We start from the raw sequence: 56,307 nt of genomic DNA, 5'->3' as shown, positions 1-56,307 counted from the left end.
GGACTCCCACAGGCTGGGGCGGTCGCGCTGGAAGAACTGCTTGGTGGCCAGGTTCAGCAGCGCAGAACCGGCGAACGACACCCCTGCGAAGGTGGCCTCGCGCCAGCGCCGCAGCACCAGCAACACCGACGTCAGCAGGATGTCCGCCGGCACCACGCCCCACTGGTAGCCGATCGCCGACATGAAGACGAAGAAGCGGTCCAGCGCGGGGCCGTTCAGCGCGTGCGCGCGCCACAGCAACGGATCATCGAAGTAGAAGGCTTCCAGTTCGTGGACTTCATCCGCCAGCTCGACGAACAGCCACAACGGCGCCAGCAGGCAGAAGAACAGCAGGACCAGGCGCCCGCCGTGTTCACGGAACAGGCCGGCGATGAAGCGCCGGCCGTTCGCCAGTGTGTCAGCCGGCAGCACGCGCGTACTTGGCCTCGACGTAGTCGTCGATCAGCGCAACGAACTCGTGCGCGATGTTCTCGCCACGCAAGGTGATCTTCTTCTCGCCATCGACGAACACCGGCGCCGCAGGTGCTTCGCCCGTGCCCGGCAGCGAGATGCCGATATTGGCGTGGCGCGATTCGCCCGGCCCGTTCACCACGCAGCCCATCACCGCCAGCGTCATGTTCTCGGCGCCAGGATGGGTGACCTTCCACTCCGGCATCTTGCCGCGCACGTGCTCCTGCACGACCTTGGCCAGTTCCTGGAAGAATTCGGAGGTGGTGCGCCCGCAGCCGGGGCACGCGGTGACCATTGGTGTGAACGCACGCAGGCCGGTGGTCTGCAGCAGTTCCTGCGCGACGATGACTTCCTGCGTGCGCGACTGGCCGGGTTCCGGCGTCAGCGAGATGCGGATGGTGTCGCCGATGCCTTCCTGCAGCAGCACCGCCAGCGCGGCGCTCGAGGCGACGATGCCCTTGCTGCCGATGCCGGCCTCGGTCAGGCCCAGGTGCAGGGCGAAGTCGGTGCGGCTGGCCATGTCGCGGTAGACGGCGATCAGTTCCTGCACGCCGCTGACCTTGGCCGACAGCACGATGCGGTCGCGCGGCAGGCCGATCTCGACAGCGCGCTCGGCCGAATCCACCGCGGAGCGGATCAGCGCCTCGCGCAGCACGCGGCCGGCGTCCCATGGGATTTCGCGCGTATGGTTTTCGTCCATCAGCTGCGCCGCCAGCGCCTGGTCCAGCGAACCCCAGTTGGCACCGATGCGCACCGGCTTGCCGTAGCGGATGGCGAATTCGATCAGCTGCGCGAACTGCGTGTCGCGCTTCTTGCCGAACCCGACATTGCCCGGGTTGATGCGGTACTTGGCCAGCGCCTCGGCACAGGCCGGTTCGCCCGCCAGCAACTGGTGGCCGTTGTAGTGGAAGTCGCCGATCAGCGGCACCGACACGCCCATCATCTCCAGCTTCTCGCGGATGCGCGGAATGGCGGCGGCGGATTCGGGGTTGTTGACGGTCAGGCGGACCATTTCCGAGCCGGCGCGCCAGAGTTCCGCCACCTGCTTCACGCTGCCGGCGATGTCGGCGGTGTCGGTATTGGTCATCGACTGCACCACCACCGGACGGCCGCCGCCGACGGTGGCGTTGCCGATCTGGACGGCCTGGGTGATGCGGCGCGGCCAGGGCGCGGCGTCGGTGGGGGGCGTGGGGCGGGTGACGGCGTCGTGCATGCCGGCATTGTAGCGTGGCCGCCCGTCCGGGCCGGCAGCCGCCGCCCTGCGACGCCATGCCGCAGGCCCCGTCCGCGCGCTTGCTCTAGCATGTAGCGATGCCGAATACCGTCTTCACGCTGACGCCGTCGTTCCTGCGCACCCTGTGCAACCTGCGCTGGGTGGCCATCGTGGGCCAGGCGGTGACGGTGCTGGTGGCGCTGGGCCTGCTGGACATCGACCTGCCGCGCTGGCCCCTGTGGGCCGGCATCGGGGCGCTGGCGCTGTTCAACGTCTACGCCACCTGGCGCAGCCGCCGTCCAGGCGAAGAGACGCCGGCCGAGGCCTTCGCGCACATGCTGGTGGACGTGGCCGTGCTGTCCTGGCTCGTCGCCTGGAGCGGCGGCATCGGCAATCCCTTCAGTTCGATGTTCCTGCTGCTGATCGCGGTGTCTGCACTGGCGCTGCCATTGCGCTGGGTGCTGGCGACCGGCGTGGCCTGCCTGCTGGGCTACATCCTGACCGCCGTGTTCGGCCGGCCGCTGCCGCACCTGCATGGCGACAACTTCAACGTGCACCTGTGGGGCATGGCGGTGAACTTCGTGTTGTCTGCCGGCGTGGTGCTGTATTTCTCCACCCGGCTGGTCGCCGTGCTGCGCCTGCGCGAGCAGGAACTGGCCCGCCTGCGCGAACGCTTCGCGCGCAACGAAGGCATCGTCGCCCTTGCCACGCACGCCGCTGCCGTGGCGCATGAACTCAACACCCCGCTGGCGACGATGACGCTGCTGACCGAGGACATCCGAGAGCACGCGAGCGAACCCGACATCCGCGAGGACGCTGGCACCATGCGCCAGCTGATCGACCTGTGCCGCGACCGCGTGCGCGCGCTCGCCGCCTCGGCCGACATGGGCGTGCGCCAGCGCGTCGACCTGGACGAGGTGGTGCAGCGCTGGCAACTAGTCCGACCGACGGTCGAACTGCAGCGAACCGGCGCACTGCCGCCGTGGCTGGCGACCGACACGTCCACCGGTCACCTGCTGCAGGCACTGCTCAACAATGCGGCGGACGCCAGCCGCCAGGCCGGGTCGCAACGCGTGGACCTGGACCTGCGCTGCGAAGGCGATGAACTGGTAGGCACCGTGCGCGATTACGGCAACGGTTTCCACGAAGCGCTGCCGTTCCAGTCCGAGCAACTCTTCCGCACCAGCAAGCCCGAAGGCATGGGCGTGGGCCTGGCCCTGTCGCATGCCACCATCGAGCGGCTCGGCGGGCGGATGACCATGCGCGCCGTGCCGCCCAAGGGCGTGCAGGTGCAGTTCCGCCTGCCCGTGGCGGGCAATGACGAGACATCCTCATGAGACACATCCGATGAAAGGCCTTCTGGTCGACGACGACGAACTCTACGCGCGCACCCTGCAGCGCAGCCTGGCGCGCAAGGGCATCGAGACCGAGATCGCACTGGACGCCGCCAGTGCGCTGGCGCGGGCGCGCGAGTGCCTGCCCGATTTCGCCCTGGTCGACCTGAAACTGGGTGTCGATTCCGGCCTGGCGCTGATCGAACCCTTGCGCGGCATCCGCGCCGACATGCAGATCCTGCTGGTCACTGGCTACGCGAGCGTCGCCACCGCGGTGGAATCCATCAAGCGTGGCGCCGACGACTACCTGCCCAAGCCTGCCACTGTGCCGACGATCCTGCGTGCGCTGGGACTGGAGACACCCGCCACACCGCTGGACGATGCCGATGCGGCCGAAGACACCATGACGCCGCTCAGTAGGCTGGAATGGGAACACATCCAGCAGGCGCTGGCCGAAACCGAAGGCAACATCTCCGCCGCTGCACGCTTGCTTGGCATGCACCGGCGCTCGCTGCAGCGCAAGCTGGCCAAGCGACCCGGGCCGGAGCGGCGCTGGATCGACGAGTAAGCGTCAGCGCGCGGGGTCGCGGTCCGGATCGACCGCCGCGCCGATCCCCATGCCCGCGCCGGCACCGATGCCGGCCGCGCCCATCCCTGCACCCCCGTCTCCGCCGCTCTGGCGTCCCTCGCCTTTCCCGCCCTCGCCCTTGCCTTTGGAGGCCACCGGCCGCGCCGGCCCCTGGCGCGGGATCGACACCGCAGACGGGATGGGCTGCAGATCGAGCACGCTGCGGATGAAATCGCGCAGCGACACCACTAGCGCAGCAGTATGGATGGGACGCCCCGCCGCGAGGTCGGTGGCCGCCTGCGCCGCCAGTCGCACCTGCTCGTCCGTGCCCAGCAGGATGATGTCCGAGAGCGCAGCCTCGACCGCATCGCGGATGCGGCGAGCGCGGTCGCTGCCTTCATCGGCGGCGTCCAGACCCTCTTCCCGCGCACGCTGGCGCAGTTCGCGCAGGTGGGTGGGATCGACGTCGAGATCGCCGGTAAACGAGCCGCCCAGCACCTTGTAGGCCGCGATCAGCGTGCGCAGGCGCTCGTTGATCTGGCGGTTCTCGCGCGCCCGCCGCTCCTGCACCGTCTGCATCACCAGCAGGCGGATGCCGACGCCGATCACGGTGATCAGCGCCAGCCCTGCCAGCGTGGTCAACAGGCCCTGCCATGAACTGAAATCGAGACCGCGCATGGCAGGCTTCCTCCGGGTGTCCGGCCACTACCTTACCGAAACACGCCTTGCCACCGCGCGCGGGTCCCCATCAGAACGTCTTGCGCAGCACCACCTCCCAGCTGCGTGGATCGCCGAGATAGGCCATCGTGCTGCCCAGCGTGTACACGACATGGGTGCGGTCGCTGAGGTTGCGGCCGCGCAGGGTGAGCTCCGTGCTCACGTTCCACTTGAAATCCACGTGCGCGCCCCAGGTGGCATAACCCGCCGTCGACAGCGTGTTGGCGGCGTTGGCGTAGCGCGAGGACACGCCGCGCAGGTCCACGCCGGCTGACCAGCGCGGGCCGAAGGCGTAGTCCACCCACAGGTTGCCCACGCGCGAAGGCGTGTTGGTGGGCCGGCGTCCCGCGCGCGACACGGACACGCCGCCGACGTTCTCGTAGAAGTCGTCCAGCGTGGCATCCACCCAGGCCAGGTTGCCTTCGATGTTCAGCGATGCCTGCGGACGCCAGCCGAAACTTGCCTCGATGCCGCGCGCCGACTGCTGGCCCACCGGCACCGTCTGGCCCGGATTGGCGGGATCGGTGATCGCGAGATTGCGGCGCACGATGCGATACGCGGCCAGCGTGGCGAAACTGCGTCCGTCCTGCGTCTGCAGTTTCGTTCCGATTTCGACCTGCCTTCCCGTGGTCAGGTCGAAGTCCCGCAGGGTGGCGAAATTGGCGGTGCTGAGGATGCCGGCCGGCGGATCGGCCGCCGTGCTGTACTGCGCGTAGATGCTCGCCTGCAGGGTGATGGCCCAGTTGAGCGCGGCGCGGCCCGTGGTGGGGGTGTACTTGCGCTCGAAACGCGCCGGATTGGTCGCCGACACGGCGCGATGATTGACCACGTCCAGCACGATGCGGTCATGGCGCAGCCCGGTCAGCAACGACAGCGACGGGGCCAGCTCGGTCATGTTTTCCACGTACACCGCCTGCGTGCGCAGCCGGTTGGTGCGGTCGGGCGTGTAGACGATCGCCGTGCCGGGCACGTCGAGGAAGCGGCCCGGCGTCACCGCGTCGAGCGGCACCGTGTCCACCGTGGCCGACAGCGACAGGGGAAAGCGTGTCTGGCGGTTGTAGCTGACGTCGAGGCCGGTCGCCCATTGCGTCGGCAGGTCGAACAGAACGCCCTCGTGAGTCCACTCCAGCCGGTTGCCGTAGACCTGCTGGTCATGGCGCTGCAGCAGCGTACCTGAGCGGACCACGCCGTCGTTGCCGGCGGCCAGGCGGTAGCTTTCGACGTTGCGGTAATCGCGCAGCGCGTCGTAGTGGTAGATGGTGTTGCGCACGGTGTCGCGCTCACCCGGTGTCCATTCCAGCAGCGAGCGCGCCCACAGCACCTCCTGTCCGTAGTAGCCGTCGGCGACGTTGTAGTTGCGCCCGACCGTTTCCGGCAGCACCGACAACCGGCCGGTCGCTGGCGGGCGCACGGGCGTACCCCAGTAGGGACGATGGCTGTCTTCCTGCTGGTACTCGACGGCCAGCGTGTGGCGAACCGTGGACGCCAATTGCACCAGCCACGATGCGGCCAGCGTCGACGCCTCGCGCTCCTGACCATCGATCCAGCTCTCGGCATCGCGCGTACTGGCGTCCATCCGGATCGCCTGGCGCGCATCCTCGCCGCCGATGCGCAGATTGGCGCCCATGGCCAGCGTGCCGTCGCGGAATGAGCCCCACGACGCCTGCACCGCGGCTTCGTCGCGATCCAGCCGCGCCAGCCGGGTGACGTAGTTGATCGTGCCGCCGACGGCGCCGGCACCGTACAGGAAGCTCGACGGACCGCCGATGGCCTCCACCCGTTCGTACTGCCACGCGTCCACCGGACGCGCGGCGATGCTGGCGTACTGCACATCGATGCCGTTGAACAGTTGGGTGATCTGGCTGCCGGAGAAGCCGCGATACGTCACCGCATTGCCGTTGCCCGGCGGCGAGGCGACCGTCAGTCCGGGGATGCCCGACAGCGCTTCCTGGGTAGTACGCACGCCGCGTGCGTCAAGTGTTTCGCGGTCGATCACCGTGATCGACGCCGGTGTCTGCATGACGCTCAACGCCAGGCGCGTGCCGGTGCCGGCGGCCTTGTCGAGTTGCGCCGCATGGCCCTTGACCTCGACGGCATCGAGCTGGGTGGCACGGGAACCATCGGGCAACGTGATGCGCTCGGCGGCATGTACAACGATCGGAAACGACAGGGCCACCAGGACGGCCACGGACAGGCGCGACGCACGCAGCGCCGCGCAGGAAGACAGGGACATGGAAACTCCAAAGCACAAGGACGCAGCGCACGGGCCGCACGATCAACGGGAGGTCTTGTGGTTCAGAGCAGGACGGGCGGCCCTTGTCCGCCCAGGCCGCGCAGGCGCAGGCGTCTCGTGCGAGGAAGCGTCACGACGCTTGCGATGACGTCTCCGGAGAGACGCGGGAAAAGCAATGCGATGCAGAGCAGCAACAGCGGCAATGCAGCGGCCAGCATGCAGTACGCGCAATCGGCGCCCATCGGCATGCCGGCCGGTGCGGGCGATTCCTCCATCGGTGATCCGGCGCGGGTGTCGACCCATTTGATGCCACCGGTGGTGCACAGTTCGGTCCACCCGGCCAACACCTGCGAGCCCGTGTCGCTCACCCATCGCGTGACGGACGGCGCGAACGCCATCAGCAGCGCGGCCAGCAGGGCCAGCTGCAGCATCGGTCGGAGCAAGGCGTGCGATCGGATCACGGGCGGCATTCTAGACGCAGCGACACGGAGGGGTCAGGTGCGACGGAATGCCGCACCCCGGGTCAACGCGTGAACGTCACGCGCGCGCCTTTCATTCGCGGCGCGTCGCCATCGACGTCGGTCCATGCCAGCCATGCCGCACCGGCATGCCACTGCACGCGTGGGATACCACTTGCGCGGCCGCGCGCGGACAGCCTGGCGACCTCGGTACGCTGCGCCTGGCCCCAACGCTCGTCATGCCGTGCAAGCACCAGCACCTGCTGCTCGTCCGGTGACTGTTCAAGCCAGGCCACCACCAGATGGCCGTCGCCGCGCGCGAGCCCCAACCGCCCGAGCACCTGCGTGCCCTTCGCCAGCGTCACGGGCGCATCGAAGCTGTCGCCGGCATCCTGCGAACGCGCCGCGCGCAACTCGGGCATGCCGTCCGCCTCCGTGTACCAGGCCACCCAGACCGTGCCACCCTCGGCGACGACCACCGGGCCATTCACCGGGCACCCGGCGATCTGCCAGCCATCCTCATGCACGTCGCGTGGCGTGGTCCAGCGCTCGCCATCGAAACGGACGATGCGCGTATCGCGGATCTCGCCCTCGCCCCGTCCGCGGTAGACGACCACGGCGCCGCGATCGGTCATGGCGGAAGACGTGGTGCAGCAATCACAGGTCGACGTATCCAGCGGCCACTCGGCCCCCTGCTTCGCCTCCGCATCGTAGAGCGCGGCGCGCAGCATCATCGGGGCGCCGGCACCATGGTGGCCGTCATCGTGATGCGCGTGCGCGCCGTCGGCGGCCTTCTGCCGACTGTCCAGCCAGGCGATGCCCAGCCGGTCGCGCGCCTGCGGCCAGAACGTCACGAAGCCATGGTCACCCGGCGTGCCGGACGGATGCACCAGTTGCGGCGCGCTCCACGTCGCGCCGCCGTCGCCGGAGCGCACCAGGTCGATGCCGTAGTCCATGCGCGCCGGCCCGGTGCTTCTCAACCAATGCGCCCACAGCGAGCCATCCGGCATGGCGTAGATGTGCGGCGTGTCCGCCCAGTTGACGAACCAGCCGGTCCCTTCCGCGATCGTGCGCGGCGCATCCCATCCCTGCGCGCCCGCAGCCAGGCGGCTGAAGCGCAGGCGGTGACCCGCCTCGCCCATCGGTTCCACCCAGCTCAGCAGCAGCGCACCGTCGGGCGTCGCCATCAGGTCGGGCTGCGCGGCGACGGACGGCGCCGGCATATCCACCGTCTTCACCACGGAGACAGGCCCGGTGCGCGCCGCGGACGGCATCTCGTCAGCGGGAGCGCACGCCGCCAGCATCGTCAGCATCGTCAGCATGATCGGCACGGAGGCGCGGGGCCAGGGGAAACGGCGCATGCGGAAGACTCCAGGGCGGTGGGACGCGGTCATTCCATCATGGAACCCGCCCCTGCGGCTGCGACCCCCTGTCGCACCTCTTCGCGGCGATGAGACCGCCACCGTTTATCCTTCCCGCATGACCGACACCGCCCGCGACATCCTTACGCCCACCCAATTGAACACCCTGGCCCGCGACCTGCTGGAAGGCGCGTTTCCGCTGGTATGGGTGGAAGGCGAACTGGGCAACGTCACCCGTCCGGCCTCGGGCCATCTGTACTTCACCCTGAAGGACGCGCGCGCGCAGGTGCGCTGCGCCATGTTCAAGCCCAAGAGCCAATGGCTGAAGTTCGCCCCGCGCGAGGGTCTGCGCGTGCTGGCGCGGGGCCGGCTGACCCTGTACGAAGCGCGCGGCGACTACCAGCTGGTGATCGACAGCCTGGAGGAAGCCGGCGAAGGCGCGTTGCGGCGCGCGTTCGATGAACTGAAGGCCAGGCTCGCGGCGGAAGGCCTGTTCGACGACGCCCGCAAACGTCCCCTGCCCGAGCACGTTCGGCGGCTGGGCATACTGACCTCGCCGACCGGCGCCGCGGTGCGCGATGTACTGAGCGTGTTGCAGCGCCGCTTCCCGCTGCTGGAAGTCGACGTGCTGCCCGTGCAGGTGCAGGGCGAAACCGCGGCCGCACAGATCGTCGACATGCTGCAGCGCGCGGCGCGGGGTGGTCGTTATGACGCGCTGCTGGTCACCCGCGGCGGTGGCTCGCTCGAAGACCTGTGGGCCTTCAATGACGAGCGCCTGGCCCGCGCCATCGCTGCCTCGCCCGTCCCCGTCGTGTCCGCCGTCGGCCACGAGACCGACTTCACCCTCGCCGATTTCGCCGCTGATCTGCGCGCGCCAACGCCCTCGGTCGCAGCGGAGCTGCTGGTGCCGGACCGGCGCGATCTGCTGACGCGCGTACACGCGCTGCAGCGCCGGCTCGCCACCACCCAGACGCACAGGCTGCGCAACGCCATGCAGCGCGCCGACCGCGCCGCGCTGCGTCTCAATGCACTGCGTCCGCAGGCGCGGTTGGACATGCTCCGACGCCGGCAGGAAGACGCCGCCCGCCGCCTGCATGCCCTGTGGCGAGACCAGCAGGCGCGTCGCGCTGCTGCGGTTCGTCACGCGGCCGCGGTCCTGCGAGCCCATGCACCGCAGCGCCGACTGGAACAGGTGCGCGCGCGCCTGCTCGCCCTCGCCCCGCGCCCCCAGGCGGCTGTCGCGCGCACGCTGCAACGCGAGGCGCTGCGCCTGCGTGGCCTGGCCCGTTCACTGGAGGCCATCAGCCCGCTCGCGACCGTCGCCCGTGGTTATGCGCTGGTGACGAAGGAAGACGGCACGCTGGTGCGTTCGGTGACGCAGGTGCAGCCCGGCGACAGGGTCGATGCACGACTGGGCGATGGAACACTGAAACTCAGGGCGGAATGAGCGCGCCACCGCATGCATCGCGCTGTGCGCCTTCGCCGACGTCCATGACACAACCTCCGGATACGGGGGTAGCAAGACCGGCACAACGGCGCTCGCCCTTCCGCTGTCCCCCGTACGTACCCATCACCAGGAGCAATAGATGATCACCCGCGAACAACTTGTCGAAATGTTCGACAACATGGCCAGGGAAACGCCATGGGATCTCAGCAAGCCGATGGTATGGGGCTACTTCTTCACCCACGGCACGCGGCCGGCGCTGGAAGCCGTGGTCCCGTTACTGCAGGAACAGGGGTACCGCGTGATCGCGCTGTACCTGGAAGACAAGGACAATCGCAAGGATCCCGACCTCTGGTGGCTGCACGTCGAGAAGACCGAGATCCACACACCCGACAGCCTGGACCAGCGCAACCAGGCGCTTTACCGCTTCGCCGACGAGCACGGCCTGGATGCCTATGACGGCATGGATGTGGGCGTGATCGAGTAGCCGCACCGGCCGGCGACCCGCCGGGTGGCAATGCGATCAACCCCACTCGCACGCCCCGTGCGTTCGACTCCCTGTCCCACACACGGAGTCACGCCATGTCGCACCGTCTGACCGTCACCCTGCTGGCCGTCGCTGTCCTGGCCGCCTGCCAATCCAGTCCTCCTGCACACCCCGCGTCCGACGCGGAAGCCGCTCCCTCCGACGCCTACGCGGCTGCGGAGGCTGCCGCTGATGCCGCCAGTACCGAGGCCCTGCGGCGCGAGCGGTCCACGCTGGACAGCATCGTTGTCACGGGCCAACGCATGGAAGCCCGGCAAGCGAAAGCAGCAGCTCCGATCCATGCCCATGCACCGCCACCACCGCCACCCGCTCCGGCGACGGTCGCGTATCGCAGTGCAAACCTGGTGGGCGGCATGGCCCCGCCGCCGCAGGCGCAACCTGCCAACACCGAGAAGTATGCCGAGCGCGACGACAACCCTGTACGCCGGACGCTGGATGAACCTGTCTCCACCTTCTCCGTGGATGTGGACACCGGCAGCTACAGCAACGTGCGCCGCATGCTGCGCGAAGGCCAGCGGCCGCCTGCCGACGCCGTGCGTGCGGAGGAATTCATCAACTATTTCCGCTACGGTCATGCCGCACCCAGCGACCGCAGCCGTCCCTTCAACGTGACCACCGAACTCGCCCCAGCGCCCTGGAACGCGAAGCGCCAGGTGCTGATGGTGGGCATCAAGGGCTACGACGTGCCGAAGGCCACGTTGCCGCCGGCCAATCTGGTGTTCCTGCTCGACACCTCCGGCTCGATGGAGTCGCCGGACAAACTGCCGCTGCTGAAGCAGTCCTTCGCCCAGCTGGTCCCGCAGTTGCGCAGGCAGGACCGCGTCAGCATCGTGGTGTACGCCGGATCGGCCGGCCTGGTGCTGCCGCCCACGCCGGGCGACCGGCACGACGAGATCCTTGCCTCGCTGGACCGCCTGCAGGCCGGCGGCAGCACCAACGGCGGCGACGGCATCCGGCTGGCGTATGCGATGGCGAAACAGGCCTACATCAAGGACGGCGTGAACCGCGTCATCCTGGCGACCGATGGCGACTTCAACGTGGGCACGGTCAGCCAGGATGCCCTGGAGACCATGGTCGCCGACCAGCGCAAGTCGGGCATCGCGCTGACCACCCTTGGCTTCGGCACCGGCAACTACAACGATGCGATGGCCGAACGCCTGGCCGATGTCGGCGACGGCAACCATGCCTACATCGACACGCTGCAGGAAGGACGCAAGGTACTGGTGGATGAAATGCAGTCCACCCTGCTGACCATCGCCCGCGACGTGAAGATCCAGGTGGAATTCAACCCCGCCGTCGTCTCGGAATATCGTCTGATCGGCTACGAGAACCGCGTGCTCGCCAACGAGGACTTCGCCAACGACAAGGTGGATGCCGGCGACATCGGCGCGGGCCACGAAGTCACGGCGCTGTACGAGATCACGCCGGTCGACAGCAGTGCCGAGCGCCTGCCCGCGCTGCGTTACGGTGGCAAGCAGGTCGCCGCCGGTGCCTCCACCAATGAGGTCGCGCATGTGCGCCTGCGGTACAAGCTGCCGGGCCAGGACAGCAGCCGCCTGATCGAGACGCCGATCGCAAGCACGTCGCTGACCACCCAGCCCAGCAATGCCTTCCGCTTCGCCAGCGCGGTAGCGGCCTATGCCGATCTGCTGCGTGGCGGACAGCGTATCGATGGCTGGAGCTGGAACGACGTGGCGCGCACCGCGCGCGGCGCGACGGGCCGTGACCCGCATGGCCTGAAGGCAGAGTTCGTCGGCATGGTCGACCAGGCGCATCGGCTGGTGGCCGTGCAGGACGACGCACCCGCCATTGCGGGCGACTGAATGCATGAAACCGGGGCCGAAGGATCGGCCCCGGCCCCTATCCTTGCTCACGAAGCGAGCCTCGCCATGAAGCGCCTCACTCTGTTGCTGTCGTGCCTGCTGCTGACTCCCCTCCCTGCATTCGCTGACAGCTGCGGCATCCGCATCGTCGTGGTGAACCACCGTGCCAGCGCGGTCGCAGTGTCGCTGAAGAGCTTCTATGCGGACCACGCGCTGGCCGCTCCGTCGCCCCGGGACTTCGACGCTCCCCTCTACGGCACCACCGTCCCTCCCTACCTCTCATCGCTGCAGCAGATCGAGGTGCCGGCGCATGGCGCCGACAGCGTGGCCTTCAGGCGACTCTGTGTCGGTGACTTCTGGGTGAACTGGCGGGAGGTATCCGCCGACAGGAAAGTCCATGCGTCGGGCCAGATGCAGCCGAGAGACAACGAACCCATCCACATCCGCTAGCGTGGCGTGTGCAGCAAACCTCAGAACTCAGGTGACGTCGGCCGCCACCGCCTCCATCTGCGCTGCCGGCCGTCCCAGCAGGTAGCCCTGGCCGAGCAGGCAGCCCAGTTCGATCAACGACTGGCGCTGCTCTTCGGTTTCAACGCCCTCGGCGATGGTCTCGATGCCCAGCGTACCTGCCAGCGCCAGGATCGCGCGCACCAGCGCCAGGCTTTCCGGCCGGGCTTCGCTGCCCAGCCCGGAGACGAAACTGCGATCGATCTTCAGCACCGAGATCGGGAAGCGGTGCAGGTACGACAACGCGGAGAAGCCGGTGCCGAAGTCATCGAGTTGCGCCAGGATGCCGTGTTGCCGCAGCGTGCGCAGGATGCGCAACGTGCGTGGCGCATCATCCAGCAGCGCCACCTCGGTGATCTCCAGCCGCAACCGCGCGGGATCCGCGCCGTGCGCCTCGAACATCGCCAGCAGCCGGTCGCCGAAATCGGGCGAACGGAAATGCCGCGGCGACACGTTGACCGAAATGTAACCCTCCACACCACGCGCGATCTGGCGCACCACCTGCTCGTACAGCAGCCAGTCGACCTGTTCGATCAGCCCGCTGTCCTCGCCCAGCCCGATGAACTCCGCCGGCAGCAGCAGCCCGCGCCGTTCGTGCTGCCAGCGCAGCAGCGCCTCATGCCCGATCACGCGCCCGTCGTCCATGCGACGGATGGGCTGGTAGAACGGCAGGAAGTCGCGATGATTGATCGCGCGGCGCAGGTCGGCCTCCAGGTCCAGGCTCTGCATCGCCGCCTCGCGCATGGCCTCGTCGAACATGGCGCAACGGTCGCGCCCCTGTTCCTTGGCGCGGTACATCGCAGCGTCGGCATCGCGCAGCAATTCCTCGCCGTTCCGGTAACGCGGGTGCCAGATGGCGATGCCCAGGCTGGCGGAGGGAAACAGCTCGCGCCCCGCCACCCACATCGGCCGCCCCAGCAACGCCAACAGGCGCTGGGCAAAGTCGCGCACGTTCTCGACGCCGTCCGCGTACTCGACCAGCAGCGCGAATTCGTCGCCCCCCAGGCGCGAGACCACGTCGTCGTCGCGCACGCTCATGATGATGCGGCGCGCGACTTCCACCAGCAGTTCATCGCCGGCCGCGTGCCCCATGCTGTCGTTGACCAGCTTGAACCGGTCCAGGTCGAGGAACAGCACCGCGAAGGCCTGGCCATCGCCATGGCGCGCGCGTTCGATGGCGGCCGACAGCCTGTCCAGCAAATGTGGGCGGTTGGGCAGTCCGGTGAGGGCGTCGTGCGTCGCCTGGTACGTCAGCTGCTGTTCGGCGCGCAGGCGCTCGCCGATCTGCGCACGCAACTGGTGGTTCGCTTCGGCAAGCTCGCGAGTGCGCTCGTCGACCCTGCGCTCCAGTTCCGCGTGCGCGCTGCGCAGGCGCTCCTGCGCGCGCTGCCTGTCCAGGCCGTTGCCGATGTGGTGTGCGACGAAGGTCAACAGGTTCTGGTCGTGCGACGTGAACTTCACTTCTTCGGTGTAGCTCTGCACCACCACCGTGCCGACCACGTCTTCGCCGCGGAACAGCGGCACGCCGAGCCAGCTGTAGGCGGGTGGTCCGTGCTGCAGGAGCTTGCCCTGCTCCGCCAGTTGGCCGATCACCTCGCGGTCGGCCAGCAGCGGCCGCCCGGTGGCGATGACGTACTCGGTCAACCCGTTGGTCAGGCGCCGCGACTGGCGCATCGGGTCGCGCTCGTCGATCGAATACGGGAAGCCCAGTTGCTCGCCATCGTCCGAAATGAGCGCGATGTAGAAATTGCGCGCGTTGATCAGCTCATCCACCACCACGTGCACATCGGCGTAGAAACGCTCCAGGCTTTCCGAGGTGATGGCCAGGTCGGTGATGCGGAACAATGCGCGCTGCAGTTTCTCCGCGCGCTTGCGCTCCATGATCTCGGCCTGCAGCTCGCGGTTGGCGCGCTGCAGTTCGTGCGTACGCACCGCCACGCGGTGTTCCAGTTCCACGTGCGCGTGCTTGCGGTCCAGCGCGGTCAGGATGTGCTGCGCCACATAGCCCAGCAGCGCGCGGTCCTCGTCGGCATAACTCGCCGGCGCGTCGTAGCTCTGCACGACGATGGCGCCGCAGACCCGGTCGTCCCGGCGCATCGGCACACCCAGCCAGTCCAGGCTGTCTGGGCCATGCGAGGGATCGCGCATCACGCCCAGCTTCTGCCGGATGACGGCCGACGGTCCGCGCAGCGGCTGGCCGTGGCGCAGCAGCGCGAAGGTCATGCTGTTTGCCATCTCCTCCTCGCCGAATTCGCGCTCGGGTTCGGCGACATAGGGATCGCGCTGGTCGGCGAAGTAAAGGAAGCGGACCGAGCGGCGCTGGTCGTCGTACAGCACGATGTAGCAGTTCTCGGCATACATCAGCGAGTTCACCACCGCGTGGATGCGGCGGAGCATCTCCGGCATCTCGAGGTCGGCACCGGCCAGGTCGGCGATCTCGTAGAGCGCCTGCTGCAGTCGCTTGGATTTTTCCAGCGAAACGATGCGCGCCTGCGCGCGCGCGGCATCCAGCGATGTCACCAGCAGCGTGCGGGCCAGCGACAGCCAGGCCTCCTCCTCGGGCGGGGCCAGCGGGTGCGGCAATGCCAGTGCCAGCGCAACGCGCGCAGTGCCATCGGCGTTGTCCCACGCGTATGTGCGCTGCGCGGGGCCATCGTGCTCCACCTGCGCTTCGGCCAGCGCATGCTCGGCGCGGCGCTTCAGCGCACCGGATGCCGCCGGCGTGGCACCGCTGTCGTTGCCCAGCGCCCAGTCGCGCCAGCTGATCGCCAGTTCAGCACCGGCCGGCAGCAGCCCACGCAGGATCGACGCAATCCGATCCGCCGGCGAGGCGTCTGCGCTGGCCGGGTTGTCGGCGCTGATCGATGGCGTAGGCATGCCCTTGTCCCGAACGAGTCGGTGCGTGGTGTCTGGAGGTCCCCCGCCGCGAGCATACCGCCTGAGGCCCCCTGAACGGAAACGGCCAAGGCAACCCCTTCAAGGGCCGTCGCGCGTTTGAAAACGTGTGCCCCGTCCCGCTCCCCCTGTCGCCTTGACCCACCCGACCACGATCCCCGACGGGCGTCGATCACTGAACGTGTCGGCGCCGCGACCACGCCCCGACTTCACGGGCGTGCGTGGACGGCTTACGCTGGTGTCGGTGAACGACCTCGCAGAACCCGCCGACGAGACCCTGATGCTGGCCTACGCCGCCGGCGACGCGTCGGCCTTCGAACAGCTCTACGCGCGCCACCGCGGCCCGTTGTACCGGTTCCTGTTGCGCCACCTGCGCGAGCCGGCGCTGGCCGACGAATTCTTCCAGGACACCTGGCAGCGCGTGATCAGCGCGCGCGAGGGCTGGAAGCCGGAGGCGGCATTCGGGACGTGGCTGTACCGGATCGCGCACAATCGGTTGAACGACCATTGGCGCGCATCGAAGCACCGACCCGCCGCGCCCGTGGACGCGGACGAGCGGACCGCACGCGTTCCCGACCATGACACGCCGGAGCGCCAGCTCTCCGAGTTCGAGCAGCGACGGCAGCTGCAACTGGCCATGGACGAATTGCCGCCGGAACAGCGCGAAGTCGTGCTGCTCCGGCTGGAGCAGGAACTGACCCTGGAGGAGATCGGCGAGATCACCGGCGTGGGCCGGGAAACCGTGAAATCGCGCCTGCGCTATGCGATGGACCGGTTGCGGACGAGATTGAACCCATGAAGATGCCCCACGAGCCCCTGACGCCTGAAGAACGCGCGCTGGCGCAGTCGCTGTCCCGCTTGGGACCGCACGGTGCGCCGTCGCCGGAGCTGGATGCGCGCATCCTGGGCGCCGCGCGGGCGGCCGTGCAGGACACGCCGTCCCGGGGCGGCGCGGTGCCGCCAACCCGCCGACGCTGGCCACTCGGCATGGGGGTGGCAGCATCGGTACTGCTGGCCGCCGGCATTGCCTGGCAGCTTCGCCCCAGCCACGACGTCCCGGTGGCCAGCGAAGCCCCGGCACAGACACAGCGCTCGGCCCAGCTGATCGGCGAGGACGCTGATGTCGCCGCCGCGGATGCCGCCGCGCCCGCCGTCGAATCGCTCGCTCCTCCGCCCGTGATCGTGGCGACGGAACCTGCCGCCCCGGCAAAGGCCATGCGGCCTCCTCCGCCATCCGCTGTCATCGAGCACGACGTCGCGCCGTCCGGGCCCGCGCGCAAGAATGCGGAAGCCGCCGCGCGACAGGAGGCCGCGCCGAAGCGCAGCCCCCTTGCACTGATTCCCGCCGTTCCCGGCCTGCCTTCAGCCGAGGAGGCATCGTCGCGCGAACAACCGGTGGCACCCCAGGCCTTCCCGGCTGAAACGGATGCGTATGCACCACCGGCCGCGATGGCGGCCGACGTACCGGAAGCCATCGCGCGTGCGCAGACACAACAGCGTTCCGCCGCCCAGCTCTCACAGGAACAGCGCGCCCGTTACGAGGAAGGGCGCAAGCAGGCCGCCGCCAATGAAGGGCGCACCCTCGACACGATCGCCGTCACCGGCAGCCGCATAAGCACGCGGGAACGCCAGGGACGTACGCAGGAGGCAGCGCCCGCACCGGCAGCGCCACCACCGCCCCCGCCCGCTCCGGCCGCCAGTGCCGGCAGCGTCCAGCCCAGTGCCGCACGCACCGCCCTTCGGCGGACAGACCTGCAGGTCCCGGTCGACGCTGACACACGGCTGCCCCCGGACGAATGGCTTGACCGCATCCGACTGCGCCGTGACCTGGGCGACAACGCCAACGCGCTGCGCAGCCTGCAGCTGTTCGTGCAGGAGCACCCGTTCCAGCGCGTCCCGGACGACTTGCGCCCGCTCCTCAGCACACCGTGAGCGACACCCTCGCCGCGCGCGCCTCGCAGTTGCTGGAGGTGAAGCACAGCCGTTTCCTCGCACAGGCCACCTCCGTCGCCGATGCCGACGGGGCGCTCGCCTTCCTGCGCGAAGTCGGCGATCCCGCCGCGACACACAACTGCTGGGCCTACCGGATCGGCGGCGAATATCGCTCCAGCGATGACGGTGAGCCTGCGGGCACAGCGGGCCGACCGATCCTGGCCGCCATCGATGGCCAGGGTTTCGACCGCGTAATGGTGGTGGTGACCCGCTGGTACGGCGGCATCAAGCTGGGCGCGGGCGGGCTGGTGCGGGCCTACGGCGGTGCGGCGGCGGAATGTCTGCGCACCGCCCCGCGGCAGCCGCTGGTGGCCACCACGCACTTGCTGCTGGCCTGCCTGTTCGACGACTTGGGTGCGGTGCATGCCGCGCTTGCACCGCATCTGGCGACCAAACTGCAGGAATCGTTCGATGAAAACGGCGCGCTGCTGACGCTGGAACTCCCGGTGGATCGCGCGGAAGCCTTGAAAAACCATCTGCGCGACGCCACCCGTAACCGGGTGCGCGTGGTATCCACGGCAGCGTGAATCCGGCGGCAGGTGCCTGCGGGAGGGGCTTCAGCCGCGACCCGGGACGACACATTCCGGTCGCGGCTGAAGCCCCTCCCACAACCACTTCGATTCCGGATGCCGATGAACGACAACGCCACCACCGCGGACAGCGCTGCGGCCCCCAAGCCCAAGGCCAAGCTCGGCACCCTGCGCGCCCTGTGGCCCTTCGTGCGCCAGCACGGCGGACTGTTCACCGCGTGGCTGCTGGCGCTGGCGCTGGCGTCCGCGGCGACGCTGAGCCTGCCGGTCGCGTTCCGGCAGATGATCGACAACGGCTTCACCGACGGCGCGAACATCAACCGTGCGTTCCTGTTCCTGTTCGTGGTGGCGGTCGTGCTGGCGCTGGCCAGCGCGGCGCGCTTCTACTTCGTGTCCCTGCTGGGCGAAAAGGTCGTCGCGGACCTGCGCGGCCAGCTGTACGGACACCTGATCGGACTGGATGCCGAATTCCATGACCGCAGCCGTAGCGGCGAGCTCGTATCGCGACTGTCCGCCGACAGCGAACTTCTGCGCACGGTAGTGGCCACCAGCATGTCGGTGGCGCTGCGCAGCAGCGTCACCGTGATCGGCAGCCTGGCGATGCTGTTCGTCACCAGCCCCCGACTGGCGGCCTTCGCGCTGATCGGCATCCCCCTGGCGGTGCTGCCCATCGTGCTGGGTGCCCGCCGACTGGAGAAAGCGTCGCGCGCCAGCCAGGACCGCGTGGCCGATGCCAACACGCTGGCCAGCGAAACCCTGGGTGCCGTCCGCACCGTGCAGGCGCACGCACGCGAACCCTACGAACGTGGCCGCTTCGGTGCCGCCATCGCGACCGCCGTGGAAACCGCCCGCAAGCGCATCCGCGCGCAGGCATGGGTGACAGCAGCGGCCATCACCCTGATCTTCGGCGCGATCACGCTGGTGCTCTGGTCGGGCGCGCATGACGTGATCGACGGCACGATGAGCGCGGGCACGCTGGGCCAGTTCGTGCTGTATGCGCTGATCGGCGGCGGATCGGTCGGTGCACTGGCCGAGGTATGGAACGAACTGCAACGCGCGGCCGGTGGCATGGGCCGCATCGCGGAGTTGCTGGGCGAAACACCTGTCATCCAGGCGCCGACACAACCCTGCACGTTGCCGCAGCCGGTCAAAGGCGAGATCCGCTTCGACAACGTCTCGTTCCACTACCCGTCGCGCCCCGACCTGCCCGCGCTGGACGGCTTCGACCTCACCGTCGAGCCCGGCGAAACCGTCGCCCTGGTCGGACCGTCCGGCGCAGGCAAGAGCACCGTGTTCTCGATGTTGCTGCGCTTCCACGATGCGCAGACCGGCAGCGTGCGTGTCGATGGCGTGGACCTGCGAGAGCTGGATCCTTCCGCCCTGCGAGAACACATCGCGCTGGTGCCACAGCAGCCCACCATCTTCGCAGCCAGTGCTGCGGAGAACATTCGCTACGGCAAGCTGGATGCCACCGATGCCGAGCTGCAGGCGGCGGCCGAGGCGGCGGAGGCGGACGACTTCCTGCGCGAGTTGCCGGAAGGCTTCGACAGCCAGCTCGGCGAACGTGGCGCGCGCCTGTCGGGCGGCCAGCAGCAGCGCATCGCCATCGCCCGGGCGCTACTGAAGGATGCGCCCATCCTGCTGCTGGACGAAGCCACCAGCGCGCTCGACGCACAGAGCGAGCGCGCGGTGCAGCAGGCACTGGAAAGGCTGATGGAGGGCCGCACCACCCTGGTCATCGCGCATCGGCTGGCCACCGTGTTGAAGGCCGACCGCATCGTGGTGATGGACCGTGGCCGCATCGTCGCGCAGGGCACGCATACGGAACTGCTGGCGCAGGACGGCCTGTACGCCGAGCTTGCGCGACTGCAGTTTCTGGACTGACCCTGCCGGGAGGCCATCCGAGGGCGGCTTGCACTGCGATGCGGCAGGCCAGGACCGGAGCCCGCGCATGATCCAGGAATCACTTGCGCCTTTGCTGCGTTGGCCTGGGCACCACGCTGATCCTGCTGACCAGCGCACGGGTCGTCACGGCGGAACGCCGCGAAGGCGCTGATGCCACGGGAAGCCGGGCGATGTCGCGCCTGGCGCTGCAGGCGGAGGAGGCCGCTCATCGTGGCGACTCCGGTACGGATGCGTTGGCTGACGAAGTACGCCTGCTGCGCCTCCCGTTGCAGGACAACGACCTGGCCGACGAGGTCTTCGAGAACCCCTGGTTCCAGTGGTTCGGCCTGCTGGGTACGGGCCTGATCGCCGCTTCATTCTTTGCCGAATGGCGACTCAGGCGCGACATCGCGCTTGCGGCGCGCGCTGCGGCACCGCCGGATGGCGGCGCCTGGCCCTTACGCGGCGGCTTCCGCCTGGACCAGCGCCATCGCGCGTCGCGGGCGGCTGGGGAAGGCATGGCGCACGATGCGCCAGCAGACCTGCCCGAACTGGGTGAGCAGCGTGCCCGTGTTGTAGTGCTGGCCGTAGCGGGCACAGATCGCGCGCACCTCGCGTGCCATCTCGGCGTAACGGTTGGCCGGGATATCGGGGAAGAAGTGGTGCTCGATCTGGTGGCTCAGGTTGCCCGACAGCACGTTGATCAGGAATCCGCCGCGCAGGTTGGACGAACCACGCAACTGGCGCAGGTACCAGTGGCCACGTGACTCGTTCTTGATGCATTCCTTGGGGAACGTCTCCGCATTGGCGGTGAAATGCCCGCAGAAGATGATCACGTAGGTCCACACGTTGCGCAGGCCGTTGGCGACCAGGTTGCCCAGCAGTACCGGCAGGAAGAAAGGCCCAGCCAGCGCCGGATAGATCACGTAGTCCTTGGCCAGCTGGCGCCCCATCTTGCGCACCACCGGGGCGGACTTGCGACGCAGCTGCTGGGTGGTCATCTTGCCGTGCCACCAGCGGCCCAGCTTGAGGTCCTGGATGGCGATGCCCCACTGGAACAGCAGCGCGAACACCACCGCGACCACCGGCTGCGCCAGGTAGAAAGGCTTCCACTTCTGCTCCGGGAAGATGCGCAGCAGGCCATAGCCGATGTCGTCGTCCATGCCACGCACGTTGGTGTACGTGTGGTGGCGGAAATTGTGCGTGTGCCGCCAGTTCTCGCTGGTGGCGACAATGTCCCAGTCGTAGGTCTTGCCGTTGAGCTGCGGGTCGCCCAGCCAGTCGTACTGGCCATGGATCACGTTATGGCCCAGCTCCATGTTGTCGAGGATCTTGCCCAGGCCCAGCGACAGTGCGCCCAGCGCCCACAGCACCCAGAACAGCCAGCCCACCGCGCTGTCGGCCAGCCACAGGCCACCGGCGATCGCGGCGGCGAGCAACAGCACGCGGCCGGCCAGGTTGGTGTAACGCACCGCTTTGACCACGTTGCGGATATAGCGCGCATCGCGCTGGCCCAGCGTCGCCACGGTACGCGCACGCAGGGCGTCCAGCTCCTCGCCGAAGCGATCCAGTTCGTCGGTGGTGAGACTGCGGTTGGGGGGGGAGGAAAGGGTCGCCATTACAGATCCAGCTCGATGTCGGTGGCGGCGCTGTGGATGCACAGCTTCAACGCCTGGGTGGGTTCATGCATCAGCGCGCCACTGGGCAGGTGGCGCGTGCTGCCGGCGGACTTGCCGCAGGCGCAGGTATTGCAGATGCCCATGCGGCAGCCGGACGGCGGATTGAGGCCGTGCTGCTCCAGGGCCACCAGCAGGGATTCGCCACGCGGCACGCGCAGCGTGCGCCCGCTGCGTTGCAGGCGGATGTCGACCTCGCCCTCGTCCACCACCAGTACCGGCGGGGCGGTGAACGCTTCGGCCTGGAACGAGGCCACGCGCGAGGCCAGCAGGCCACGCGCGGTTTCGACGAACCCGCCCGGCCCGCAGGCGATCACCTGTTGCATGGCGGGATCGCCCGTCTGCGCGGAGAGCACCGTGTCATCGATCCGGCCTTCGGCTTCGTCGCCGGCCGACGCGGCTTCGCGCGTGAGCAGCAACCGGAAGTGGAAACCCGGATGGGCGGCGGTGAGCGTCCGCAGTTCGTCGAGGAAGCAGGCCTCCTCGCGCCGGCGCACCCAGTAAAGCAGCGTCAGCCCGACCGGCATGCCCTGCCCGGCCAGTTCACGCACCAGCGCCATGAGCGGAGTGATGCCGCTGCCCGCGGCGAGCAGCAGATAGGCGCCTGTCGGCGCTGCCGGCAGCGTCATGTCGCCGAACGCCTGCCCCAGCTCGACGATCTCGCCCATGCGGGCCGTCGAGTGCAGGTAACGGCTGACCTTGCCGCCCTCGATCGCCTTCACCGTCACCGGCAGCAACCCGTCCGCCCGCGGGGGCGACGTCAGGCTGTAGCTGCGGGTAACCCGCACCCCATCGATCTCGATGCCCAGGTTCACATGCTGGCCAGCGCGATGGCCAGCCCAGTGGCGGTTCGGCTTGAACAGCAGGGTGACCGCGTCCGCGGAGGCGGATTCGCGGGCGACAAGCCGGGCCAGCGGGCGCTCCCAGGTCCAGGTGCGATGCAAGCGGGTGGCCCAGAAATCGAACACATCCGGCTTGACGAGCGGCCGGATCAGCCGTTTCAGGGGACCGGGCCGGCGGGGGGACGGACGGATCTGGGCATTCATGGCCAGCACTATACCCCTGCAAGGACGGATGTGTATACAGTTGTATATTAATTTACGAGGCTATGATGCCCCCATCACTCCGCACGTCCGGCCTTCCCGCGTGACTTCATACCCGCAACCGCTGCCCCACGACGACAACGGCCCCGGCCGCAAGGCGTCGATCTCGCGCGAAGACCTGATGGCGGCCGCGCTGAAACTGGTGGGCCCGCATCGCAGCGTGTCCACGCTGAGCCTGCGCGAAGTGGCCCGCGAGGCCGGCATCGCCCCCAACAGCTTCTATCGCCAGTTCCGCGACATGGACGAGCTGGCCGTCGCGTTGATCGATCTGGCCGGCCGCTCGCTGCGCAAGATCATCGGCGAGGCGCGCCACCGCGCCTACAGCAGCGACCGCAGCGTGGTGCGCGGCTCGGTGGAGGCGTTCATCGAACAGCTGCGCGCCGACGACAAGCTGCTGCACGTGCTTTTGCGCGAAGGCAATGTGGGTTCGGATGCGTTCAAGCACGCGGTGGAGCTCGAGCTGCAGTTCTTCGAAGAAGAGCTGTGCATGGACCTGGTGCGGCTGGCCACGCGCGACAACGCCCCGCTGTACGAACCGGCGCTGGTATCCAAGGCCATCACCCGGCTGGTGTTCGCGATGGGCGCCACGGCGATGGATCTGCCGCCGGAGAAGGATCAGGAACTGATCGAGCAACTGTCCGAGATGGTCCGCATGATCATCACCGGCTCGCGCGCGCTGGCCTCCCGCGGGGGCGGCCAACGCTGACGGACCGGCAACGCGCCCATCAGGGTTCGATGCTGATCGGCGTACCCACCGGCACGCGTTGCCAGATCGCTTCCATTTCCGCGTTGGTCACGGCAATGCAGCCCTCCGTCCAGTCAGCGCGTGAACCCGGCGGGGTGGCGCCATGGATCATGATGTCGCCGCCCGGATCGACGCCACGCGCAAGCGCCTGTCGACGGTCGGCCGCATCCGGATAGGAAATGCGCAACGACAGATGGAAGCGGCTGCGTCCGTTGCGGTAGGTGATGCGGTAATCGCCTTCCGGCGTGCGCTGGTCGCCCTGCTCGCGCTTGTGCCCCACCGGTGCGCCCCCCAGGACGATGCGATACGTGGCGAGGGTGCGCCCACCGCGCAACAGCGCCATGCGGCGCTGCGCCTTTTGGACACGGATCGCGTCGGCTTGCTGCGCAGCGGGCAGCAAGGGCGGCGGCCAATCCCCGTGTTCGCGCGCCTGCGACGACGGCCCCAACACAGCCAGCAACGCGAACATCCAGCGCCAGGCGCTCATGCCGGTAACGCCCGCGCCAGCAGGGGCGCTGCGTCCACCTCCGCCGGAAGCGTGCCGAACGCCAGGCCATGCTCCCCGCCCAACCGGCTGCGGATGAACAAGGTCGCGGCCGGACTGCCCGCGCGCAGCAGCACCGACGCCTGCAACGCAAGCGCCAGACGCTCCACCAGCAGGCGCGCACCGGCTTCGCGGGCGGCGGCGAGGTCGACACGCAGGCGATCGACGAACGCATCGAACGTCGCATCGTGCCCGGAAGCGGCGGCCAGTTCGTCGCCTACCGCCTGCACGGTCTCGGGTTCGCGCGCGAGGGCGCGCAGTACGTCGAGGCACTGGATGTTGCCACTGCCTTCCCAGATCGAGTTCAACGGCGCCTGCCGGTACAGCCGCGGCAGGATCGATTCTTCCACGTAGCCGGCACCGCCCAGGCATTCCTGCGCCTCGTTGACAAACGCGGGCGCGCGCTTGCAGAGCCAGTATTTTCCGGCGGCCGTGGCAATGCGCGCGAAGGCGGCCTCGCGTGGATCGCGCGGCGCCGTATCCACCGCGCGTGCCACGCGCAGCGCGAAGGTGGTCGCCGCCTCGGACTCCAGCGCCAGATCGGCCAGCACGTTGCGCATCAGGGCGTGTTCCACAAGCGCCTTGCCGAACGTGCGGCGATGGCGCGCATGATGCATTGCCTGCGCCAGCGCCATCCGCATCTCGGCGGATGACCCCAGCATGCAGTCGAGTCGGGTCAGCATCACCATCTCGATGATGGTGGCCACACCGCGTCCTTCGTCGCCGACACGCCATGCCTGCGCGCCAGTGAATTCCACTTCGCTCGACGCATTCGCCCAGTCGCCCAGCTTGTCCTTCAGCCGCACCAGCCGGAATGCATTCTTCGCACCGCCTTCCCGCCGGCGCGGCATCAGGAAGCACGTCAGCCCGCCCGGCGCCTGTGCCAGCACCAGGAAGCCATCGCACATCGGCGCGGAGAAGAACCACTTGTGCCCGACCAGCGTGTAGGTGCCGTCGGCGTCCGGCGTGGCGGTGGTGGCGTTCGCCCGCACGTCGGAACCGCCCTGCTTTTCGGTCATGCCCATGCCCAGCGTGATGCCGGTCTTGCCGCCAATAGGCACGTCGCGCGGATCGTAGTGCGGCGCGGCCGCCTTCGTCGCCCATTCGCGCAGCGCAGGCTCGCGCTGCAGGACGGGGACGGCCGCATGCGTCATCGTCAGGGGACAACTGGTGCCCGCTTCCGCCTGGTGATGCAGATAACTCAACGCAGCGCGCGCGACGTGTGCGCCGGGCAACGGCTCGTGCCACGACAGGCCGGCGACACCATGCGTCTTCGCCGCCTCCATCAGCTGGTGATAGGCGGGATGGAATTCCACCAGGTCGATGCGATGGCCGTGCTGGTCATGGGTGCGCAGGCGCGGCCGGTCCCGATTCGCATCGAAGCCAAGACGGTAGAGCGCGTCGCCCGCCAGCGCGCCATAGGTCGCCAGCCGGGGGGCGAACGCGCCTGCGCCATCACGCATCACGCACTCGCGCAACACGATGTCGTCCGCCCACAGGTCGCGAGGCGCGAAAAGAGGTGGCTGGTTCTCCACGGAATGCGTTTGGAACGGAGGAAGTTCGCTCATCGTCAGTTCCCGTTGCACGCCCGGATTCTCGCGCAATTCAGCGCGGCGCGTGGATGCGCTGCGGGCCCTGCCACTGATTGCAATGCCCCTACACTGAGGGGGAGAGGTCGCGAAGCGTCCCGAGGAACGCCTGCTTCAGCTGCAGCTTGCGGAAGAAGCCGTGCTGCGTGCCGCTCAGCACCCGCAGCATGTGGCCGCGCCCACCCGGCAGCCGGCCCATCGGGAGGAACGCCAGATCGCGGGCATGCGCGATGAGGTCCCGGTCGGACTGGAAGATCGGGGTCAGCCAGCGGCTCCAGAACTGGTAGACGCCGACATGCGCCCGGCGTCCGCGCTGATACGCCTCCAGCGCCGCCAGGACATCGCCCTGCACGCGCAGCGCGTCGCGCAGGGCCATCGCGTCCATCAGCGCCATGTTGACGCCCTGGCCCAACTGCGGACTCATGCCATGCGCGGCGTCCCCGATCACGACGAGACGGTCCCTGTACCACTGCCGCAGGGTCACGTCGCGATAGCTGGCGCGCGCGAGTTGGTCGGCGTCCACGGTGTCGGCCAGGCAGGCGTCGGCCTCGGGCCACAGGCCTGCCACTTCCTCGCGCCATGCCGGCAGACCGCGCGCGCGCCAGGCATCGAAGTCGCTGACGGGCAGACTCCAGAAGAAGCTCAACCGCGGTATTCCATCACCGGGCCGGGTGCCCACCGGCAGCAACCCGATCATCTTGCGCGCGGCCACGTAACGCTGGCGCAGCTCATCATTCCAGCGCCAATCGCCCTGTGGCACCAGTCGCCACAACGCACCCCACGGATAGACGGCCTCGCGCTTCACGGCTCGGGTGGCCACGCGCAGTCGTGAAGCCGAACCGTCAGCGCTCACCACCAGGTCGAACGGACCATGCCAGCGGCCATGCTGGTCGCGTACGCGACGCGTATCGTCACTGACGGCCTCGATGGCGTGACCACGATGGATCTCGCCCTGCCCCGCCCATGCCTCCGCCAGCAGCGTGAACAACGCTCCGCGCTGCATGCCCAGCCCGAACAAGTGCGCGTCCAGTCCGGCGTAGCGCATGTCCATCACCGCACGACCGCAGGGCGTTTCGCCATACAGGCGATTGACCCGCCGGCCATGCGCCAGCACATCGGGCAGCAGGCCCAGTTCCCACAGCACCTGCAGTCCGGTCGGTTGCAGCAGGAAGCCCGCGCCGACCGGCCCGGGTTGTTCCGCACGTTCGAAGACCTCCACCCGGTGGCCGTCGCGCGCCAGCAGCAGCGCCGCAGCCTGGCCAGCGGTGCCATAACCGACGATGGCGATGTGCAGGGAGTCCATCGGGTACCGCGTTCCTTTCCTGCCGGACGTGCGATGCGCCGGAATGCAGGCGTTAAAAAACCCCGCCGGAGCGGGGTTCAAGAAAATCGTCTTGGATCAGGCTGCCGGCGTGATGTTGGACGCCTGTGCACCCTTCGGGCCCTGGGTCAGCTCGTAACTGACGCGCTGGCCTTCCTGCAGGCTGCGGAAGCCCTTGCTGTTGATGGCGGTGTGGTGCGCAAAGACATCGGCGCTGCCATCTTCTGGCGCGATGAATCCGAAGCCCTTGGCATCGTTGAACCATTTCACGGTACCGTACGGCATAGCGCTTGTATTTCCTTTTCTGGATGCGGGTGGAATGTGCGGCGATGACGCCGCACACGCCGAGTATGCAAAGGCCGGCGCGCGTTGACAATCACCTGCGTGCGAGCGCCGCCACCAGGGCCGGGATCCCGGCCGATGCAGCGGCCACGTTCGCCAGCACCTCGTCCATCGTGATTTCCTCGTCGGTGCCGCAACCCGCCGCCCAGTTGGCGACGATGGCCAGGCAGGCGTATTCCAGGCCCATTTCCCGTGCCAGACCGGCTTCGGGCATGCCCGTCATGCCGACCAGATCGCAGCCATCGCGGCGCATCCGGCGTATCTCGGCGCGGGTCTCCAGACGCGGTCCCTGCGTGGCCCCGTAGCAGCCGCCATCCACCAGATCCACGCCGGCCTCGCGGGCCGCGGAGAGGATCTGCTGACGAAGTAAATGCGTGTACGGATCACCGAAGTCGACATGCAGCACCTCGCTGCCGGGCTCCTCGCAGATCGTCGAGATCCGGCCCCAGGTGTAATCGATCAGTTGGTCCGGGCACGCCAGTACACGCGGACCGCAGGCATCGGTGATGCCGCCGACGGTGTTCAACGCCAGCACCCGGGTGGCGCCGAGGTCCTTCAGCACCTGCAGGTTGGCGCGGTAGTTGACCAGGTGCGGCGGCACCGAATGGCCCTCGCCGTGGCGGGCAAGGAACGCCACGCGTCGCCCGTCCAGCGTGCCGATGCGGACAGGGCCGGACGGCGCACCGAAACGGGTGTGCAGCTCCTTCGTCTCCACGTCCTGCAGGTCGGCGAGCCTGTAGACGCCGGTACCGCCGATGACGGCAAGCGCGATGTCGGCCATGGTCAGTCCTTCAGCGCGTAGATACCCGGCAGGTTGCGACCCTGCTCGTGGTAGTCCATGCCGAAACCGAACACATAGCGGTCCGCGACTTCCAGCCCTACGTAGTCGGCGCAAATGCCCGGCACGCAGCGATCATGCTGCTTGGTGGTCAGCGCGGCGATGCGCACGTCGGTGGCGCCCTGCTCCAGGCACCACTGCTTCACTGCAAGCAGCGTATGGCCTTCGTCGAGGATGTCGTCCACCAGCAGCACACGGCGACCGTAGAGTGCGGTCGCGGGGCGATGCTTCCACACCAGCTCCCCGCCCGTGGTCTCGCCGCGATAGCGGGTGGCGTGCAGGTAGTCGAACTCCAGGTCCAACCCCAGCGCGCCCAGTTCCAGCGACAGCTGTCCGGCGAACGGAAGCGCGCCGTGCATGATGGTCAGGTAGACCGGCACCTCGCCCGCGTAGTCACGCGCGATCGGCGCGGCCATCGTGGCGATGGCGCGGTCTATCGTCGCGCGGTCGACCAGCAGGTCGGCATTGGCCAGCGCGTCGGCCAGCTTCGGCTTCGGATTGCCCAGCGATTCCATCATGCAACTCCCGTGAGACTGTCGAGCACGCGCGCCTGTGTGTCGCCATAGCGCGCATCGGCGATCAGGCCGTCCCACCCCAGTGCGCCACGGCCCAGTACCCCGAGCACGGCGGCGGTATTCAGTGCGCGGCCTTCCACCGCCTTCAGCGACTCGTCCACCAGCTTGGGCGAACACACCAGCACCACGTCGCATCCGGCGTCCAGGTGGTCATGGATGCGCTGTTTCACGCCGCCTGCCGAGAATGCCGCGGCCATGCCGATGTCGTCCGAGAACACCACCCCGCGGAAACCCATCTCGTCGCGCAGGATCTTCTGGATCCAGAACGGCGAGTAACCCGCCGGTTCCGGTGCCACCGCCGGATATTTCACGTGCCCCATCATCACCGCATCGGCCTTGGCCTCGATGCCGGCGACGAACGGAACCAGGTCCTCGGCGCGCAGTACGTCCAGGCCGCGCGGATCGACGGCGTCGTCGAAGTGGGTGTCTTCCAGCACCGTGCCGTGGCCGGGGAAGTGCTTCAGCGTGGCCGCCATGCCGGCCGCGTGCATGCCGCGGATGTACGCGCGGGTGAACTCGGCCACGATCTGCGGATCGGCGTCGAAGGCGCGATTGCCGATGGCGCGGTTGCCACGCGCAAGGTCCACCACCGGCGCAAAGCTCAGGTCCACGCCGCTGGCGAGAATCTCGCTGGCCATCAGCCACGCGTGCTCTTCGGCGCGCTGCAGCGCCAGCTGCGGCTCCCGCGCATAGAGCTTGCCGAAGCCTTCCAGCGCCGGCAGATCGCTGTAACCGTCGCGGAAGCGCTGCACGCGCCCGCCTTCCTGGTCCACGCAGACCAGCTGCGGACGCGGCGCGGCGGCGCGGATGGCCTGCGACAGTTCCGCCACCTGCGCACGCGAGGCGAAGTTGCGGGTGAACAGGATGACGCCTGCGACGGCGTCGTGTTGCAGCCAGTCGCGTTCCTGCGCGGTGAGTTCTGTGCCGGCGATGCCGATGACGAGCATGGGGTGTTCCTCAGGGAATATCGGTGGCGGTGCGTTCGTCGTCGGACCACTGTCCGTATGGACGCGACGCCAGGGCAAGATTGTAATAGCGGGCGGTGTCGGTGACCTGTTTGCCGGCCCAGGCAGGTTTCACGAAGTCTTCATCGGCACGGTCAAGTTCGATTTCCGCCACCACCAGCCCCGCGTTGGCGCCCACGAACTCGTCGACTTCCCACAGGTGGCCTTCGTGCCGCACGTAGTGCCGACGCTTGTCGATCACGCCGCCCACGCACAGCGCCAGCAACGCGCGGGCGTCGGCAACGGGGATGGCGTAGTCGAATTCCTGCCGGGTGGCGCCCAGCTCGCGCGATTTCAGGTTGAGGAAGGCGGCATCGCCCTGGATGCGCACGCGCACCGAGGCCTTCTGTTCACCGCGATCCATCGCCCCCATGTCGTTGATGTAGCCCTGCGCCATCGGCACGACCTCGTGCGCGGCATCGCGCCAGGCGTCGCCGGTGACCAGGAATTTGCGTTCGATTTCGATGCCCATCGAGTGAAGCCCTGCGTTGTTGTAGGAGGGGCTTCAGCCCCGACCGCTTTTCCCGATCGTCCCGGTGTCGGGGCCGAAGCCCCTCCAGCAGGGATCACTTCCTTTCGAACAGCGCGATGCTCTCCACATGCGCCGTGTGCGGGAACATGTCCATCACGCCGGCCGACACCAGCGTGTAGCCCTGCTCGTTGACCAGGTAACCCGCGTCGCGTGCCAGCGAGCCTGGATGGCAGCTGACGTAGACGATGCGGTCGAACTGCCTGAGCGGTAACTGCTGCAGCACCTCGATGGCACCGGAACGCGGCGGATCGAGCAGCAGCTTGTCGAAGCCCTGGCGCATCCACGGCGTACCACGCTGGTCCTGGGTCAGGTCCGCCGCGTGGAAGTGCGCGTTGACCAGCCCGTTGCGGACGGCATTGTCGCGCGCACGCACGACAAGACCCGCCTCGCCTTCCACGCCCACGACCTCGCCCACCAGGCGTGCCATCGGCAGGGTGAAGTTGCCCAGTCCGCAGAACAGGTCGAGCACACGGTCCTGCGGCTGCGGGTCGAGCAGTTCGAAAGTCCGCGCGATCATCTTCTCGTTGAGCGCCGCGTTCACCTGGATGAAGTCCAGCGGACGGAAGGCCAGCGACACGTCCCACGGCGCCAGCGCGAACGCCAGCTGCGGCGCCTCCGGCCACAAGGCATGCACGCTTTCCAGTCCGCCCGGCTGCAGGAAGATGGCGAAACGGGTGGCCTGGCCGAACGTCGCGAGCTTCCCGCGGTCGCCCTCGCTCAGCGGCAGCAGATGGCGGAACACCAGCGCGATGCCACTGAAGTCCGCATCGGCGTCGCCCGCGATGAATTCGATCTGAGGGATGTGCTCGCGCGCGTCGAGGCTTTCGACCAGCTCGGCCAGCGCGGTGATCTTCGTGCCGATCCCCGGGATGACGGTGTGGCATTCGGACAGGTCGGCGACGAAACGCGGATCCTGTTCGCGGAAACCGACCAGCGTCTTGTCCTTCTTGTTGACCCGGCGCACGGAGAAGCGGCCCTTGCGGCGGTATCCCCAGGCGGCACCGGTCAGCGGCGGCAGCACCGCCCGTGGCGTGACGTGGCCGATGCGCTCCAGGTTCTCCAGCAGCACTCGCTGCTTGGCCTCGATCTGCCGGGCCTCGTCCAGGTGCTGCAGCACGCAGCCGCCACAGGTGCCGAAATGCGGGCAACGTGGCGTGACGCGGTCGGGGGAAGCATCCAGCACCTCGAGCGCCTTCGCTTCGTCGAAATGGCGGTTCTTGGCCGTCTGTTCGGCCATCACCCGCTCGCCCGGCAATGCGCCGGAAACGAACACGGCCTTGCCATCGCGGCGGGCGACGCCCCGTCCGTCGTGGGTCAGGTCGGTGATGGTGGCTTCGAAGGGGGTCTTGTCGATGCGGGGGGAGCGGGTACGTGCCACGTGGCGTCAGGCTGCGTGTGTTGGCGGGGCCGCATTGTCGCATGGGCGCCGCCCGCCCCCGCCGACGCTAAGATGGGACCAGTCCGCAGGATGCCCGACCATGACCCTCACCGACGGCACGATGCCGATGCTCCTGCTGGTGGAAGACGACCCCATCAGTGCCGAGTTCCTGTCGGCCGCCCTGTCCGCACTGCCTGCGCGCGTGCAGCGCGCGGCGGACTGCGCGCAGGCGCTGGCGTTTCCGCTCGCCTTCGACGCGTGGTTGATCGACGCCAACCTGCCCGACGGCACCGGAGCGGCGCTGCTGCAATGCCTGCGCGCGCGCCATCCGTCCACGCCCGCATTGGCGCATACGGCCGATGCGACACCCGCAACACGCGAACAGCTGGTCCAGGCCGGCTTCGCCGATGTGCTGGTCAAGCCACTCTCGGCTCAGGCACTGCAACGCGCAGTGCGCGATGTGCTGGCAGGCGGCACCAGCCTCCCGTCGGCGCAGGCGCTTCCCGACTGGGACGAAGCTGCCGCACTTGCCGCACTCGCCGGCAATCGCGAACACGCGGTGCTGCTGCGGGAGTTGTTCCTGTCCGAGTTGCCCGCGGCAACTGCGGCCTGCCTGGAGGCGTTCACCCGTGCGGATGAAGCAGCGCTGCGCGCCCAGTTGCACCGGCTGCAGGCCAGCTGCGGCTTCGCAGGGGCCCGTGCGCTGGCCGGTGTCGCGGCCCGCTGGCATGCAGCGCCCACCGACGCGGGGCTGCGCGACGCCTTTGCCGAAGCGAGCAGACGCCTGCTGTCGCCGGCCGCCTGACGCCATCAGTCCGTCGTGGCGCTGCGGTGTTTCAGGCGCCCCAGGTCACCGATCATTTCCCACGATTTGAGCCCCCTCGGGCCGAGATGGTGCGCCAGCACCGAACGCATCGGCAAACGCAGGCTGACGAGATCGTCGGGCGAAGGCGTCGCATCCTTCGCCAAGGCGAGCAGCGCGCGACCGGTGGCCGCCTGGCTGCGCTCCCCGTGGCCGCGATCGCTGTGCAGGCGACGCGGGCCGTGCTCCGGATCCAGCAGGTAGCGCGCCGCCGGGTCCACCGGCTCACCATCGCCATCCACATCGAGCGCGAAGCCGACACCCAGTGCGTCCAGCAGGTCGCGTTCGAACCGTCGCAGCGACCACGCCAGTCCGTCACGCAACCGCAGTCGTTCGCGTGCCTGCGCATAGGCGTCGAAAAGCTCGGGCAGCGGATCGTGGCGCGGTACCAGCCGCAGCACGAGTTCACTGAGATAGAACGCGGCCAGCATGGCGTCGCCGGCGGGCTGCGGTGCCGCGTCCAGCGCCTCCGCGCTCACCAGCCGCGCCAGTTCGCCCCGCAGGTCGCAATCAAGCCGGATGCATTGCAGCGGCTGCAGCGCGGCGCGCAGGACATGCTTCTTCGGCCCCTGCACACCCCGCGCGACCAGCCCCAGGCGTCCCTGTTCCCGGCCCAGGACTTCGACCAGCAGGCTGGTCTCGCGCCAGGGGCGCGCATGCAGGACGAAGGCGGTCTCGCCGGTGATGCGCATTCAGGCCCGCGCGGGCTCATTCATACCCGAAGGCCTTGAGTGCGGTCTCGTCGTCGGACCAGCCCTCGCGCACGCGCACCCAGGTTTCAAGGAACACCTTGCGGCCGAACAGATGCTCCATCTGCTGGCGCGACTTGCTGCCGATCTCCTTCAGCCGCGCGCCGCCCTTGCCGATCACGATGGCCTTCTGGCTCTCGCGCTCCACCCAGATCACCGCACCGATGCGGGCCAGCTCGCCTTTCGGCGAGTCTTCGGTGGTGAAGTTCTCGATTTCGACGGTGGTGGCGTACGGCAGCTCTGCGCCCAGCTGGCGCATCAACTGTTCGCGCACCAGTTCGGCCGCGAGGAAACGCTCGCTGCGGTCGGTGATCTCGTCTTCGCCGAACATCGGTGGCTGCTCCGGCAGTAGCGCCAGGATGTCCTTCACCAACGCGTCCAGGCCATTGCGTTTCAGCGCGGACACCGGATGCACAGCGGCAAATTGCCGGTCCTGCGCGACCTCGGCGAGGAAAGGCAACATCGCCGCCTTTTCCTTGATCCGGTCGACCTTGTTGACCACCAGCACCACCGGAATCCCCGCATCGCGCAGCACGTTGTAGGCCAGCGTGTCCTCTTCGTCCCAGCGGCCGGCTTCCACCACCATCAGGGCCGCTTCGACCTCTTCCAGCGCACCACGGGCCGCCCGGTTCATCACCCGGCTCATCGCCGAAGCGGAGAACTTGCCCTGCTGCTTGTGCAGGCCCGGCGTATCGACCAGCACGATCTGGCCTGCGGGCCGGTCCTTGTTCGCCGCGAAGGTCGCGATGCCGAGCAGGCGGTGCCGCGTGGTCTGCGGACGGTTGGAGGTGATGCTGACCTTGGCACCGACCAGCGCATTGGTCAGCGTGGACTTGCCCACATTGGGGCGACCGATGACGGCAACACTGCCGCTGCGGTGGGAGGAGGAATCGCTCACCGGGGGGTACTCACTTCGAAATGTCGAGCTTGTCGAGCAGTGCCGCCGCGGCGACCTGCTCGGCGTTGCGGCGCGAGGTGCCCTCGCCGTCCGCCGTCAGCGGCGGATCCAGCGTGGTGCAGCGCGCGAGGAAGAGTTTGGCGTGGTCATCGCCGCTTTCCGAGACCAGTTCGTAGACCGGCAGGGGACGCTGGCGCCCCTGCAGCCATTCCTGCAGGCGGGTCTTGGCATCCTTCTCAGGTCGCCCGACCGGCAGCGCGGCCAGCGATTCCTCGAACCAAGGCAGCACCACGGCCCGGCAGGCATCGAAACCGGCATCGAGATAGATGGCCGCCACGACCGCTTCCAGCGCATCGGCCAGGATGGAGTCGCGACGATGGCCGCCGGACTTCATTTCGCCCGGCCCCATGGTCAGCCGCTCGCCCAGTTGCAGGTGCCGCGCGAGGGTGGCCAATGACGCCTCGCGCACCAGTTCGGCGCGTGCGCGGGTCAGCGCGCCTTCGTCGGCCTTGGGCCAGCGCAGGAACAGGGTTTCCGCGACCAGCAGGTTGACCACACCGTCGCCCAGGAACTCCAGGCGCTCGTTGTGGGGAGCGCCTGCGCTGCGATGCGTCAGGGCCTGCGCAAGCAGGCCCTGGTCGGCGAACGCATGGCCGATGCGGTCAACCGCCAAATCCCTATTCCGCGCCGCGACGCGTCATCGCCTGCTCGGCGGCGAAGTTGCCGACCACATCGAGATTGCCCACCAGGGGGCGGCGCACTTCATAGGCGACCTTCATGTTCCAGCCGCCCTCCATGCGCTCGATCTTCACGTGCGAAGGCTTGATGTTGGTGGCGTAGTTGATGTCGAGGCGGCGGAAGAACAGTTCATGGATCCGGGCCGGATCCATGTCCGCCACGCCCGCCTCGTTGGCCAGTCCCTTCATCGAGGACTTGACCGCGTAGTACTCCTGGTACATCGGGAACAGTCGCATGGCGATGTAGGCGGCGAAGCCCACCACGGCCAGCACCATCAGAAAGCTCATCAATGTCATGCCGCTTTGCTTGCGCTTCATTGCCATTCCCCCGTACTTCCCCGTTAGCGTTGAAAGATCACTCGATGCCGTTGCCGATACGCGAGGCATCGAAGCCATTCTTGCAGAACCAGCCCTCGCAGTTCAGCCAGACGAGGAAGGCCTTCCCGCGGAGGTTCTGTTCCGGCAGGAAATGGGTCTGCGTCCAGAACCGGCTGTCCTCGCTATTATCACGATTGTCGCCCATGACGAAATAATGCCCGGGCGGAACCACCCATTCGCCCTGCCCCTCCGGCCGTGCGCTGTCCAGCCATTCCAGCACCGTATGGGGCCGTCCCGGCAGTTTTTCCTTCAATAGTGCGGCCCCGGTCTCACCTGCACCGCTGCCCTTGCCCACGTAGTCGCCCAGCTTCTCGTAGGTCAACGGCTGCCCGTTGATCGACACCGTGTCCCCATGGAACCCGATCTTGTCGCCCGGCAGGCCGATCACGCGCTTGATCCAGTTGTTCTGGGGGTCGTGGGGCGGCTTGAACACCACCACGTCGCCGCGCGCCGGTTCATCGATGGCCAGGAATTTCTGGTTGGTGATCGGCAGGCGCAGGCCGTAGGAGAACTTGTTGACCAGGATGAAATCGCCGATCAGCAGGTTCGGCATCATCGAACTGGACGGGATCTTGTAAGGCTCGGCGATGAAGCTGCGCAGTACCAGCACCACGGCCAGCACGGGGAAGAACGCGCGCGAGTAGTCCACCAGCACCGGCTCTTCGTCCAGCAATCCGCTCCGGGCGCGCCGGCGCTTGGCCAGGAACAGCTTGTCGGCCAGCCATACCAGGCCGGTCAGCAGCGTCAGTACCACGAGGATCGTTTCAAACCAGACCATACACACTCCGTTGAATGGCCCCTCTCCCACCGGGAAAGGGGTTGGGGTGAGGGTACGGCGAAGTCCGCGCGCTCCCGGCTTCGCGGACTTCGCCGTACCCTCATCCGGCGCTATGCGCCACCTTCTGCCGCAGGGAGAAGGAAAACGCTACTTGCTGTCCACCTGCAGCACGGCGAGGAAGGCTTCCTGCGGAATCTCCACGCGCCCCACCTGCTTCATCCGCTTCTTGCCCTCTTTCTGCTTCTCGAGGAGCTTCTTCTTGCGGGTGATGTCGCCACCATAGCATTTGGCCAGCACGTTCTTGCGCATGGCCTTGACCGTGCTGCGCGCGATGATCTGCGAGCCCACGGCGGCCTGGATGGCCACGTCGAACATCTGCCGCGGGATCAGCTCCTTCATCTTCTCGCACAGTTCGCGGCCGCGCCGGTCGGCATGGCTGCGGTGCACGATCAGGCTGAGCGCATCGACCTTGTCGCCGTTGATCAGCGTATCCAGGCGCACGAACGGGCCGGGCTGGAAGCGCAGGAATGCATAATCCAGCGAGGCATAGCCACGACTGACCGATTTGAGCTTGTCGAAGAAATCCAGCACCACTTCGGCCATGGGCAGCTCGTAGCTGATCTGCACCTGGCTGGCCAGGTACTGGATGCCGATCTGCGCGCCGCGCTTTTCCTCGCACAGCTTGATGATGGCGCCGATGTAGGCTTCCGGGGTGAGGATGTTGGCGCGGATGATGGGCTCGCGCACCTCTTCGATCAGGTTTGACTGCGGCAGTTTGGCCGGATTGTCCAGCGAGAGCACCGTGCCATCGGTCCTGAGGACTTCATACACCACCGTCGGCGCGGTGCTGATCAGGTCCAGGTCGTACTCGCGCTCCAGGCGCTCCTGCACGATTTCCATGTGCAGCATGCCGAGGAAGCCGCAGCGGAAGCCGAAGCCCATGGCCTCGGAACTTTCCGGCTCGAAGCGCAGCGCGGCGTCGTTGAGGCGCAGTTTCTCCAGCGCCTCGCGCAGCGCCGGATAGTCCTCGGCGTTGACCGGGAACAGGCCGGCGAACACGCGCGGCTGCATTTCCTGGAAGCCGGGCAGCGGGCCCGGGGCCGGGTCGGACGCGAGGGTCAGGGTGTCGCCGACCGGCGCGCCGTGCACGTCCTTGATGCTGGCGGTGATCCAGCCCACCTCGCCGGCGCCGAGCTTCTTCAGTTCCTTGCGCTTGGGGGTGAACACGCCAACCTTGTCCACTTCATGGGTGCGGCCGGTGGACATGACCAGGATCTTGCTCTTCGGCCCGATCTCGCCCTGCATCACGCGGACCAGCGAGACCACGCCCAGGTAGTTGTCGAACCACGAGTCGATGATCAGCGCCTGCAGCTTGTCGGTGTCGCGCGGCTTCGGCGGCGGGATGCGCTGCACGATGGCTTCCAGCACCAGGTCGACGTTGAGTCCGGTCTTGGCGCTGACCGGCACGGCATCGTCGGCGTCGATGCCGATGACGGCCTCGATTTCCCGCTTGGCGCGCTCGATGTCGGCGGTCGGCAAGTCGATCTTGTTGAGCACCGGCACCACTTCCAGGCCCTGCTCCACCGCGGTGTAGCAGTTGGCGACCGACTGGGCCTCCACGCCCTGGGCGGCGTCCACCACCAGCAGCGCGCCTTCGCAGGCCGCCAGCGAGCGGCTGACTTCGTAGGAGAAGTCCACGTGGCCGGGGGTGTCGATGAAGTTGAGCTGGTAGACCTGCCCGTCCTTGGCCTTGTACGGCAGGGACACGGACTGGGCCTTGATGGTGATCCCGCGCTCGCGCTCGATGGGATTGGAGTCGAGCACCTGCGCTTCCATCTCGCGGGCCTCGAGGCCGCCACAGAGCTGGATGATGCGGTCGGCCAGGGTCGATTTGCCGTGGTCGACGTGCGCGATGATCGAGAAGTTGCGGATGTTCCGCATGGAATCAGAAGACATGGGGAGTGCGCGGCGGCCTGTGCGGTCGTCAGGAATAACGGGACATTATCGCACGGACACTGCCCGGTCTCGCCGATCCGCATCCCGGCCCCGGGGAAAACGCCGTCGCCCCGCAAAGGCGGGGCGACGGGGGGTCACCTGCGATGGCGAGCGTGGTTCAGCCTTTTTCCACCGTCACGGCGACGAAACGGGTCACGCCGCGATGGCGCACCAGCAGCATCACGGTGTCACCGGGCTTCGCAGCGGCCAGTTCCCGGTCCAGCGCCGCAGGGCTGTCCACCTTGATGCGGCCTACCTGCAGGATCACCATGCCCGGCGCAAGGCCCGCCTCGCGGGCGGCAGCGCTGTCCACACGCGCCACCAGCACGCCGTCGCTGCCTTCAATGCCCAGTTGCTTGCGGCTGTTCGCGTCCAGCGATTGGGTCTGGATGCCGAGCGCATTGCGTCCGGCCGGAGCTGCCGGCCTGTCGGGCGACGCCGGGGCGACACTCGCTCCCGCCTCGCCTTCGTCCAGTTCGCTGAGCGTCACGGTCAGATCACGCGGCTTCCCATCGCGCAGGACACCCAAGGTGACCTTGGTCCCGGGGGCCATCGCGCCGATGATCGGCGGCAGATCGCTCGAATCGTTGATCGCGCGGCCATTGACCGAACGGATGACGTCTCCGGGACCGATGCCGGCCTTCGCCGCAGGACTGCCACCCACCACGTCATTGACCAGCGCACCCCGGTTGTCGGGAAGCCCGAAGCCCTTCACGGCATCGGAGGTCACCGCACCTACCTGCACACCCAGCTGCCCGCGACTGACCTTGCCGGTGCTCTTGAGTTGCTCCACCGCGCCCATCGCCAAATCGATCGGAATCGCGAAGCTGATGCCCATGTAGCCGCCGGACACCGAGAAGATCTGCGAGTTGATGCCGACCACTTCACCGCGCGTATTGAGCAGCGGGCCGCCCGAATTGCCCTGATTGATCGCCACATCGGTCTGGATGAAAGGCACGTAACGCTGCTCGGCCGACGCACTGCGACCCACGGCACTGACGATGCCGGCGGTGACGGAGTGATCCAGCCCCAGCGGCGAGCCGATCGCCACCACCCACTGGCCCGGCTTCAGCGTGGCCGAGTTGCCGATGCGCACGGTCGGCAGGCCCTTGGCCTCGACCTTCAGCAGCGCCACGTCGTATTGCTGGTCGCTGCCGACCACCTTGGCGGTCAGCTCGCGGCGGTCCGGCAGGGTGACCTTCACCTCGTCGGCGCCATCCACCACGTGATGATTGGTCAGCACGTAGCCGTCGGCTGAAATGATGAAACCCGATCCCATCGAGGTACCGCGCCGCTGCGGCCCCTGCTGGCCTGGGCCCGGCATCGGGAAGCCGGGTGGCAGCATGCGCCGGAAGATCTCGGGTATCTCGGCTTCTTCGGCCTGCGCACTGCGGCGCGACCCCACCGTCGCCTCCACGTTCACCACGCCCGGTCCCACCTGCTCCACCAGTTGGGTGAAGTCGGGAAGGCCGGTCACCAGTTGCGGGGCTGCCGACTGCGCAGCGACAGGCGCCGTCACCACCGCAGGCACAGGCGCCTCAGGCTGCTGCGCGCAGGCGGCGAGTGGGGTGGTGAGCATCAGCACGGCCAACAGGCCGGAACGGGCGTGAGGAGTCATCGAACGCATGCCTCGATCAGGAAAAGGTAGGGATTTCATCTCGCCTCCGGCCGACGACCGGAAGCCGGGGTCATTCGCGCGGCGCGTCGATCGGAGGTGTCGCCGGCGCGGACTGCAGGCGCGGCTCGAACGGGTAGAAGGTGCGCGCGGCCGAATCGGAGCTGTACCCCGTCGTCAGACCACCATTGGCCGATGGATACCCCGACAACGCGGACCTCGGCCATGGCCGGGACGGCACGCTGCCGGTATCGCCTGCCCGATGGGCGAAGGGATTGGCGGCGAGTTGCGACGGTGCGGCCGCCACCAGCGTACCGACGGTGTCCATCGGCGCGTTCTGCGCAGTGCCCGTCGCTCGGACCGGGGCATCGGCGCGCGCCACACGCTGCGCGCTGCGCGCTGCCTGCTGGCTGCGCGTGGCACTGCGACGGGCGGCATTGTCCTGCCGGCGGGGCACGCTGGCCACGGCAGCAACAGCGGCCACCGCGTAGGCCTCGGCGTCCGGCGCGGGCGCTGAAGGCGTCTCCGCCGGAACGGCGGGGGTTGTTGTCTGCGTGGATGCCACCTGGGTTCCCTCGCCCACCGGCACGTCCTGCGGCGATTGCTGGCGCGCCATGAACAACGCGACCAGCGCCACCGACGCCGCAAGCGCGCCACCGCCCCAGCGCGCGAGCAGGTTGCGCGAACGCGGGGCCTGCATCTGCGATGCGGCGGAGGCGGGAACGGATTCGGCCGCGATCGCCCGTGCCACGCGCTCGGCGAAGCCTGCGGGCGCCGGCGCACGGCCTTCACCGCGCAGCACGTCGCCGCACAACTGCCAGCGTTCCCAGCACCCGGCCAGGTCCTGGTCGTGCTGCAGTCGCCGCAGCAGGAAGCGCGCTTCATCCGCAGGCAGGTGGCCGTCCATCAGGGCGGACAGTTGCTGGCGGTGATGGGTTTCTAGCTTGTCGATGATCGGAGTCTCGTTGCGGGCGGTCATGAGCGGGCTCGCTCCCGGGTTGCACTGTCGTTGTCCAGCAGGGGACGCAGCTGTTCATCGATGGCCTCGCGCGCCCGGAAGATCCGGGAACGCACGGTGCCGATCGGGCAGTCCATCTTCTGCGCGATCTCCTCGTAGCTGAGGCCTTCCACCTCGCGCAAGGTGATCGCAGTCCGCAGCTCCTCGGGCAGGCCGTCCACGGCCTTCATCACCGTCGCCTCCATCTCCTGGCGCATCAGCTCGCGCTCGGGCGTGTCGGTGTCGCGCAGCCGGGCGCCGATGTCGTACTGCTCGGCGTCGGCGGCGTCCACGTCCGCCGTGGGAGGGCGGCGGTTGTGTGCGACCAGGTGATTCTTGGCGGTGTTCACGGCGATACGGTGCAGCCACGTATAGAACTGGGAATCGCCCCTGAAGTTCCCCAGCGCGCGATATGCACGCAGGAAGGTCTCCTGGGCCACGTCCTGGCACTCGCTCCAGTCATGGATGTAACGCCCGATCAACGCCACCACGCGATGCTGGTACTTGCGCACCAGCAGGTCGAAGGCCGCGCTGTCGCCGCGTTGCACGCGCCTGACCAGCTCGAGGTCCAGCTCCTGGGTTGGATCTGTTTCGGCCATGCCGGGCCGCACTCCTGTCGGCTCGGCGTTGGCCGTGCCCTGTGACCGCGCTAGCGGAGGAAAGTTCAACGCCTTGTCCAAACCGTTGCCCTATCAAGAATTTAACCGGCGCAGCGGGAACATCCCCCTGCCGCCGGTCACGCCCGTGACGACGTTCTCGTTGATATGTGGATTTGACGGGGATGAAACAACCTCGGGATGATAGCGGCCTTATCCATACGTGAACGGATGGTCCCTGCATGGCCGCGAACTTCGATGGGCTGCGATTCAGTCACTGGCAGACCGAGCTACGCGAGGACGGCATCGTGGTGCTGGCCTTCGACCGCCAGGGCGCCAGCGTCAATGCGTTCTCGCAGGACGTGCTGATCGAACTGGCCGACATCATCGAACGCCTGTCCATCGATCCGCCGAAAGGCGTGGTGCTGCGTTCGGCGAAGACATCGGGCTTCATCGCCGGCGCGGACCTGAAGGAATTCCAGGAGTTCGACCGCAAGGGCACGGTCAACGACGCGATCCGCCGCGGCCAGGCCGTGTTTCAGAAACTGGCCGAACTGCCCTGCCCGACGGTGTCGGCCATCCACGGCTTCTGCATGGGCGGCGGTACCGAAATCTCGCTGGCCTGCGACTACCGCGTGGCCAGCAGCGACCCGTCCACGCGCATCGGCTTGCCCGAAGTGAAGCTGGGCATCTTCCCTGGTTGGGGCGGCAGCGCGCGACTGCCGCGCCTGGTGGGATCACCGAAGGCGATGGACATGATGCTGACCGGCCGCACGTTGTCGGCCAGCTCCGCAAAGGCGATGGGCCTGGTCGACAAGATCGCCGAGCCGGCCGTGCTGATCGATGCCGCGATCGCCTTGATCGCCTCGCGCCCGCAGCGCCCGTTCAAGCAACGCTTCACCGGCTGGATCAGCAACAGCTGGATCGCGCGCCAGTTGCTGGCGCCGCAGATGCTCAAGCAGGTCGCGCGCAAGGCGCCGAAGGCGCACTACCCCTCGCCGTATGCGCTGATCAATGTGTGGAAGACCGCCGGCGGCAAGGGCGTCCAGGCCCGCCTCGACGCCGAGCGCAAGGCAGTGGTGAAGCTGGCGGGCACGCCGACCGCGCGCAACCTGATCCGCATCTTCTTCCTCACCGAACGCCTGAAGGGCCTCGGCGGCAAGGACCATGGCATCGCGAACGTGCATGTCGTCGGTGCCGGCGTGATGGGCGGCGACATCGCGGCGTGGTCGGCCTACAAGGGGTTCAACGTCACCCTGCAGGACCGTGAGCAGCGCTTCATCGACGGCGCACTCTCCCGCGCGCAGGAATTGTTCACCAAGAAGGTGAAGGACGAGAGCAAGCGTCCCGCCGTGGCCGCGCGATTGAAGGGCGACCTGGCCGGCGACGGCGTGCCGCAGGCCGACCTGGTGATCGAAGCGATCATCGAGAACCCCGAAGCCAAGCGCGATCTCTACCAGACCGTCGAGCCGCGCCTGAAGGCCGATGCGCTGCTGACCACCAACACGTCATCAATCCCGCTGACCGAGCTGCGCGAGCACATCCAGCGTCCCGCACAGTTCGCCGGCCTGCACTACTTCAACCCTGTGGCGCTGATGCCGCTGGTAGAGATCGTGCAGCACGACGCGCTCGACGACGCCAACGTCAAGCGCCTGGCTGCGTTCTGCAAGGCGTTGGACAAGTTCCCGGTGCCGGTGGCCGGCACGCCGGGCTTCCTGGTCAATCGCGTGCTGTTCCCGTACATGCTCGAAGCCGCCACCGCCTACGCCGAAGGCATCCCCGGCCCGGTGATCGACAAGGCCGCAGTGAAGTTCGGCATGCCGATGGGCCCGATCGAACTGATCGACACCGTGGGCCTGGACGTGGCCCAGGGCGTGGGGGCGGAACTGTCGCCGTTCCTCGGCCTGACGTTGCCGGCGGCACTGGCGACGGTCGAACCCGGCAAGCGCGGCAAGAAGGACGGCCAGGGCCTCTACAAGTGGGAGAACGGCAAAGCCGTGAAGCCGCAGGTCCCGCAGGACTACAAGGCACCCGATGATCTCGAGGACCGCCTGATCCTGCCGCTGCTCAACGAAGCCGTCGCCTGCCTGCACGACGGCGTGGTCGCCGACAGCGATCTGCTCGATGCAGGCGTGATCTTCGGCACCGGCTTCGCCCCATTCCGCGGCGGTCCGATCGAACACGTCAAGGCGGTCGGCCCCGACGTGCTGCTGGAAAAGCTCAAGGCCCTGCAGGCCCGCCATGGCGACCGCTTCGCCCCGCGCCCCGGCTGGGACAACCCGGTGCTGCGCCAGCCCACGGCCTAGCGCCCGACAGGTCGCAGCAATTACAACGTGTGGGGCGGGTCGGCATTGACCACCTGCACGCGGGCGCCCGTCGTCTGCGGCAGCAGGCTGGCGTCGGTCGCCACCAGTACGGTTCCTGGTACGAGCAGCGGGTAGACGTTCGCGGCGAACGCAGCGGGGATCACGACGTTGTCGATGGCGTCGCGGTCCAGCACGCGACCGGCGTCGTCTTCATGCCCGGGGATCGCGATGGCCATCCATTGCGGCGCACGGCCCTGGGGAAATTGCGCGAACGTGCCCTGCATGTACCCGCTGCCCATCACGTAGGCATGCGTGCCCAGCACCAGGCCCGGCCTGCGCAGTTGCACCCGCGTGCGGCCGATCTCCACCCCGTTGCGCAGCACCACCAGGCGCTGGTCGCTGCGGCTCAGCACCAGCGATACCGGCCCCAGCGGCGCAGCGGCCGGCGTCCAGCGGAAGGGCTCGTCTGCGGCCAATGGCACTGACGCAGCATCCGCCCCCGAGGCCGCGACCGGCGACAGCAGCAGCGGATGCACCATGTCCGAGTGTGACACCCCGTCCTTGGCGATCACCACCGTCATGCCCATCGTGGTGGCATCGAACAGGCGACGCGCGAACTCCGACGGCAGATGCACGCACCCGTGCGATTCGGGGAATCCGGGCAGGCCACCCGCGTGCAGCGCCACGCCATCCCACGTCAGCCGCTCCTGATACGGCATCGGCGCGTTGTTGTACGTGCTGGAACGGTGGTCCTTGTCCTTCTGCAGGATGGTGAACACACCCGTCGGGGTCTCATGCCCGGGCTTGCCCGTGCTGACGGTGCTCACCGCCTCCAGCACGCCGTTGCGATACACATAGGCGCGCTGCTCGGTGAGGCTGACCAGCATCACCATCGGGCCCATGGCCTTGTCGTCGCCGCCCCATATCCACTCGCCGGGCGCCAGCGCGGACGGCATCGTGTCCGCCGAACGGCTTTCCTTCGCGCCCCAGAACGGCACTGCCTGCGCCACCGCCGCAAGTCCGAACGCCGCCACCATGCCTGCCATCCACTTCCAGCCCGTTCCACGCATCACCGTGCTCCATCGCATGCCCGGCGGCAGCCTAGCGCAGCCCGTCGCCCGGCAAGGTGACCGGGCGCGCGTATGAAGGCTCCCGACATCAGCCGGCCGGCAGCACCTGGGTCATCACCCAGTCTTCCTTGGGATCATCGCCCACGTGGAAGAGGGAGCGGCCGACGATCTGGAAGCCATGCTTGCGCCAGAAGCGGATCGCCTGCGGGGCCTCCTGCCAGACCGTCAGCCAGACCGACCGCGACCCACGCAGCCGTGCCGCCGCCAGCAGGTGCGACACCAGCACGGCGGCGATGCCCTGCCCGTGGAAGGCTTCGTCCAGGTAGATGCGCGCCAGTTCCACCGTCGGCCGCAGCCCCACTTCGGCCGGCGGCACCGTGCCCCAGCGCAGTTGCGCGAAGCCGGCCCACACGCCGTCCTGTTCGACGATCAGCGTAAGCGTGTCCGGGTCGCGGATTTCCTGCGCCTGCCGTTCGGGCGTATAGGCCTGCGCGACGAAGGCCGAGACGTTTTCCGGCGTGCTGCAATGGCCGTTCGCAGCAAGGAAGGTGCGCCGCATCATCGCGGACAGTTCAGCGGCTTCGGACAGCCGTGCGGGGCGGATTTCGGTTTTCATGCAGCGTGCATGGTACGTGCTTCCATGCCCTGCATAACGCAGACGCGCAGCGGATGAGGTCAGTGTGAGTTGTCCGCATCCCTGATCGCCTACCATGGCGCGCCCCACGCCATGGAAGTACCGCATGTCCCGCTGGCTGATCCTGTGCCTGCTGCTCGTCCCCATCTTCAGCGTCCACGCAGCCGACGACGAAGCCGCCGTGCGCGCCGCATTCGCGGCGTACAAGTCCGCCGTGCTCGCCCGGCAGGGCGAACGCGCCGCCGACCAGGTCACCACCGGCACGCTGCGCGAGTACGCGCGCTATCGCGAACTGGCGTTGAGCGCCCCACGCACCGAGCTGGAAGCACTGCCGATGACCGAGCGCCTGCAGGTGCTGATCATCCGCGCACGCGTCCCGGCCCATGACCTGCGTGCGATGGACGGGCGCACGGTGTTCACGCATGCCGTGGACCGCGGCTGGATCGGCCGCGAAGGCGTCGAGCGCAGCGAACTGGGCACCCTGCAGGTGGACGGCGACCACGCGGCGGCACGGCTGAAGATCGGCACCGTCGAGATGCCCTTCGATTTCGAATTCGAGCGCGAGCAGGGCCGCTGGCACTTCAACCTGATCCCGCTGGTCACGATGAGCGAGGACGTGTTCAAGCAGCTGGCGCGGCAGAACGGCGTCAGCGAGAACGAGATGGTGATGACGCTGGTACGCGGACTGTCCGAGGCGCCCGTGGATGACAGTCTCTGGGACCCGCCGGCGCAGTGAGCGCCGCTACCGCCGCACGAACACCTCGGGCGGCGCGCGCACCGGACTGCGGTGCGTGGGCAGGTCGCCCATCAGGCCCAGTCGCGCGGAGAAGTCCGCCAGCCGCGCCCACACGTAGGGTTGCAGATCGTCGGGGGCGGCGTCGTAGACCTGGCGCCACAGCTGATCCATGAACACGCGCGGGTCCTCGCGCAACGCATCGCGTTCGATGCGTTCCCCGGCGACGGCCAGTGCTGCCCGGATGGTGGCCAACGTGTCCATGCCCGCAGCGTAAGGGGCGCACATGCCGGTTGTGTGACATGCCGGCGGTTTTTCCGACGACCGGCACCGTTCTGTGAACGCGATTACGTTCAGGCGAACACTCAGCGGGTGGGTGCCGGCGGATCGTTCCCCTCGCGGAACAGCCACAGCATCGCGCGCCGGTACGTTTCCCCGATGCTGGCCGCATGCGTGCCATCGGCGATCTCGAAGAAGCCGACCCGCCACGGTGCATCCGCGCGGGACGTCCAGACATCGGCCCACTCCCTCGCCACCCGCCGGCGTTCGACGGTGTCGCGCGTGCCGCTGGCCACCGCCACGCGCAGGTCGTCGCGCGCGTGCGGCAGCGCCCCGGCGAACAGCGCGTCACGCGCCGGACCGGGCGCCGGATTGCTGGCGATGCGTCCCCAGAACAGGTCCGGCGCCTCGCGTGCCGACCACAGCACGAAGTAACCCGCGCGCGACTGCCCCACCAGGATGCGTCGCGCCGGATCGCCGGCGTAACGACGCTCCACCTCGGGCACCAGTTGCCCGCGCAGGAAGGCCAGGAATCCGGGCGCCCCGCCCTGCTCCGGCGTGGCGTCCGCGCCCGGCGCAGTGAAGTCGGTGTTGCGCTTGTTGATGCCCGGGTCGAAGCCGCCATAGGCGATGCCCACCAGGATGGCCTCCGGCAGTTTCTCGTCGTAATGCAGGAACAGATGCGTGGGCGCCAGCAGCGGGAACAGGCTGTCGCCATCCAGCAGGTACACCACCGGATAACGCGTCGGTGCCGACGCGTCGTAGCCTTCGGGATAGCGCACATAGACGTGGTGCACGCGCCCGGATCCGCGATCCGTCAGCGGGAAGTAATCCCCCTTCAGTGCAGGCAGATACTCCAGCGGTACGCGCGGCGCGGTGCCGTCTTCGCTGGTTGGCGAAAGCGGCGCCGCCCGGGCCGTCGGCAGCGCGGTCACCAACAACCACGCCAGAATGACCATGGTGCAGCGGATCATGTCGTCACCCCCATGCCCGCGCACTGCGGGCCCGGCCGCATTCTCGCAGGATCGGCTGCCGGCCGACCGGACTACTTCGGCGCGGACTTCAATGCCTGCGCGTGCTCCCAGACATCCTTGAACAGCTCCGCGTAGACCTTGCCGTCACGCTCCGCCAGCGAGGTATTGGTGAACAGCACCACAGCCACGTCACCCGCCGGCGTGGCGAGCATCTCGGTCCGCACGCCGGGGTCGGAACCGCCGTGGCCGACGAAGCGGCCATCGTACTTGGTGGCCCAGAACAGGCCGGAGTTCTTCTCCGCCAGTACGATGTTGTCCGGCTTGTTCGCCGCGGTGTACTGCAGCCTCATCATCTCCGCGGCCGAGGCGGGCTGCAGGATGCGCGCGCCCTGGTACTGGCCGCCGCCAAGCAGCGCAATGAAGAACCGCGACAGTTCCGCCACCGACGTCCGCACGCCACCATCGGGATAGGTGGTCAGGCCGTAGGGCGGGAGGGGAATGCTGAAGCCGTCCTGCGCCACGTACAGCGTGGCATGCGCACCCGCCGGCACCTCCGACAGCAACCAGCCGCTGCGGGCCATCCGCAACGGCGCGAAGATGGTGCGGCGCGTATAGGTGTTCAGCGGTTCGCCGACCGCACGCTCCACGATGTAGCCCGCCAGTGCCGCCCCGATGTTGGAGTACTCGCGGTGCGTGCCCGGCGCGTGCGGCACGAAGTTCTCCGGCGCGTAGTCCTTGCCGCCCGCCACCAGATAGCCCGACAGGAAATCACCCAGCGTTTCCGGCGCATCACCGCCCCAGTGATACAGGCGCTCGTACACCGCCCAGCGGTCCGTGATGCCCGAGGTGTGCGTGGCCAACTGGCGCAGCGTGATGCGCGCCTCCGGGAACGCGGGATGCACCACCTTGAAAGGCAGATAGCGGGTGATGTCCTCGTCCAGCGACAGCCGGCCGTCCTGCACCGCCTGCATCATCGCCACGCCGGTGAAGGTCTTGCTGATCGAGCCGATCGCCATCACCGTGTCGGGCGTGAACGGCACGCCGCGCTGCTTGTCGGCGAAGCCGTAGCCCTTCGACCACGCCACCTTCCGGTCGATGATCACCGCCGCGCCCACGCCCACCAGGCCGGACTCGGCCATGCGCGCCTGGATGCGGGCATCGATGCCCGCGCCCGCGGGCGCATCCGCGGCACCCGCCCTGCCCGACACCAGCATCGCGACCAGCACCGCGGCCACCCGCCATGACGTCCTGAAACGCATCTGTCCTCCCCTGCCGGTACCGGCGTGTCGTAATGACCATGCCAGGCGAAGGAGAAGACCCGCGCCTGTCCAGCCCGGGAGGATGCACGCAGACCATCGTGCCGGCTAGCAGGATGCGACGAAGCCGCGATGGGACCGACGAATCACCCTCGGCCCCTTGCGCGCCCTACTCCGGCCAGCGCACCACGCTCATGCCCGCGGGCATGGAGGCCCGGACCTCCTGCTGCGCGCTGGCGGGCGTCCACATGCCGTGGCCGATCCGCGAGACATCGTCGAACGTGCCCAGCAGGCGGTAGCGCGCGAACGTGTACGCGATGCCTTCGCTGGCCAGTTCATCCGGGCCGTCGGTGAGGGCGAAGTGGAGTTGCGGAGCGGAGGCGCTGCCACTGAACCCGACCTCGGCGATCCTGTCGCCCGCCTTGACGCGCGAGCCCGGCGTGACCGTCGCACTGCCGGGGCGCAGGTGGCCGTAGTGCGCGTAGTAGCCGTTGTCGAGCTGCAGCACCACGTGGTTGCCTTCGGCACCGGTGATGCCGTCGGACAGCCGCGTGCGCTCCGGCGACCGGTCGTGCACGCGGCTCACCACGCCATCGGCCACGGCATACACAGGCTGTCCATGACTGTAGGTGCGTGCGGCAAGATCGTTGCCCTCCGGCGCCTTGCGCCCGGATGCATCCAGCTTCACCCAGTCGGCCGCATGGCGACCGGGGGTACGCAGGGCACCGTTGAAGGCATAGCCCACGCGGCGATGCCCGCGCGCCCAGCGGGGATCATGGATGGCGACCCACGGACCGCCGTCGAGCGGCGGCGCCAGCACCGGAGTCCTGCCGTCGATCACCGGTGTCGGACCGCCTTCGATCGTGTCGATGCCCGCACCGGCATCCGCATCCGCATCCGCATCCGCAAAGCCGACACGATGGCGCAATGCGGCGGGCAACGCGCCCTTCAATGGCAGTTCGATGAACACCACGCCGCGCCGCCCCGACGGGATCGCATCGAAGGTCTCGGCCTTCCACTGCACGCCCGAGCGGTCCAGCCGTTGCTCCAGCGCCGCGCCTTCGTAGGCGGCCAGCACGCGCCCATCGGCCGCATCCAGCACGTCCACGCGCACGGGCCGCAGATCGCGGCGGGCATGGTTGTCCAGGTGCAGTTCGTAGACCAGTTCGTGGCCTTCCTGCATCGCGCGCGCCATGGGCGCCACGGGTACGCGCAGGTCGAAGGACTCCCTGGGTTGCGCTGCCCACGCGAGGGACGCACTGCAGGCCAGCATCGCAATCACGGACCAACGGCCAAGGTGGAACCGCATGCGGGATTCTCCGGGATGAACATGGTGGGCGGATGCCGCAGCGGCTTCGGTGCTCCACGCCTGCGCAGGCCGCCGAACTGTGCCATGGAACGGTGCCACCCGGCCCGCTGCCCTGCCCTCGATGTGATCGCCACCGCCGCGGGGCGGCTCAGCCGCCAACCTCCGCCAGGTGTGGCGCCTGTTCGAAACATTCGATCAGCAGCTCGGTGAGTGCCCGCACCTTGAGTGAAGGATGCTGGCCGGGCGGCCGGATGACATAGATGCCGGCCGGCGGCGGTGGATAGCGGGTCATGACCGGGACCAGCGCGCCGGACGCCACATAGTCGCGGGTGAGACCATCGGGAAGCCACGCGATGCCGAGCCCCGCAACGGCCGCCGCAATCAGTGCGGTGCCGTTATCGGCCTTGAAGCGTCCACGCGGATGCACCGTGATGACCTCGTCGCCGTCCATGAACTGCCACGCTTCGGTTCCCTGCATCAGCGCTTCATGCATGGCAATGTCACCCGGCACCTCGGGGGCGCCATGCGCATCGAGATAATCCGGGCTGGCGACGAGCTTTCCATACAGCGGCCCCACGCAGCGTGCGACCAGCGTGGAATCCTGCAGATAGCCCACCCGGATCGCGCAATCGAACCCCTCCGCGACCAGATCGACGAAGCGATCGCTGTAGGCGGTATGCACGTGCAGCTGCGGGTGGCGTCGCGCCATTTCCGCGAGCACGGAAGCGAAGTGGGTCGGCCCGAAGGACAGCGGCGCCGCTATGCGCAGGCGGCCACGCAGGTCACCGCTGGGCAGGATGGCTTCCCGGGCCGCGTCGATCTCGGCGCAGGCCCGGGCGGCGTGGTCGCGGAACGTGGCGCCGGCCTCGGTGAGCGCAGCACCGCGCGTGGTGCGTGCGAGCAGTTGCACGCCCAGTTCCGCCTCGATCCGGCCCAGCCGCCGACTGACGACGGACTTGGCAACACCTAGCCGGCGCGCGGCCGGAGAAACGCCGCCGGCATCGGCCACTTCCACGAATGTCCGCAGGTCTTCGATATCCACCGTGGTCTCCCGGATGCACGCCATAGCCTGCCACAGCCCTCGCGAATCCCGTGTTCCCGATTCCGCGACACAGCTTGGCACGAACGGGCGCTACCGCCCCGCGCAGGGGGATGACAAGGTTTGCGCCGGGACGATGCAGCCACCGCTGCGTCCATCTCTGCACCTTCCCCACACCACAGGATGCATCCATGACTTTTCGCAACGGCCTCGCGTCACTGCTTCGTCCGGAAGACTCGGTCCTCGTTCTGATCGACCACCAGCCGTACCAGCTCGCCAACCTCAACAGCCACGACCCGCACATGGTGGTCAACAATGCGACCGCGCTGGCGAAGTCCGCCAAGGCGTTCGGTGTGCCCACCATCCTGACCAGCGTCATCGCCGAACGCGGCGGCCTCATCTTTCCGCAGATCACCGACGTGTTTCCGGGCCAGGAGGTGATCGACCGGACGTTCATCAACACCTGGGAAGACCGCAAGGTGGTGGACGCGGTCAAGGCGACGGGTCGCAAGCAGCTGATCATCGCCGGCCTGTGGACCGAGATCTGCGTCGCCATGCCGGTGATCCAGGCCCTGGGCGAAGGCTGGGATGTCACCGTCGTCACCGACGCGTCCGGCGCGGTGTCGGTCGAGGCGCACCAGGTGGCCATCCAGCGCATGATCGCGGCAGGCGCGAACATGATGACCTGGCTGGCAGTCGCGGCCGAGTGGCAGCGCGACTGGGCCCGGACCGACCACGCCGCCGAACTGACGGAGGTGCTCAAGCAGCATGCCGCAGGCAGCGGGATCGCGTACCTGTGGGAACAGCAACTGCTCAACACCCCGGTGCCGCGCAACGCAGGCTGATCCGCGCGGGGTGACGCGGAACCGGATCGTCGCGACGGGAAAATCCCGCGACACATTTGCTGGATACCGGTGAAGCGACACACGGCATCCAGTCGGGTGCGGCCTGAGCACCTGGCCGTGCCCGGCCTTCACCACGCGGATGTTCAGCGCGGAATGCGCGCGATGACCTTGATCTCGAAGTCGAAGCCCGCGAGCCAGGTAACGCCGATCGCGGTCCAGGCCGGATAGGGCGCTTGCGGAAAGATCTCGTCCTTCACGGCCAGGACCGTGTCGAACTGGCGTGCGGGATCGGTGTGGAAGGTGGTGACGTCGACGATGTCGTCGAATCCGCATCCGGCTGCACGCAGGGTCGCTTCCAGATTGGCGAATGCCAGGCGGACCTGGGCCTCGAAATCCGGCTCGGGCGAACCGTCGTCGCGGCTGCCGACCTGACCGGACACGAACAGCAGGTCATCCGACCGGATCGCGGCGGAATAGCGGTGGGTTGCGTACAGCGCATGCCGACCGGCGGGGAAAACAGCATCACGGGGACTCATGGGATATCTCCTGGGGGCCGGCGATTCCGGCGCATGGGAGCCACTCTAGGCAGCTGCGCCCGCGCGATAAACACGCCGAACCCGAGATCACTGTTTGTAGAATCCAAACAATCCCGTTCGGCCCTCTGGAGAGCACATGGACCGTATCGACGCGATGCAGGCCTTCATCCGCGTGGTGGAAACCGGCAGCTTCACCAAGGCCGCCGACACGCTGCAGACCAGCAGGACGCGCGTGACCCAGCTCGTGCAGCAGTTGGAGACCCACCTCCGCGTGAAGCTGCTCCACCGCACCACGCGCAGGGTCAACGCCACTGCCGACGGGACCGCCTACTACGAGCGCGTCGTGCGCCTGCTGGCCGACCTGGACGATGCCGAAACCAGCCTGTCGGCGGCCTCCGCCTCGCCGCGCGGCCGCCTGCGCGTCGACGTGCCCGCGCCCTTGGCCACCCTGGTCGTGGTGCCGGCCCTGCCCGCCTTCCACGCGCGGTATCCGGACATCCAGTTGGACCTGGGCGCCAGCGACCGCAAGGTGGACCTGATCGACGAGAACGTGGACTGCGTGGTGCGCGGCGGCGAACTCACCGAGCCGTCACTGCGCGCACGCCACATCGCCGACCTGGCGCTGGGGGTGTACGCCGCGCCGGACTATCTGGCGCGTGCGGGTGAGCCGCTGCATCCGCAGGCACTGGAAGACAGCCACCACCGCATCATCGGCTATCGCGGTTCGCGCACCGGCACGCCACTGGCGTATGCCATGCGGCGCGGCGAGGAGCGCTTGCGCGTGCACGGCCGGCATGTGCTGTCGGTGGACGACGGCAATGCCTACCTGGCCGCGGGCATCGCCGGCCTGGGCGTGTTGTGGCTGCCGCAGTACATGGCGCGCGCACCGCTCGCGCGCGGCGAACTGGTGCCACTGTTCGAGGACTGGCACCTCGACCCGATGCCGCTGTACGTGGCCTTCCCGCCAAGCCGGCACGTCAGCCGCAAGCTGCGCGTGTTCATCGACTGGATCGTGGAGCTGATGGCGCAGCATGCCCCGGCCATACAGCCGCCGCGTTGAGCGGGCGCCGCGATGCGGCAATCCTACGAAGCGGGAATGAAGTCGATCCCCTTGACCAGGCGCGATGCCAGACGCTTGTTCTGCAGCTGCGCCAACCACCATTCCAATGCCCGGCCCTGGTGATCCCCCCGCCAGCCCACGTAGAGAAGATTGGGCTCGCGTGGGTCGGCCATCTTCTTCTCCACAAGATCACCACGCTTCAGTAATCCGGCAACGCGATCCCGCGGCAGCCAGCCCACGCCCAGCCCCTCGCAGTGCGCGCGGATCTTGGCGCACATGCTGGGCACCGCCAATGAAGGTTGCCCGCCCAGCACGCCGTAGCCGCGCACATCCACCCTCCTCGACGTATCGGCCACCACCACCGCGCGATACGGGAGAACCGCAGATGCATCCACAGGTTCGCGGGCCTTGGCCAACGGATGGCGTGGGGATACGGCGAACACCCAGTCCATCACGCCCAACTCCGACCAGCGCAGGCCGGGAATGACGGGGGGTTCGTTCGTCGCGCCCACCACCAGATCGGCACGACCATCGCGCAACGCATCCCAGGTACCGGAGAGGACTTCATGGGTAATGCGCAGCGTCACGCCGGACTTCAGGGCATCGAATGCGCGGATGACCGGCAGCAGTGTCTCGAATTCGAGAATCTCGTCCGTGACGATCCAGAGACGGTCCTCCCATCCTCCTGCGACCTGCTTGACCCGCTGCGTCAAGCGGGACACGTCCAACATCAGCCGGACAGCTTCCTGCGCGAGCAGGTGGCCGGCCGGAGTGAGTTGCAGACGGTAGCGGCGCCGGTCGAACAACAGGGCATCGAAGCGCGTCTCCAGCTGGCGCGCTGCATGCGAAACCGTGGACGGCGCTTTTCCAAGTCGGGCAGCGGCCCGGGACAGGCTGCCGCTTTCCCGGATGGCCTCCAGCAGGGCCAGTTCGTCGGCTGACAACATGTTCGATACCTTCGAACGAGTCCGTCGTGATTGTGGCACGGAAAGCCGACGATGCCGCGCCAGTATGCGCCCACAGCATCGAGCTGGAACCGAAGGACTTCATCATGAACCGCTTCACGAACAAAACCGTTCTCATCACCGGCGGGAGCAGCGGCATAGGCCTGGCTGCCGCCAGGGCCTTCACTGCAGAAGGCGCGCGCGCGGTCATCACCGGCCGCGACGCGGCGGCCCTCGAACGAGCCAAGGCAACGCTGGCTTCCGATGCCGTGAGCGTCGTCAACGACGCGGGCAGCACGGCGGACGCCAGGGCGTTGGCCGCGACGCTGACGGCCGCCAACCTGCGCCTGGATGCCGTCTTCATCAATGCCGGCGTGGCGAAGTTCGCCGCCTTCCCGGACGTGGACGAAACACTCTGGGACGAGATCTTCAACACCAACATCAAGGGTCCGTATTTCCAGATCCAGGCCTTGCTGCCGCTGCTCAACCCCGGCGCATCCATCGTCATCAACGGTTCGATCAACGCGCGCATCGGCATGCCCAACACCTCCGTGTATGCGGCCAGCAAGGCGGCCCTCATCTCGCTGGCCAGGACACTGTCCGCCGAGTTGCTGCCACGCGGCGCGCGCGTCAACGTGCTGAGTCCGGGGCCGGTGTCAACGCCGATCTACGGCAAGCTGGGGCTGGATGCCGCCGCGCTTGAAGCCACGGCCGCGCAGATCCAGAACCAGATTCCGCTGGGCCGCTTCGGCACGCCCGAGGAAATCGCGGCCACCGTGCTGCACCTGTCGTCGCCGGAATCGGCCTTCATCGTCGGCACCGAGATCATTGCCGACGGCGGCATGAGCCAGCTCTAGAAAACCACGGGCTCCCGCCCCCGTCCTGGCCGGCGGGCACCCATGGCCACGTTGCACCTCCGTACCTGCCCGCCCCGCACCACCCACCCCGAGGAGATCGTCATGAAACTGCTCCGCCCGTTCCATCGCGCGGCCACCGCGCTGCTGCTGATGCTCGCATTGCAGTCCACCGCGCATGCGGCCGGCACCCCTGCCATCCAGGACCATACCGCGACCGTCAACGGCGTCACGCTGCACTACCTCCAGGCGGGCCACGGCAAGGAGTCCCCGGTCGTGCTCCTGCATGGGTATGCCGAAACGAGTCATATGTGGCGTCCGCTGATGCCCAGGCTCGCGGACCGGCACGTCGTGATCGCCCCCGATCTGCGTGGTGCAGGCGCGTCGTCCAAGCCGGAGGGAGGCTACGACAAGAAGACCCTGGCCCAGGATATCCATGCACTGGTGCAATCCCTGGGTTATTCCAGGATCAAGATCGTCGGCCATGACATCGGCTTGATGGTCGCGTACGCATACGCCGCCCAGTACCCCGAGGAAGTGGAGAGCATCGTACTGATGGATGCCTTCATTCCGGGCGTAGGGGATTGGACAAAAGTCTGGTTGCTGCGCGACCTGTGGCATTTCCATTTCTACGGCGAAACGCCCCTGAACCTGGTCGCTGGTCGCGAGCGGATCTATTTCGAACACTTCTGGAACGACTTTGCCGCCGACCGCACCCGCTCCATTCCCGAGGCCGACCGCCAGTTCTACGCCGCTGAATACGCCAGGCCCGGCGGCATGCGGGCCGGTTTCGAGTACTTCAGGAATTTTGAACAGGATGCCAAGGACTTCGCCGGTTTCGCCCAGACGAAGCTGCAGATGCCCATGCTGGTGCTGTCGGGCGAGAAGGCCGGCGGCCAGTTCCTGATCGACCAGGGTCGCCTCGTGGACACAAACGTCGAGGGCGTCATCATCAAGGGCTCCGGGCACTGGTTGATGGAAGAGGCGCCGGAGCAGACGATCCCCGCGCTGATCGCCTTCCTCGACAGGTGACTCCCATGATGACCATCAGAACGAGCATGGCGATGGCGGCGCTGGGGGCCGTTGCCTTCGCGGCAAACGGTGCAATGCCGCCGGAACGACAACGGCTTGTCCCGACGGAATACACAACGATCGTGCCCACGAACACCACGGCGGGAACGTCCGGCGTGGCCGGACTCGAGACGCGGGTACTGAAAGGTGCCCCATCGGGCACGGGCCTTTACACGATCCTGCTGACCA

Annotated in this window: 55 protein-coding genes (2 of these 55 cut by a window edge); 19 read left to right on the top strand and 36 right to left on the bottom strand. The window is 68.0% G+C overall.

Annotation, left to right across the window (positions count from 1 at the left end; genetic code table 11):
* Together IB223_RS06880 and ispG are read right to left on the bottom strand one after the other, a co-directional pair.
* On the bottom strand, positions 1-393 hold the 5' portion of the coding sequence (locus tag IB223_RS06880) for a phosphatase PAP2 family protein (RefSeq protein ID WP_192201279.1). The gene continues 279 nt to the left of window position 1, outside the view; the window shows 393 of its 672 coding nt (coding positions 1-393); its start codon is at positions 391-393; the stop codon falls past the left edge of the window.
* A 4-nt stretch (positions 394-397) separates the two neighbouring features.
* Complete coding sequence (ispG, locus tag IB223_RS06875) at positions 398-1,663, bottom strand: flavodoxin-dependent (E)-4-hydroxy-3-methylbut-2-enyl-diphosphate synthase (protein WP_192200859.1); 1,266 nt, start codon at positions 1,661-1,663, stop codon at positions 398-400.
* Between the two features lie 98 nt (positions 1,664-1,761).
* Here ispG and IB223_RS06870 point away from each other — a divergent pair, with 98 nt between their 5' ends.
* Both IB223_RS06870 and IB223_RS06865 read left to right on the top strand, forming a co-directional pair.
* The gene (locus tag IB223_RS06870) at positions 1,762-3,000 is read left to right on the top strand and encodes an ATP-binding protein (protein ID WP_192200858.1); all 1,239 of its coding nucleotides are present in this window, start codon (positions 1,762-1,764) and stop codon (positions 2,998-3,000) included.
* 10 nt (positions 3,001-3,010) lie between these two features.
* On the top strand, positions 3,011-3,565 hold the full coding sequence (locus IB223_RS06865) for a response regulator transcription factor (protein ID WP_192200857.1): 555 nt from the start codon (positions 3,011-3,013) through the stop codon (positions 3,563-3,565).
* A 3-nt stretch (positions 3,566-3,568) separates the two neighbouring features.
* On the opposite strand, the gene IB223_RS06860 is transcribed toward IB223_RS06865, so the two are convergent.
* From IB223_RS06860 to IB223_RS06845, 4 genes are all read right to left on the bottom strand, one after another.
* Positions 3,569-4,243 carry a hypothetical protein gene (locus tag IB223_RS06860; protein WP_192200856.1) on the bottom strand — a complete coding sequence of 225 codons (675 nt, stop codon included), beginning with the start codon at positions 4,241-4,243 and terminating at the stop codon, positions 3,569-3,571.
* Positions 4,244-4,313: 70 nt separating this feature from the next.
* Entirely contained in the window at positions 4,314-6,515 is a 2,202-nt protein-coding gene (locus IB223_RS06855) for a TonB-dependent receptor (protein WP_192200855.1), read from the bottom strand.
* A 62-nt stretch (positions 6,516-6,577) separates the two neighbouring features.
* Positions 6,578-6,976 (bottom strand): DUF2946 family protein, encoded by a 399-nt coding sequence (locus tag IB223_RS06850; protein ID WP_192200854.1) that lies wholly within the window; start codon positions 6,974-6,976, stop codon positions 6,578-6,580.
* 62 nt (positions 6,977-7,038) lie between these two features.
* A complete protein-coding gene (locus IB223_RS06845; RefSeq protein WP_192200853.1) occupies positions 7,039-8,334 on the bottom strand; it encodes a hypothetical protein in 1,296 nt (431 codons plus the stop codon).
* Between the two features lie 118 nt (positions 8,335-8,452).
* Here IB223_RS06845 and xseA point away from each other — a divergent pair, with 118 nt between their 5' ends.
* The 4 genes from xseA to IB223_RS06825 all read left to right on the top strand — a co-directional run bounded on the left by xseA (position 8,453) and on the right by IB223_RS06825 (position 12,598).
* Positions 8,453-9,781 (top strand): exodeoxyribonuclease VII large subunit, encoded by a 1,329-nt coding sequence (xseA, locus tag IB223_RS06840; RefSeq protein WP_192200852.1) that lies wholly within the window; start codon positions 8,453-8,455, stop codon positions 9,779-9,781.
* 139 nt (positions 9,782-9,920) lie between these two features.
* Positions 9,921-10,265 carry a ribonuclease E inhibitor RraB gene (locus tag IB223_RS06835; protein ID WP_192200851.1) on the top strand — a complete coding sequence of 115 codons (345 nt, stop codon included), beginning with the start codon at positions 9,921-9,923 and terminating at the stop codon, positions 10,263-10,265.
* A gap of 95 nt (positions 10,266-10,360) precedes the next feature.
* Complete coding sequence (locus IB223_RS06830) at positions 10,361-12,148, top strand: VWA domain-containing protein (RefSeq protein ID WP_192200850.1); 1,788 nt, start codon at positions 10,361-10,363, stop codon at positions 12,146-12,148.
* Positions 12,149-12,214: 66 nt separating this feature from the next.
* Positions 12,215-12,598 (top strand): hypothetical protein, encoded by a 384-nt coding sequence (locus IB223_RS06825; RefSeq protein ID WP_192200849.1) that lies wholly within the window; start codon positions 12,215-12,217, stop codon positions 12,596-12,598.
* Positions 12,599-12,625: 27 nt separating this feature from the next.
* Here the strand turns inward: IB223_RS06825 and IB223_RS06820 are convergent, their stop codons facing one another.
* Positions 12,626-15,532, bottom strand: a complete 2,907-nt coding sequence (locus IB223_RS06820; RefSeq protein WP_192200848.1) for an EAL domain-containing protein — start codon at positions 15,530-15,532, stop codon at positions 12,626-12,628.
* Between the two features lie 262 nt (positions 15,533-15,794).
* Here IB223_RS06820 and IB223_RS06815 point away from each other — a divergent pair, with 262 nt between their 5' ends.
* The 4 genes from IB223_RS06815 to IB223_RS06800 all read left to right on the top strand — a co-directional run bounded on the left by IB223_RS06815 (position 15,795) and on the right by IB223_RS06800 (position 19,956).
* Positions 15,795-16,349 (top strand): RNA polymerase sigma factor, encoded by a 555-nt coding sequence (locus IB223_RS06815; RefSeq protein WP_192201278.1) that lies wholly within the window; start codon positions 15,795-15,797, stop codon positions 16,347-16,349.
* Positions 16,346-17,482, top strand: coding sequence for a hypothetical protein (locus IB223_RS06810; protein ID WP_192200847.1), 1,137 nt, complete (start codon positions 16,346-16,348; stop codon positions 17,480-17,482). Before IB223_RS06815 ends, IB223_RS06810 begins: the two co-directional genes overlap by 4 nt.
* On the top strand, positions 17,479-18,069 hold the full coding sequence (locus IB223_RS06805; protein WP_192200846.1) for a YigZ family protein: 591 nt from the start codon (positions 17,479-17,481) through the stop codon (positions 18,067-18,069). Before IB223_RS06810 ends, IB223_RS06805 begins: the two co-directional genes overlap by 4 nt.
* A 105-nt stretch (positions 18,070-18,174) precedes the next feature.
* On the top strand, positions 18,175-19,956 hold the full coding sequence (locus IB223_RS06800) for an ABC transporter transmembrane domain-containing protein (RefSeq protein ID WP_192200845.1): 1,782 nt from the start codon (positions 18,175-18,177) through the stop codon (positions 19,954-19,956).
* A 458-nt stretch (positions 19,957-20,414) separates the two neighbouring features.
* Here IB223_RS06800 and IB223_RS06795 read toward each other — a convergent pair whose 3' ends face one another.
* Positions 20,415-21,575, bottom strand: coding sequence for an acyl-CoA desaturase (locus IB223_RS06795; protein WP_192200844.1), 1,161 nt, complete (start codon positions 21,573-21,575; stop codon positions 20,415-20,417).
* Entirely contained in the window at positions 21,575-22,678 is a 1,104-nt protein-coding gene (locus IB223_RS06790; RefSeq protein ID WP_192200843.1) for a ferredoxin reductase, read from the bottom strand. The genes IB223_RS06795 and IB223_RS06790 overlap by 1 nt, the downstream gene beginning before the upstream one ends.
* Before the next feature lie 121 nt (positions 22,679-22,799).
* On the opposite strand from IB223_RS06790, the gene fabR reads away from it, so the two are divergent.
* Complete coding sequence (gene fabR / locus IB223_RS06785; RefSeq protein ID WP_225590959.1) at positions 22,800-23,441, top strand: HTH-type transcriptional repressor FabR; 642 nt, start codon at positions 22,800-22,802, stop codon at positions 23,439-23,441.
* 19 nt (positions 23,442-23,460) lie between these two features.
* Here the strand turns inward: fabR and IB223_RS06780 are convergent, their stop codons facing one another.
* The 9 genes from IB223_RS06780 to rlmD all read right to left on the bottom strand — a co-directional run bounded on the left by IB223_RS06780 (position 23,461) and on the right by rlmD (position 31,603).
* Entirely contained in the window at positions 23,461-23,967 is a 507-nt protein-coding gene (locus tag IB223_RS06780; RefSeq protein WP_192200841.1) for a L,D-transpeptidase family protein, read from the bottom strand.
* A complete protein-coding gene (locus IB223_RS06775) occupies positions 23,964-25,592 on the bottom strand; it encodes an acyl-CoA dehydrogenase family protein (RefSeq protein WP_192200840.1) in 1,629 nt (542 codons plus the stop codon). Before IB223_RS06775 ends, IB223_RS06780 begins: the two co-directional genes overlap by 4 nt.
* Positions 25,593-25,680: 88 nt before the next feature.
* Positions 25,681-26,916, bottom strand: coding sequence for an NAD(P)/FAD-dependent oxidoreductase (locus IB223_RS06770; protein ID WP_192200839.1), 1,236 nt, complete (start codon positions 26,914-26,916; stop codon positions 25,681-25,683).
* A gap of 96 nt (positions 26,917-27,012) precedes the next feature.
* On the bottom strand, positions 27,013-27,219 hold the full coding sequence (locus tag IB223_RS06765; RefSeq protein WP_055942196.1) for a cold-shock protein: 207 nt from the start codon (positions 27,217-27,219) through the stop codon (positions 27,013-27,015).
* A 91-nt stretch (positions 27,220-27,310) separates the two neighbouring features.
* A complete protein-coding gene (locus IB223_RS06760; RefSeq protein WP_192200838.1) occupies positions 27,311-28,057 on the bottom strand; it encodes an S-methyl-5'-thioinosine phosphorylase in 747 nt (248 codons plus the stop codon).
* 2 nt (positions 28,058-28,059) lie between these two features.
* Positions 28,060-28,629 carry a hypoxanthine-guanine phosphoribosyltransferase gene (locus IB223_RS06755; RefSeq protein ID WP_192201277.1) on the bottom strand — a complete coding sequence of 190 codons (570 nt, stop codon included), beginning with the start codon at positions 28,627-28,629 and terminating at the stop codon, positions 28,060-28,062.
* Positions 28,629-29,636: a beta-N-acetylhexosaminidase gene (gene nagZ, locus IB223_RS06750; RefSeq protein WP_192200837.1), complete on the bottom strand. Its 1,008-nt coding sequence runs from the start codon at positions 29,634-29,636 to the stop codon at positions 28,629-28,631. Before nagZ ends, IB223_RS06755 begins: the two co-directional genes overlap by 1 nt.
* A gap of 10 nt (positions 29,637-29,646) precedes the next feature.
* Positions 29,647-30,165, bottom strand: coding sequence for a CYTH domain-containing protein (locus IB223_RS06745; RefSeq protein ID WP_192200836.1), 519 nt, complete (start codon positions 30,163-30,165; stop codon positions 29,647-29,649).
* 94 nt (positions 30,166-30,259) lie between these two features.
* Complete coding sequence (gene rlmD, locus IB223_RS06740) at positions 30,260-31,603, bottom strand: 23S rRNA (uracil(1939)-C(5))-methyltransferase RlmD (RefSeq protein WP_192200835.1); 1,344 nt, start codon at positions 31,601-31,603, stop codon at positions 30,260-30,262.
* A 100-nt stretch (positions 31,604-31,703) separates the two neighbouring features.
* Here rlmD and IB223_RS06735 point away from each other — a divergent pair, with 100 nt between their 5' ends.
* A complete protein-coding gene (locus IB223_RS06735; RefSeq protein ID WP_192200834.1) occupies positions 31,704-32,408 on the top strand; it encodes a response regulator in 705 nt (234 codons plus the stop codon).
* Between the two features lie 5 nt (positions 32,409-32,413).
* On the opposite strand, the gene recO is transcribed toward IB223_RS06735, so the two are convergent.
* The 9 genes from recO to rpoE form a co-directional block, all read right to left on the bottom strand.
* Complete coding sequence (gene recO / locus IB223_RS06730) at positions 32,414-33,157, bottom strand: DNA repair protein RecO (protein WP_192200833.1); 744 nt, start codon at positions 33,155-33,157, stop codon at positions 32,414-32,416.
* 16 nt (positions 33,158-33,173) lie between these two features.
* Positions 33,174-34,112, bottom strand: coding sequence for a GTPase Era (era, locus tag IB223_RS06725; protein ID WP_192200832.1), 939 nt, complete (start codon positions 34,110-34,112; stop codon positions 33,174-33,176).
* A gap of 10 nt (positions 34,113-34,122) precedes the next feature.
* Positions 34,123-34,785 carry a ribonuclease III gene (gene rnc, locus IB223_RS06720; RefSeq protein ID WP_192200831.1) on the bottom strand — a complete coding sequence of 221 codons (663 nt, stop codon included), beginning with the start codon at positions 34,783-34,785 and terminating at the stop codon, positions 34,123-34,125.
* A 4-nt stretch (positions 34,786-34,789) separates the two neighbouring features.
* Positions 34,790-35,167 (bottom strand): DUF4845 domain-containing protein, encoded by a 378-nt coding sequence (locus IB223_RS06715; protein ID WP_142125079.1) that lies wholly within the window; start codon positions 35,165-35,167, stop codon positions 34,790-34,792.
* Positions 35,168-35,204: 37 nt separating this feature from the next.
* A complete protein-coding gene (gene lepB / locus IB223_RS06710) occupies positions 35,205-36,005 on the bottom strand; it encodes a signal peptidase I (RefSeq protein WP_192200830.1) in 801 nt (266 codons plus the stop codon).
* A 147-nt stretch (positions 36,006-36,152) separates the two neighbouring features.
* Entirely contained in the window at positions 36,153-37,946 is a 1,794-nt protein-coding gene (lepA, locus tag IB223_RS06705) for a translation elongation factor 4 (RefSeq protein WP_185742119.1), read from the bottom strand.
* 172 nt (positions 37,947-38,118) lie between these two features.
* Complete coding sequence (locus tag IB223_RS06700; protein ID WP_192200829.1) at positions 38,119-39,618, bottom strand: DegQ family serine endoprotease; 1,500 nt, start codon at positions 39,616-39,618, stop codon at positions 38,119-38,121.
* A gap of 70 nt (positions 39,619-39,688) precedes the next feature.
* Positions 39,689-40,594, bottom strand: a complete 906-nt coding sequence (locus tag IB223_RS06695) for an RseA family anti-sigma factor (RefSeq protein ID WP_192200828.1) — start codon at positions 40,592-40,594, stop codon at positions 39,689-39,691.
* Complete coding sequence (gene rpoE / locus IB223_RS06690) at positions 40,591-41,211, bottom strand: RNA polymerase sigma factor RpoE (protein WP_192200827.1); 621 nt, start codon at positions 41,209-41,211, stop codon at positions 40,591-40,593. The genes IB223_RS06695 and rpoE overlap by 4 nt, the downstream gene beginning before the upstream one ends.
* 239 nt (positions 41,212-41,450) lie before the next feature.
* Between rpoE and IB223_RS06685 the strand changes: the two genes are divergently transcribed.
* Positions 41,451-43,514, top strand: a complete 2,064-nt coding sequence (locus IB223_RS06685) for a 3-hydroxyacyl-CoA dehydrogenase NAD-binding domain-containing protein (RefSeq protein WP_192200826.1) — start codon at positions 41,451-41,453, stop codon at positions 43,512-43,514.
* 20 nt (positions 43,515-43,534) lie between these two features.
* Here the strand turns inward: IB223_RS06685 and IB223_RS06680 are convergent, their stop codons facing one another.
* The gene (locus tag IB223_RS06680) at positions 43,535-44,602 is read right to left on the bottom strand and encodes a L,D-transpeptidase (protein ID WP_225590829.1); all 1,068 of its coding nucleotides are present in this window, start codon (positions 44,600-44,602) and stop codon (positions 43,535-43,537) included.
* A gap of 70 nt (positions 44,603-44,672) precedes the next feature.
* Positions 44,673-45,200 (bottom strand): GNAT family N-acetyltransferase, encoded by a 528-nt coding sequence (locus IB223_RS06675; protein ID WP_192200825.1) that lies wholly within the window; start codon positions 45,198-45,200, stop codon positions 44,673-44,675.
* A gap of 124 nt (positions 45,201-45,324) precedes the next feature.
* Between IB223_RS06675 and IB223_RS06670 the strand changes: the two genes are divergently transcribed.
* Positions 45,325-45,954, top strand: coding sequence for a hypothetical protein (locus IB223_RS06670; protein ID WP_192200824.1), 630 nt, complete (start codon positions 45,325-45,327; stop codon positions 45,952-45,954).
* A gap of 6 nt (positions 45,955-45,960) precedes the next feature.
* Here the strand turns inward: IB223_RS06670 and IB223_RS06665 are convergent, their stop codons facing one another.
* From IB223_RS06665 to IB223_RS06645, 5 genes are all read right to left on the bottom strand, one after another.
* Positions 45,961-46,215: a hypothetical protein gene (locus tag IB223_RS06665; protein ID WP_192200823.1), complete on the bottom strand. Its 255-nt coding sequence runs from the start codon at positions 46,213-46,215 to the stop codon at positions 45,961-45,963.
* A gap of 101 nt (positions 46,216-46,316) precedes the next feature.
* The gene (locus tag IB223_RS06660; protein WP_192200822.1) at positions 46,317-47,204 is read right to left on the bottom strand and encodes an alpha/beta hydrolase-fold protein; all 888 of its coding nucleotides are present in this window, start codon (positions 47,202-47,204) and stop codon (positions 46,317-46,319) included.
* Between the two features lie 71 nt (positions 47,205-47,275).
* The gene (locus IB223_RS06655; protein ID WP_225590828.1) at positions 47,276-48,463 is read right to left on the bottom strand and encodes a serine hydrolase domain-containing protein; all 1,188 of its coding nucleotides are present in this window, start codon (positions 48,461-48,463) and stop codon (positions 47,276-47,278) included.
* A gap of 166 nt (positions 48,464-48,629) precedes the next feature.
* Positions 48,630-49,769, bottom strand: coding sequence for a M23 family metallopeptidase (locus IB223_RS06650; RefSeq protein WP_192200821.1), 1,140 nt, complete (start codon positions 49,767-49,769; stop codon positions 48,630-48,632).
* A gap of 148 nt (positions 49,770-49,917) precedes the next feature.
* Positions 49,918-50,835 (bottom strand): LysR family transcriptional regulator, encoded by a 918-nt coding sequence (locus tag IB223_RS06645; RefSeq protein WP_225590827.1) that lies wholly within the window; start codon positions 50,833-50,835, stop codon positions 49,918-49,920.
* 164 nt (positions 50,836-50,999) lie between these two features.
* Between IB223_RS06645 and IB223_RS06640 the strand changes: the two genes are divergently transcribed.
* Positions 51,000-51,653, top strand: coding sequence for a hydrolase (locus IB223_RS06640; RefSeq protein ID WP_192200819.1), 654 nt, complete (start codon positions 51,000-51,002; stop codon positions 51,651-51,653).
* 143 nt (positions 51,654-51,796) lie between these two features.
* Here the strand turns inward: IB223_RS06640 and IB223_RS06635 are convergent, their stop codons facing one another.
* On the bottom strand, positions 51,797-52,189 hold the full coding sequence (locus tag IB223_RS06635) for a RidA family protein (protein WP_192200818.1): 393 nt from the start codon (positions 52,187-52,189) through the stop codon (positions 51,797-51,799).
* Positions 52,190-52,325: 136 nt separating this feature from the next.
* Between IB223_RS06635 and IB223_RS06630 the strand changes: the two genes are divergently transcribed.
* Complete coding sequence (locus IB223_RS06630) at positions 52,326-53,249, top strand: LysR family transcriptional regulator (RefSeq protein ID WP_192200817.1); 924 nt, start codon at positions 52,326-52,328, stop codon at positions 53,247-53,249.
* Positions 53,250-53,272: 23 nt separating this feature from the next.
* On the opposite strand, the gene IB223_RS06625 is transcribed toward IB223_RS06630, so the two are convergent.
* Positions 53,273-54,196, bottom strand: coding sequence for a LysR family transcriptional regulator (locus tag IB223_RS06625; protein ID WP_192200816.1), 924 nt, complete (start codon positions 54,194-54,196; stop codon positions 53,273-53,275).
* Between the two features lie 104 nt (positions 54,197-54,300).
* Between IB223_RS06625 and IB223_RS06620 the strand changes: the two genes are divergently transcribed.
* The 3 genes from IB223_RS06620 to IB223_RS06610 all read left to right on the top strand — a co-directional run.
* Positions 54,301-55,050 carry an SDR family oxidoreductase gene (locus tag IB223_RS06620; RefSeq protein WP_192200815.1) on the top strand — a complete coding sequence of 250 codons (750 nt, stop codon included), beginning with the start codon at positions 54,301-54,303 and terminating at the stop codon, positions 55,048-55,050.
* Positions 55,051-55,152: 102 nt separating this feature from the next.
* A complete protein-coding gene (locus IB223_RS06615) occupies positions 55,153-56,079 on the top strand; it encodes an alpha/beta hydrolase (RefSeq protein ID WP_192200814.1) in 927 nt (308 codons plus the stop codon).
* Between the two features lie 5 nt (positions 56,080-56,084).
* Positions 56,085-56,307, top strand: partial view of a cupin domain-containing protein gene (locus IB223_RS06610; protein ID WP_192200813.1) — the 5' end (the start) only. 272 nt of this gene lie beyond the right edge of the window; only the first 223 of its 495 coding nucleotides appear in the window; the start codon lies at positions 56,085-56,087; the stop codon falls past the right edge of the window.

Origin of the sequence: Pseudoxanthomonas sp. PXM03 (genome assembly GCF_014852005.1) — a bacterium.
Lineage (GTDB): Bacteria > Pseudomonadota > Gammaproteobacteria > Xanthomonadales > Xanthomonadaceae > Pseudoxanthomonas_A.
Note: the sequence above shows the minus strand (reverse complement) of the source record. Positions and strands in the feature narration are given on the sequence as shown.

Coding starts and splice junctions, on each gene's coding strand:
- IB223_RS06845 (WP_192200853.1), bottom strand. CDS start 8,334: ATGCGCCGTTTCCCCTGGCCCCGCGCCTCCGTGCCGATCATGCTGACG.
- IB223_RS06680 (WP_225590829.1), bottom strand. CDS start 44,602: ATGCGATGGAGCACGGTGATGCGTGGAACGGGCTGGAAGTGGATGGCA.
- IB223_RS06695 (WP_192200828.1), bottom strand. CDS start 40,594: ATGACCGCCCGCAACGAGACTCCGATCATCGACAAGCTAGAAACCCAT.
- IB223_RS06630 (WP_192200817.1), top strand. CDS start 52,326: ATGGACCGTATCGACGCGATGCAGGCCTTCATCCGCGTGGTGGAAACC.
- IB223_RS06800 (WP_192200845.1), top strand. CDS start 18,175: ATGAACGACAACGCCACCACCGCGGACAGCGCTGCGGCCCCCAAGCCC.
- IB223_RS06765 (WP_055942196.1), bottom strand. CDS start 27,219: ATGCCGTACGGTACCGTGAAATGGTTCAACGATGCCAAGGGCTTCGGA.
- IB223_RS06780 (WP_192200841.1), bottom strand. CDS start 23,967: ATGAGCGCCTGGCGCTGGATGTTCGCGTTGCTGGCTGTGTTGGGGCCG.
- IB223_RS06860 (WP_192200856.1), bottom strand. CDS start 4,243: ATGCGCGGTCTCGATTTCAGTTCATGGCAGGGCCTGTTGACCACGCTG.
- ispG (WP_192200859.1), bottom strand. CDS start 1,663: ATGCACGACGCCGTCACCCGCCCCACGCCCCCCACCGACGCCGCGCCC.
- IB223_RS06770 (WP_192200839.1), bottom strand. CDS start 26,916: ATGGACTCCCTGCACATCGCCATCGTCGGTTATGGCACCGCTGGCCAG.
- IB223_RS06620 (WP_192200815.1), top strand. CDS start 54,301: ATGAACCGCTTCACGAACAAAACCGTTCTCATCACCGGCGGGAGCAGC.
- IB223_RS06855 (WP_192200855.1), bottom strand. CDS start 6,515: ATGTCCCTGTCTTCCTGCGCGGCGCTGCGTGCGTCGCGCCTGTCCGTG.
- IB223_RS06640 (WP_192200819.1), top strand. CDS start 51,000: ATGACTTTTCGCAACGGCCTCGCGTCACTGCTTCGTCCGGAAGACTCG.
- IB223_RS06835 (WP_192200851.1), top strand. CDS start 9,921: ATGATCACCCGCGAACAACTTGTCGAAATGTTCGACAACATGGCCAGG.
- IB223_RS06655 (WP_225590828.1), bottom strand. CDS start 48,463: ATGCGTTTCAGGACGTCATGGCGGGTGGCCGCGGTGCTGGTCGCGATG.
- IB223_RS06715 (WP_142125079.1), bottom strand. CDS start 35,167: ATGAAGCGCAAGCAAAGCGGCATGACATTGATGAGCTTTCTGATGGTG.
- IB223_RS06700 (WP_192200829.1), bottom strand. CDS start 39,618: ATGACTCCTCACGCCCGTTCCGGCCTGTTGGCCGTGCTGATGCTCACC.
- IB223_RS06870 (WP_192200858.1), top strand. CDS start 1,762: ATGCCGAATACCGTCTTCACGCTGACGCCGTCGTTCCTGCGCACCCTG.
- IB223_RS06615 (WP_192200814.1), top strand. CDS start 55,153: ATGAAACTGCTCCGCCCGTTCCATCGCGCGGCCACCGCGCTGCTGCTG.
- recO (WP_192200833.1), bottom strand. CDS start 33,157: ATGCGCATCACCGGCGAGACCGCCTTCGTCCTGCATGCGCGCCCCTGG.
- IB223_RS06795 (WP_192200844.1), bottom strand. CDS start 21,575: ATGGCGACCCTTTCCTCCCCCCCCAACCGCAGTCTCACCACCGACGAA.
- lepA (WP_185742119.1), bottom strand. CDS start 37,946: ATGCGGAACATCCGCAACTTCTCGATCATCGCGCACGTCGACCACGGC.
- nagZ (WP_192200837.1), bottom strand. CDS start 29,636: ATGCTCGTCATCGGCATCGCCGGCACAGAACTCACCGCGCAGGAACGC.
- IB223_RS06790 (WP_192200843.1), bottom strand. CDS start 22,678: ATGAATGCCCAGATCCGTCCGTCCCCCCGCCGGCCCGGTCCCCTGAAA.
- rpoE (WP_192200827.1), bottom strand. CDS start 41,211: ATGGCCGAAACAGATCCAACCCAGGAGCTGGACCTCGAGCTGGTCAGG.
- IB223_RS06825 (WP_192200849.1), top strand. CDS start 12,215: ATGAAGCGCCTCACTCTGTTGCTGTCGTGCCTGCTGCTGACTCCCCTC.
- IB223_RS06760 (WP_192200838.1), bottom strand. CDS start 28,057: ATGGCCGACATCGCGCTTGCCGTCATCGGCGGTACCGGCGTCTACAGG.
- IB223_RS06665 (WP_192200823.1), bottom strand. CDS start 46,215: ATGGACACGTTGGCCACCATCCGGGCAGCACTGGCCGTCGCCGGGGAA.
- IB223_RS06660 (WP_192200822.1), bottom strand. CDS start 47,204: ATGATCCGCTGCACCATGGTCATTCTGGCGTGGTTGTTGGTGACCGCG.
- IB223_RS06820 (WP_192200848.1), bottom strand. CDS start 15,532: ATGCCTACGCCATCGATCAGCGCCGACAACCCGGCCAGCGCAGACGCC.
- IB223_RS06670 (WP_192200824.1), top strand. CDS start 45,325: ATGTCCCGCTGGCTGATCCTGTGCCTGCTGCTCGTCCCCATCTTCAGC.
- IB223_RS06685 (WP_192200826.1), top strand. CDS start 41,451: ATGGCCGCGAACTTCGATGGGCTGCGATTCAGTCACTGGCAGACCGAG.
- IB223_RS06735 (WP_192200834.1), top strand. CDS start 31,704: ATGACCCTCACCGACGGCACGATGCCGATGCTCCTGCTGGTGGAAGAC.
- IB223_RS06810 (WP_192200847.1), top strand. CDS start 16,346: ATGAAGATGCCCCACGAGCCCCTGACGCCTGAAGAACGCGCGCTGGCG.
- IB223_RS06650 (WP_192200821.1), bottom strand. CDS start 49,769: ATGCGGTTCCACCTTGGCCGTTGGTCCGTGATTGCGATGCTGGCCTGC.
- IB223_RS06865 (WP_192200857.1), top strand. CDS start 3,011: ATGAAAGGCCTTCTGGTCGACGACGACGAACTCTACGCGCGCACCCTG.
- IB223_RS06745 (WP_192200836.1), bottom strand. CDS start 30,165: ATGGGCATCGAAATCGAACGCAAATTCCTGGTCACCGGCGACGCCTGG.
- IB223_RS06755 (WP_192201277.1), bottom strand. CDS start 28,629: ATGGAATCGCTGGGCAATCCGAAGCCGAAGCTGGCCGACGCGCTGGCC.
- IB223_RS06675 (WP_192200825.1), bottom strand. CDS start 45,200: ATGAAAACCGAAATCCGCCCCGCACGGCTGTCCGAAGCCGCTGAACTG.
- IB223_RS06830 (WP_192200850.1), top strand. CDS start 10,361: ATGTCGCACCGTCTGACCGTCACCCTGCTGGCCGTCGCTGTCCTGGCC.
- xseA (WP_192200852.1), top strand. CDS start 8,453: ATGACCGACACCGCCCGCGACATCCTTACGCCCACCCAATTGAACACC.
- IB223_RS06775 (WP_192200840.1), bottom strand. CDS start 25,592: ATGAGCGAACTTCCTCCGTTCCAAACGCATTCCGTGGAGAACCAGCCA.
- IB223_RS06645 (WP_225590827.1), bottom strand. CDS start 50,835: ATGGCGTGCATCCGGGAGACCACGGTGGATATCGAAGACCTGCGGACA.
- IB223_RS06625 (WP_192200816.1), bottom strand. CDS start 54,196: ATGTTGTCAGCCGACGAACTGGCCCTGCTGGAGGCCATCCGGGAAAGC.
- IB223_RS06635 (WP_192200818.1), bottom strand. CDS start 52,189: ATGAGTCCCCGTGATGCTGTTTTCCCCGCCGGTCGGCATGCGCTGTAC.
- lepB (WP_192200830.1), bottom strand. CDS start 36,005: ATGGTCTGGTTTGAAACGATCCTCGTGGTACTGACGCTGCTGACCGGC.